The organism is Olivibacter jilunii, from assembly GCF_900607235.1.
Classification (GTDB): Bacteria; Bacteroidota; Bacteroidia; order Sphingobacteriales; family Sphingobacteriaceae; genus Olivibacter; species Olivibacter oleidegradans.
In genome coordinates, this window is sequence record NZ_LR027848.1 from 172477 (window position 1) to 230147 (window position 57671).

46 protein-coding genes and 1 pseudogene (2 of these 47 only partly in view) are annotated in these 57671 nt (G+C 42.5%); 24 read left to right on the forward strand and 23 right to left on the reverse strand.

The genetic code is table 11. From position 1 onward, the window contains the following. From E0E36_RS00745 to murB, 3 genes are all read right to left on the reverse strand, one after another. A protein-coding gene (locus E0E36_RS00745) for a cytochrome b5 domain-containing protein (RefSeq protein ID WP_130854410.1) crosses the window boundary here: on the reverse strand, positions 1-44 show its 5' portion. It extends 187 nt beyond the left edge of the window; the window shows 44 of its 231 coding nt (coding positions 1-44); its start codon is at positions 42-44; its stop codon lies beyond the left edge, outside the window. Positions 45-510: 466 nt separating this feature from the next. After that, positions 511-1053 carry an RNA polymerase sigma factor gene (locus E0E36_RS00750; RefSeq protein WP_041387207.1) on the reverse strand — a complete coding sequence of 181 codons (543 nt, stop codon included), beginning with the start codon at positions 1051-1053 and terminating at the stop codon, positions 511-513. A gap of 174 nt (positions 1054-1227) precedes the next feature. Further along, positions 1228-2247 carry a UDP-N-acetylmuramate dehydrogenase gene (murB, locus tag E0E36_RS00755; RefSeq protein ID WP_130854411.1) on the reverse strand — a complete coding sequence of 340 codons (1020 nt, stop codon included), beginning with the start codon at positions 2245-2247 and terminating at the stop codon, positions 1228-1230. Between the two features lie 215 nt (positions 2248-2462). On the opposite strand from murB, the gene E0E36_RS00760 reads away from it, so the two are divergent. The 7 genes from E0E36_RS00760 to E0E36_RS00790 all read left to right on the forward strand — a co-directional run bounded on the left by E0E36_RS00760 (position 2463) and on the right by E0E36_RS00790 (position 12043). After that, positions 2463-3080: a TetR/AcrR family transcriptional regulator gene (locus E0E36_RS00760; protein ID WP_130854412.1), complete on the forward strand. Its 618-nt coding sequence runs from the start codon at positions 2463-2465 to the stop codon at positions 3078-3080. A gap of 111 nt (positions 3081-3191) precedes the next feature. Further along, the gene (locus E0E36_RS00765; RefSeq protein WP_013664984.1) at positions 3192-3812 is read left to right on the forward strand and encodes a TetR/AcrR family transcriptional regulator; all 621 of its coding nucleotides are present in this window, start codon (positions 3192-3194) and stop codon (positions 3810-3812) included. A 21-nt stretch (positions 3813-3833) separates the two neighbouring features. Then, complete coding sequence (locus tag E0E36_RS00770) at positions 3834-5186, forward strand: TolC family protein (protein WP_013664983.1); 1353 nt, start codon at positions 3834-3836, stop codon at positions 5184-5186. A 121-nt stretch (positions 5187-5307) separates the two neighbouring features. Next, positions 5308-6399 carry an efflux RND transporter periplasmic adaptor subunit gene (locus tag E0E36_RS00775; protein WP_049795143.1) on the forward strand — a complete coding sequence of 364 codons (1092 nt, stop codon included), beginning with the start codon at positions 5308-5310 and terminating at the stop codon, positions 6397-6399. 43 nt (positions 6400-6442) lie between these two features. Continuing rightward, positions 6443-9613 (forward strand): efflux RND transporter permease subunit, encoded by a 3171-nt coding sequence (locus E0E36_RS00780; protein ID WP_130854413.1) that lies wholly within the window; start codon positions 6443-6445, stop codon positions 9611-9613. 167 nt (positions 9614-9780) lie between these two features. Then, a complete protein-coding gene (locus E0E36_RS00785) occupies positions 9781-10092 on the forward strand; it encodes a DUF3817 domain-containing protein (RefSeq protein ID WP_130854414.1) in 312 nt (103 codons plus the stop codon). Between the two features lie 16 nt (positions 10093-10108). Beyond that, positions 10109-12043 (forward strand): LTA synthase family protein, encoded by a 1935-nt coding sequence (locus tag E0E36_RS00790; protein ID WP_130854415.1) that lies wholly within the window; start codon positions 10109-10111, stop codon positions 12041-12043. A 52-nt stretch (positions 12044-12095) separates the two neighbouring features. Here the strand turns inward: E0E36_RS00790 and E0E36_RS00795 are convergent, their stop codons facing one another. The 5 genes from E0E36_RS00795 to E0E36_RS00815 form a co-directional block, all read right to left on the reverse strand. Beyond that, positions 12096-13967, reverse strand: a complete 1872-nt coding sequence (locus tag E0E36_RS00795) for an LTA synthase family protein (RefSeq protein WP_130854416.1) — start codon at positions 13965-13967, stop codon at positions 12096-12098. A gap of 18 nt (positions 13968-13985) precedes the next feature. Continuing rightward, on the reverse strand, positions 13986-14375 hold the full coding sequence (locus E0E36_RS00800; RefSeq protein ID WP_013664977.1) for an acyl-CoA thioesterase: 390 nt from the start codon (positions 14373-14375) through the stop codon (positions 13986-13988). Positions 14376-14472: 97 nt separating this feature from the next. Beyond that, on the reverse strand, positions 14473-15876 hold the full coding sequence (gene lpdA, locus E0E36_RS00805; RefSeq protein WP_013664976.1) for a dihydrolipoyl dehydrogenase: 1404 nt from the start codon (positions 15874-15876) through the stop codon (positions 14473-14475). A 367-nt stretch (positions 15877-16243) separates the two neighbouring features. Further along, the gene (locus E0E36_RS00810) at positions 16244-16789 is read right to left on the reverse strand and encodes a plastocyanin/azurin family copper-binding protein (RefSeq protein WP_013664975.1); all 546 of its coding nucleotides are present in this window, start codon (positions 16787-16789) and stop codon (positions 16244-16246) included. Between the two features lie 219 nt (positions 16790-17008). Continuing rightward, positions 17009-18178 carry a hypothetical protein gene (locus tag E0E36_RS00815; RefSeq protein ID WP_130854417.1) on the reverse strand — a complete coding sequence of 390 codons (1170 nt, stop codon included), beginning with the start codon at positions 18176-18178 and terminating at the stop codon, positions 17009-17011. Positions 18179-18593: 415 nt separating this feature from the next. Between E0E36_RS00815 and E0E36_RS00820 the strand changes: the two genes are divergently transcribed. Next, a complete protein-coding gene (locus tag E0E36_RS00820) occupies positions 18594-19316 on the forward strand; it encodes a head GIN domain-containing protein (RefSeq protein ID WP_130854418.1) in 723 nt (240 codons plus the stop codon). Between the two features lie 268 nt (positions 19317-19584). Here the strand turns inward: E0E36_RS00820 and E0E36_RS00825 are convergent, their stop codons facing one another. The 4 genes from E0E36_RS00825 to E0E36_RS00840 all read right to left on the reverse strand — a co-directional run bounded on the left by E0E36_RS00825 (position 19585) and on the right by E0E36_RS00840 (position 26583). Then, a complete protein-coding gene (locus tag E0E36_RS00825; RefSeq protein ID WP_130854419.1) occupies positions 19585-20580 on the reverse strand; it encodes a hypothetical protein in 996 nt (331 codons plus the stop codon). 160 nt (positions 20581-20740) lie between these two features. Beyond that, complete coding sequence (odhB, locus tag E0E36_RS00830) at positions 20741-22300, reverse strand: 2-oxoglutarate dehydrogenase complex dihydrolipoyllysine-residue succinyltransferase (protein ID WP_130854420.1); 1560 nt, start codon at positions 22298-22300, stop codon at positions 20741-20743. Positions 22301-22311: 11 nt separating this feature from the next. Beyond that, positions 22312-25125, reverse strand: a complete 2814-nt coding sequence (locus tag E0E36_RS00835) for a 2-oxoglutarate dehydrogenase E1 component (RefSeq protein WP_013664970.1) — start codon at positions 25123-25125, stop codon at positions 22312-22314. 153 nt (positions 25126-25278) lie between these two features. Then, positions 25279-26583 (reverse strand): DASH family cryptochrome, encoded by a 1305-nt coding sequence (locus E0E36_RS00840; RefSeq protein ID WP_130854421.1) that lies wholly within the window; start codon positions 26581-26583, stop codon positions 25279-25281. 215 nt (positions 26584-26798) lie between these two features. Here E0E36_RS00840 and E0E36_RS00845 point away from each other — a divergent pair, with 215 nt between their 5' ends. The 4 genes and pseudogenes from E0E36_RS00845 (at position 26799) to E0E36_RS28265 (ending at position 29912) form a co-directional block, all read left to right on the forward strand. Further along, a complete protein-coding gene (locus E0E36_RS00845) occupies positions 26799-27665 on the forward strand; it encodes a Rossmann-fold NAD(P)-binding domain-containing protein (RefSeq protein ID WP_130854422.1) in 867 nt (288 codons plus the stop codon). A 17-nt stretch (positions 27666-27682) separates the two neighbouring features. After that, on the forward strand, positions 27683-28606 hold the full coding sequence (locus tag E0E36_RS00850) for a TIGR01777 family oxidoreductase (protein WP_013664967.1): 924 nt from the start codon (positions 27683-27685) through the stop codon (positions 28604-28606). After that, positions 28599-29081 (forward strand): annotated as a pseudogene (locus tag E0E36_RS28260) (deoxyribodipyrimidine photo-lyase); the annotation flags it as partial. The gene E0E36_RS00850 and the pseudogene E0E36_RS28260, both read left to right, overlap by 8 nt. A 207-nt stretch (positions 29082-29288) precedes the next feature. After that, positions 29289-29912, forward strand: a complete 624-nt coding sequence (locus E0E36_RS28265; RefSeq protein ID WP_341273580.1) for a cryptochrome/photolyase family protein — start codon at positions 29289-29291, stop codon at positions 29910-29912. Here the strand turns inward: E0E36_RS28265 and E0E36_RS00860 are convergent. The 10 genes from E0E36_RS00860 to E0E36_RS00905 form a co-directional block, all read right to left on the reverse strand. Continuing rightward, the gene (locus E0E36_RS00860; protein ID WP_165446893.1) at positions 29909-30817 is read right to left on the reverse strand and encodes an FKBP-type peptidyl-prolyl cis-trans isomerase; all 909 of its coding nucleotides are present in this window, start codon (positions 30815-30817) and stop codon (positions 29909-29911) included. The two genes, E0E36_RS28265 and E0E36_RS00860, sit on opposite strands and share 4 nt — an antisense overlap. An 81-nt stretch (positions 30818-30898) precedes the next feature. Continuing rightward, a complete protein-coding gene (locus E0E36_RS00865; protein WP_130854424.1) occupies positions 30899-31462 on the reverse strand; it encodes an FKBP-type peptidyl-prolyl cis-trans isomerase in 564 nt (187 codons plus the stop codon). Positions 31463-31679: 217 nt separating this feature from the next. After that, a complete protein-coding gene (locus E0E36_RS00870) occupies positions 31680-33251 on the reverse strand; it encodes a DHA2 family efflux MFS transporter permease subunit (protein ID WP_130854425.1) in 1572 nt (523 codons plus the stop codon). A 96-nt stretch (positions 33252-33347) separates the two neighbouring features. Continuing rightward, on the reverse strand, positions 33348-34460 hold the full coding sequence (locus E0E36_RS00875; RefSeq protein ID WP_130854426.1) for an HlyD family secretion protein: 1113 nt from the start codon (positions 34458-34460) through the stop codon (positions 33348-33350). A gap of 35 nt (positions 34461-34495) precedes the next feature. After that, positions 34496-35845 (reverse strand): TolC family protein, encoded by a 1350-nt coding sequence (locus E0E36_RS00880; protein WP_130854427.1) that lies wholly within the window; start codon positions 35843-35845, stop codon positions 34496-34498. A gap of 8 nt (positions 35846-35853) precedes the next feature. After that, positions 35854-36495: a TetR/AcrR family transcriptional regulator gene (locus E0E36_RS00885; RefSeq protein WP_013664960.1), complete on the reverse strand. Its 642-nt coding sequence runs from the start codon at positions 36493-36495 to the stop codon at positions 35854-35856. Positions 36496-36884: 389 nt separating this feature from the next. Then, a complete protein-coding gene (locus tag E0E36_RS00890; RefSeq protein ID WP_130854428.1) occupies positions 36885-37490 on the reverse strand; it encodes an RDD family protein in 606 nt (201 codons plus the stop codon). Between the two features lie 247 nt (positions 37491-37737). Beyond that, positions 37738-38688, reverse strand: a complete 951-nt coding sequence (locus tag E0E36_RS00895; protein ID WP_130854429.1) for a LiaF transmembrane domain-containing protein — start codon at positions 38686-38688, stop codon at positions 37738-37740. Between the two features lie 89 nt (positions 38689-38777). Continuing rightward, entirely contained in the window at positions 38778-39326 is a 549-nt protein-coding gene (locus E0E36_RS00900; protein WP_130854430.1) for a PspC domain-containing protein, read from the reverse strand. A 145-nt stretch (positions 39327-39471) separates the two neighbouring features. Next, positions 39472-40179 (reverse strand): SDR family oxidoreductase, encoded by a 708-nt coding sequence (locus tag E0E36_RS00905; RefSeq protein WP_130854431.1) that lies wholly within the window; start codon positions 40177-40179, stop codon positions 39472-39474. 167 nt (positions 40180-40346) lie between these two features. On the opposite strand from E0E36_RS00905, the gene E0E36_RS00910 reads away from it, so the two are divergent. The 12 genes from E0E36_RS00910 (at position 40347) to E0E36_RS00970 (ending at position 57122) form a co-directional block, all read left to right on the forward strand. After that, complete coding sequence (locus E0E36_RS00910) at positions 40347-41081, forward strand: MlaE family ABC transporter permease (RefSeq protein WP_013664955.1); 735 nt, start codon at positions 40347-40349, stop codon at positions 41079-41081. Positions 41082-41158: 77 nt separating this feature from the next. Further along, positions 41159-41911: an ABC transporter ATP-binding protein gene (locus tag E0E36_RS00915; protein ID WP_013664954.1), complete on the forward strand. Its 753-nt coding sequence runs from the start codon at positions 41159-41161 to the stop codon at positions 41909-41911. 159 nt (positions 41912-42070) lie between these two features. Continuing rightward, positions 42071-42964, forward strand: coding sequence for a class I SAM-dependent methyltransferase (locus E0E36_RS00920; RefSeq protein ID WP_130854432.1), 894 nt, complete (start codon positions 42071-42073; stop codon positions 42962-42964). A 277-nt stretch (positions 42965-43241) separates the two neighbouring features. Next, positions 43242-43889 carry a DUF6266 family protein gene (locus E0E36_RS00925; protein WP_130854433.1) on the forward strand — a complete coding sequence of 216 codons (648 nt, stop codon included), beginning with the start codon at positions 43242-43244 and terminating at the stop codon, positions 43887-43889. Positions 43890-44213: 324 nt separating this feature from the next. Continuing rightward, on the forward strand, positions 44214-44795 hold the full coding sequence (locus E0E36_RS00935) for an RNA polymerase sigma factor (RefSeq protein ID WP_013664951.1): 582 nt from the start codon (positions 44214-44216) through the stop codon (positions 44793-44795). Between the two features lie 92 nt (positions 44796-44887). Further along, on the forward strand, positions 44888-45883 hold the full coding sequence (locus E0E36_RS00940) for a FecR family protein (protein ID WP_130854435.1): 996 nt from the start codon (positions 44888-44890) through the stop codon (positions 45881-45883). Between the two features lie 173 nt (positions 45884-46056). After that, positions 46057-49488, forward strand: a complete 3432-nt coding sequence (locus tag E0E36_RS00945; protein WP_130854436.1) for a TonB-dependent receptor — start codon at positions 46057-46059, stop codon at positions 49486-49488. 3 nt (positions 49489-49491) lie between these two features. Then, a complete protein-coding gene (locus E0E36_RS00950) occupies positions 49492-51156 on the forward strand; it encodes a RagB/SusD family nutrient uptake outer membrane protein (RefSeq protein WP_130854437.1) in 1665 nt (554 codons plus the stop codon). Position 51157: 1 nt separating this feature from the next. Further along, complete coding sequence (locus E0E36_RS00955) at positions 51158-52660, forward strand: Gfo/Idh/MocA family protein (RefSeq protein WP_130854438.1); 1503 nt, start codon at positions 51158-51160, stop codon at positions 52658-52660. Positions 52661-52741: 81 nt separating this feature from the next. After that, complete coding sequence (locus E0E36_RS00960) at positions 52742-53611, forward strand: sugar phosphate isomerase/epimerase family protein (RefSeq protein ID WP_130854439.1); 870 nt, start codon at positions 52742-52744, stop codon at positions 53609-53611. Positions 53612-53681: 70 nt separating this feature from the next. Next, the gene (locus E0E36_RS00965; protein ID WP_130854440.1) at positions 53682-55394 is read left to right on the forward strand and encodes a GMC oxidoreductase; all 1713 of its coding nucleotides are present in this window, start codon (positions 53682-53684) and stop codon (positions 55392-55394) included. 18 nt (positions 55395-55412) lie between these two features. After that, positions 55413-57122 carry an FAD-dependent oxidoreductase gene (locus E0E36_RS00970; RefSeq protein ID WP_130854441.1) on the forward strand — a complete coding sequence of 570 codons (1710 nt, stop codon included), beginning with the start codon at positions 55413-55415 and terminating at the stop codon, positions 57120-57122. 25 nt (positions 57123-57147) lie between these two features. Here the strand turns inward: E0E36_RS00970 and E0E36_RS00975 are convergent, their stop codons facing one another. Beyond that, positions 57148-57671, reverse strand: partial view of a LamG domain-containing protein gene (locus E0E36_RS00975; RefSeq protein WP_130854442.1) — the 3' portion only. Its footprint extends 250 nt past the window's final position; only the last 524 of its 774 coding nucleotides appear in the window; its start codon lies beyond the right edge, outside the window; its stop codon occupies positions 57148-57150.

The following is a 57671-nucleotide window of genomic DNA, read 5'->3' on the forward strand; positions in this document are numbered from 1 at the left end:
TGTCCATTTCGTTTGGCAAGCTGCGCTTTGCTATATGTTTGCATAAAGGTATTTTCGAATTCAAAAATACGCATAATATTACTTTGGTATCATCCCGTGATAACCCCATTTAGGCTTAACAACGCAACTATTTTCCTACTTAACTACTCAACTACTTTCCTTCTTAACTACTCAACTACTTTCCAACTTAACTACTCAACTACTTTCCTACTCAACTACTCAACTACTTTCCTACTCAACTACTCAACTACTTTCCAACTCAACCACTCAACTACTTTCCAACTCAACTACTCAACTACTTTCCAACTCAACCACTCAACTACTTTCCAACTCAACTACTCAACTACTTTCCAACTTAACAACTCCCCCTCCATCAACGCTAAAACATTTGAGCAGGCGAGCAACTCCTTAAATTTTAACTAAAAAGAAATCGCATTAAAAAGAGGAAAGACAAATCTTATGATCCGAGCTTCCCTCTTTATACTTATATTTTTAACGAAATAATTTTTTTTAAATAGCTGCAGCAGCGTAGGCGTGCGACTTATCTCTTGATTGATAAGGCTTTAACGACTTTTTCAATGTTTTACGAGCTACGTGTATCCGGGTTTTCACCGTACCGATAGGTATATCTAGGTGGTCTGCAATCTCATGATATTTATACCCTTCAAAATACATCGTAAAGGGGACATAATAATCATCGGAAAGATTGGTCATGGCATGTTTGATGTCATCCATTACGAACTTATTTTCTCCATTATTACCAGTCGCACTATAGGCTAAATTGGCTGAAGAAATTTCATCAGACTTCGTAACAAAGGTGCTGATTTTTACAAATCGGCGGTAATTATTAATGAAGGTATTCTTCATAATAGTGTACAGCCAACCTTTCAAATTAGTACCTTCTTTGAACTTCTCATAATAAGTAATTGCCTTGAGCACAGTATCCTGAACTAAATCATTTGCGTCCTCGTCATCATGGGTAAAGTGTAATGCATACATTTTCAACGAGTCCGACTGCTGGGTTACCATGGTGTTAAATTCTAGCTTTGTCATACTGTTTAGGGTTTGTGGAAACAAGGCTTTCCTTGTTACCGAGTTTAATACAATCGCATTTTAAATAGCTTAATTATTTATAATACCTTAACGACTATATCAATACAACTATCTCGCCAAAACAATGACAAAGTTTCAAAAGAAAATAATTTTTAATGAATAGTTAATTTTTACTTAAACCCCAATGACGTTTACTTCTCGCTCTAGGCAAACACCGAAACGTTTTTTCACACTTTCAATAATGGTTTCGGACAGCTTATAAATCTCTAAACCTGTGGCGTTTCCGTCGTTAACAAGCACTAAAGCTTGATTTTTCCAAGTACCAACATTTCCCACTACCTTTCCTTTCCATCCACATTGTTCAATAAGCCAACCCGCGGCAAGCTTATATTGATTCAATCCAAAAGGATAGTAAACAATGTCTACAAAATCAGACACTAAGGTCCTAAAAGTGTCCTCAGATACAACAGGATTCTTAAAAAAGGATCCTGCATTTCCGATTGTACTTGGATCCGGTAACTTGCTCTGCCGAATGGAAGATACTACCTCCGAAATCTCTTTGATAGTCGGTTGCGCAATCCCCCGTCTATTTAGTTCTTCATTAATTGCCCCATATGTTGTATTGAGTTTAGACTGCTTCGACAATAAAAGGTTTACTTCTGTAATAATATATTTTCCTTTCAACGCACCTTTAAATATACTTTCTCGATAACCGAATTGGCAATCCTCCTTATAAAAGGTTTTAAAAGTACCGGTGGCCAATTCAAAAGCACGACAACTTAGAAACACATCTTGGAGCTCGACACCGTAGGCTCCTATATTTTGAACAGGTGCGGCCCCAACCGTTCCCGGAATAAGACTGAGATTTTCAATTCCTCCAAAACCTCTGTCGACACAATAGCGCACCAAATGATGCCAAACCTCGCCGCCTGCGGCCTGAACCTCGACAGCCCCGGCCCGTTCGCGATGCTTAATGCCTTTTATCGCCATATGGACTATCAATCCATCGTAATCCCGGACGAACAACATATTGCTGCCTCCGCCGATGAATAAGAGCTTATCGCGATGCAGCGCGCCTGTATCATACAATTGCGTTAGATCCTTTTCGTGCTCAATATGTACCAATTGCTCGGCTTTTACGTCCACACCGAAGGTATTATACGTCTTTAATGAGACTTGTTTTACTATATTCATTCTTAAATCTTGTCACTAAATGATGCTTAACTGTTTTTGGAACCAAAGGAGAATTTTAGTTTATTGACTTTTTCTTTCAATTTTTCAATTTTTGCGTATATTTATATGATACTTGTTGAATACAATTAATAGCTTAGCCCCCGGTAGGCGCTATTATTTGCATCGTTCAAATATAAGCTAATTAATTCATCAGTATTCCAGAACACAAGACACGAATGGATAACCACGATAAAAAGCGGACGCTTATTATAGAAGCAGCTACCAAACGTTTTGCACATTTCGGCATTGCCAAAACCACCATGACCGAAATCGCTAAAGACCTATCCCTCTCCAAAGCGCTCCTCTACTATTACTTTCCCGATAAAATAAGTTTATATGCCGCTGTATTAGAAAACATTGCAAAAAAAATGTTCTCTAAAATCCAACAGGGTTTAAAAGACATCGATGAAAGTGAGGATGCGGTATTGCACCTGATCGACATGTGGCTGGCCTTCACCATGAAGTATTATAATTTATTTGACCAGGGTCTTAATTCACTCATGGAAATGCCCGATGAGCTAGCGCGAGTTATGCAACTTGTAAGCAATTTAGAGATCAAGATTTTGGCAGAAATTTTTAAAAAAGCCAATCAGCGAGACGAAATCCGTGTTGATGATCCGGTACAAACTGCAGAAATATTTTTGAATGCCATGATCGGCATGCGATTCTGTGTACTGAAAGACAAAAAAGTCATGTTTATTCCGACCAAAGAGGAATTTGATGAAATATCAAAAATGCAAAAAAAGTTAGCCGTTATTTTTCTGAACGGCTTGCGATTCCAAAAAACGTCATAGAAAAGTCATATTGCATTATTTAATCTGTTTTTTTTGATGCGTAACTTTTTGCATTTTATTTTTGACCAATACAGATAAAAAGTAAAATAGTTAAAAAGTAAGTAGGTCAACGTGGACATAGAAGTAAAAAGGCAACACATCATTGAGGCGGCTTTAAGAAGATTTTCTCATTTCGGTATTAACAAAACCACCATGAACGAAATTGCTGAGGACATCTCCGTATCAAAAGCAAACCTCTATTATTATTTTCCGGACAAATCCGCATTGGTAGTAGATGTTATTAAACATCTAATTGAAGAAGGGATGGAAGCCTACCACCGTATTATTCAAGAGTCGAATCAAATCCTGGATACCTTGACCGGCTTTTTAAGGATCAAGAAGAACTTTTTTGAAAAGCATTACCTACTCCATGTTACCATGGGCTATGCCGACAGTAACTTAAATATCGATGCGTTAAACGCATTAGGCCGTTATGCTGAAACCAAAGAATTAACGGCGATCAGTCTGGCATTTACGAAAGCGATCGGAACGGGCGAGCTTGTAACATTTGATGTTGAAAAAACGTCTCAAATATATTTCACCGTCTTAAAAGGTATCTCGATGGTTTCCATAGCAAAAGTTACGAACAAGGACATTCCGGAAATTTCGATCTTCAGCGAAATCTTTGAAAAACAGAAAATTGCCTCTGCGATATTTGTAAATGGACTAAGGCATAAAATGATAACAAATTGACATTATAACACAACATCTCATATGAAATCTATAAAACCCTTATTGGTTTTCGCATTTATATTGATTTCCTCTTTAGGTTTAAAAGCGCAAGACTCCTTAACGCTCAGGCAGGCGCTCAACTATGCTATAAAAAACAGTGAGGTCCTTGAAAAAGCCAGATTGGACATCCTGAACGGTCGGCATAAAGTAGCTGAAGTAAGGGCCGGCGCGCTTCCGCAAGTTGATCTCACCAGTAGCCTTACACGAAATTTGATTTTGCCACAATTTGTAGTTCCGGCTGAATTCATGGGCGGCCAGCCCGGTGAATTCGTCGCCATTGCGGGGGGCCAATATTGGACGGGCCTTACACAAGTCCAATTGAACCAGGAACTCTTCAACCAATCCGTTTTTACGGGATTAAAAGCGGCTAAAAGTTCAGAAGAGTATTACAAATTGGCCGCAGAGGTAAGTGAAGAGAATGTGATACAACAAGTTGCTTCCGCCTACTATCAGGTAATCATCAATCAAGAAAAGATGAAGGTGATTGATGCCAATATAGATCGTACGCAGAAATTGCTCACGATGACCTCCAGTCAATATGATCTCGGCCTGGCAAAGAAAATCGATCTGGATCGAGTGAAAGTGAACTTAAGCAATCTCGAATCTCAAAAACAGGATTTATCAACCGCTATCACCCAACAGAATAACTTGCTTAAATACTATATGGGTATGCCCATTAACGAAAACATTCAAATTCCACAAAGTGAATTACAGACCTTAAAACAGGAAGCCTTTGCCTTGGATGGCAATGGTTTCAATTTGGATCGAATGGCGCAATACAAAGTACTAAAAAGCCAAGAGTCCTTATTAAGTTACCAAAAAAAGGCCAGAATTGCGGAATATTACCCTAGCTTATCACTTGGCGCCAACTATATTTATAATACACAGAGTAATAGATTTAATCCCTATTCGTCCAAAGCGCTGAATTTTGATATGTCTGCCATCACGCTGACCTTGAAAGTGCCGCTATTTGACGGTTTTGCCAGACGCTCCAGAGTTAGGCAAGCGGATGTTGAGATACAAAAAAATTATCAAGACATAAAAAACACCTCTAACTCTTTAAAAATGGCTTATGAAAATGCAAACAATCAACTTAAGAACAGCTTGACAACGATCCGAACACAAGAAGAAAATAAGAAACTGGCCGAAGAAGTATTCTATAGCACGCAAAACAATTATCGCAATGGCTTAGCAAGCTTAACCGATCTATTAACGGCAGAAACGGATCTCGTATCGGCGCAGAACAGTTATAACGAGGCACTACTCAATTATAAAGTAGCGCAAATCGAACTGATTAAGTCAAACGGCAATATCAAATCACTCTTAACAGAATAAAATACAAACCGATCATTCTCATTCCATAGATAGATTCAAATGAAGCACCCGTACCTTAACATGCAAGTTTTAAACAGATATGGTACACTTCATTTGGCAAGTAAAACATAAATATATACAGATGAAAAGAATCATTTTTACTCTACTTATTGTCCTCGGTGCCCTGGCGATAATCGCGTGGGTATTGAATAACAACAAAAAAGAGAACCAAGCCAAAACGGATATCGTAGCAAAGGGTACAGGTGCTGTTGTGGTGCGTACAACCACTGCTAGCAAATCGGCTATCAATCTCGATTTTTCTTCCAATGGCAACTTCGCTGCTTGGCAAGATTTGAGCCTGTTAGCAGAAAATAGCGGACGAGTTACACAAATCCTGGTAGATGAAGGGTCCCATGTTAGCCGTGGGCAACTATTAACGCGAATAGATGATGAATATCTTAATTTAGATCTGGAAGCGGCAGAAGACGCATTGAGTAAATTAAAGACTGATCAGCAACGATACGAAAGCTCCTTTAAAACCGGTGGTGTTACCAAGGCCCAACTTGACGAAATCAATCTCAACGTACGCAATGCCGAAAATAAAGTACAACAAGCTAAACGCCGATTAGCTGATGCTTATATCAAAGCGCCCATATCGGGTATTGTTAACAAGCGGAATATCGAAGTGGGTACGTATGTTTCGCCCGGCACAGCGTTATTTGATATAGTAGATGTTTCGAGGCTCAAATTACTTGTTAATGCCAATGAATCACAGGTAGTGAACTTGAAAGTTGGCGATCCGGTAAGCATCACAACTACCGTATTTCCGGACAAAAAATTCAGTGGTAAAATTTCCTTTATTGCTGCAAAAGCTGACAATACCCTGAACTATCCGGTAGAAATTCAAGTGGAAAATTCCAGCACTCAACAATTAAAGGCGGGTATGTATGCAACGGCTACGTTCGATTTACCTGAACAGCAACCCACAATTGTTATACCACGAAGTGCTTTTGTGGGAAGTGTAAGTAGTAATGAAATATTTGTTTTGCAAAATGGCAATACTGCTCGACTCCGGAAAGTAACTGCAGGACGCATTTTAGGTGAACAGGTAGAGATCATAGACGGCCTGAAAGAAGGCGAAACCGTAATAACCAGCGGCCAGATCAATCTTGTTGATGGCACGGAAGTGAAACCACAGGCAAATGAAAACGCACGTAATAACACGACTAAATAGGGCATAAAACCCTTGTCACTTAAATGAATAAACAATTATTCGAATGAAAATTGCTGAAATATCTATAAAGCGCCCCTCTATTGTTATCGTGGTCTTTACCGCCTTAACCTTACTGGGAATCATTAGTTATTTGTCATTGAATTATGAGATGCTTCCTAAGTTTAATCCGGGAGTCGTATCGATTTCAACGATTTATCCGGGCGCCTCACCGAATGAAGTAGAAAACACCGTTACTAAGAAGTTGGAGGACGCAGTGTCTTCCATGGAGAATATTAAAAAACTGGAAGCGACTTCTTTTGAAGGGCTTTCTGTTATTACTATTACGCTTACCAGTGAAGCGGATGTCGATTATGCGATCAATGATGCGCAACGTAAAGTCAACGCAGTATTGTCAGACCTGCCCGATGACGCGGAAACGCCCTCATTGGCCAAGTTCTCGCTTGATGATCTCCCCATCATTACGCTGTCTGCTACAGCCAATATGGATGATGCGCAATTTTTTGATTTAATTGATAAACGCATTCAGCCCATTGTTTCTCGTGTAAATGGTGTAGCGCAGGTGAATTTAATCGGCGGTCAGGAGCGTGAGATACAAGTAAACCTAAACGCGGCGAAATTGGAAGCCTATGGTTTGTCTGCACTGGACGTACAACAGGTAATTCTCAACTCGAACCTGGATTTTCCAACAGGAAGTGTAAAAACCAAGAATCAAGATATCTTAATCCGCTTGGCCGGTAAATACAAATCGGTTAATGAATTACGAAATTTAGTCATAAGTACGGCAGACGACGGTGCACAAATACGACTAATGGACGTTGCTGACGTACAGGATGCACAGGAGGATGCTGAAAAAATAGCGCGACTAAATAGAAGTGGCTCCATTATATTGCAGATCCTTAAAACCTCGGACGCAAATGCGGTAAAAGTAAGTGAAGGAGTACGGGCAATTGTTGAACGTTTGACCACTGATTACCAAAAAGAAAATCTTCAGATTGTTATCGCCAATGATACGTCCGACTATACGCTTGAATCAGCCGATGCGGTGGTACATGACTTATTCCTCGCCGTTATCTTAGTTGCGGTGGTGATGCTATTCTTTTTACATAGTTTACGAAATGCCGTCATCGTTATGGTGGCTATACCTGCCTCACTTGTCGCAACCTTTATTGGAATCTACCTTTTTGGTTTCACATTAAACCTCATGTCTTTACTCGGTTTATCGCTTGTGGTAGGTATTTTGGTAGATGACGCTATTGTTGTTATTGAAAACATCTATCGGCATATGGAGATGGGAAAGAATAAAGTGAGGGCTTCTTATGACGCAACCAAGGAAATTGGTTTTACCGTTGTGTCTATCACCATGGTTATCGTGGTCGTGTTCCTTCCGATTTCAGTGAGTACCGGTTTAGTATCTGATATTCTTCGGGAGTTTTGTGTGGTAGTGATGATCTCTACACTTTTGAGTTTATTGGCCTCTTTCTCCATCGTACCACTACTCACCTCTCGATTTGGAAAACTTGAACGCATATCAAACCGTAATTTTATCGGAAGGTTTATTCTTTGGTTTGAAAAGCAGTTGCATCGTTTCACTAATTGGGTAACGGGTATATTAAACTGGGCTTTGGATCATAAAGCAATCACGCTCGTTACGGTTTCACTTTTACTGGTTTCGTCTTGCGGATTAACTTTTGGTGGTTTTATTGGAGCAGAATTCTTCGCACAGAGTGATCGTGGGGAGTTTTTGGTCCAAATCGAATTGCCAAAAGATGCTTCTCTTGAATTAACGAACCAAGTTACTAGAAAGGCGGAGGACTTCTTAAGCAAGAAGAAAGAAATTGTTTCTTTAATCACGACCGTCGGTCAGTCGAGCGACAACCTTGGTGCTGATCAATCGACTGCGTACAAAGCAGAAATTACCGTAAAACTCACTCCCAAAGAAGAACGGGATGAATCATCTGATATTTACGCTGCCAAGCTAAAAGGAGAAATTCAAAAGTTATTGGTAGGAGCCAAGGTGAAAACCGTACCGATTGATATTTTAGGAGCCGCGCAGCAAGCACCAATTGAAATGGTCGTTACCGGTTCGGATCTGGATAGCGTATTGGCTTATGCCGAAAAGGCAAGAGCGCTTTTAGCGAAAGTTCCCGGTGCTGCCGAAACAAAACTTTCAGTGGAAAGTGGAAATCCCGAAATCACGGTAGAAGTAGACCGCGATAAAATGACCGCGCTTGGTTTATCGCTGCAAACTGTTGGAGGTACCATGCAAACCGCTTTTAATGGTAATACGGATGGTAAATATCGCCAGGGCGAGTATGAGTATGATATCAATATTCGCTTTGAAGATTATGACCGGAAGAATATTGACGATGTACGGAATCTTTATTTCACAAACAAGGACGGTAAGCTCATTAAGCTTTCTCAATTTGCTGTAGTAAAAGAAGGTTCGGGACCTAGCCAACTGGAGCGCAGGGACAAAAGTACTTCGGTTAAAGTGCAATCGCAAGCCGTGGGGCGTCCATCGGGTACCGTTATTCAGGAATTTGAAGGAAAGTTAGGGTCAATTCCGAAGCCGACGGGTGTCAGCTATGTTTGGGGTGGTGATATGGAAAATCAATCGGAGGGCTTCGGAACCTTAGGCGTTGCCTTGATGGTTTCCATCGTCTTGGTATATTTGATTATGGTAGCATTGTATGATAGCTTTGTGTACCCATTTGTGGTGATGTTCTCCATTCCATTATCCGTTATCGGTGCATTGCTTGCCCTGGCATTGACGAATAATTCATTGAATATCTTTACTATTCTGGGCTTGATCATGCTTATCGGACTCGTTGCCAAAAATGCGATCATTTTGGTGGATTTTACCAACCAAATGAAAGCGGAAGGGAATAGCACACGGCAGGCCCTTATCCATGCAAACCATGCCCGTTTGCGTCCCATCTTGATGACAACTATTGCAATGGTAATAGGGATGCTGCCCATCGCATTGGCTTCAAGTGCCGGCTCTGAATGGAAAAATGGCCTTGCTTGGGTTATTATAGGTGGTTTGATCAGCTCGCTTTTCTTAACTTTGATTATTGTGCCTGTAGTATATCAAGTGGTAGATAACATTTTACACCGCTTGGGATGGGATAAAAAGGGTAGGCCAATCGAAGAGTTAATGGTTGAGGAATACGATCATAAAGAAGTAAAAGAGTATGAAAGCCACCACGGCTAATTAGCTTATTAGTCAATTGGCTAATCAGCCAATTGACTAATAAATTGACTCGTCCGACTCACAGTCACTGCTGCCGTCATAAATAAGTCAAACCTTCTAAAGAATTAAGAATCAATAGATAGATCCCCTACCTTTGCTGCATTTAACAAAATATTAACATATTTATAATGTCAGCAAATACTGCAGCCAACAAAAGTACAGTCCGTAGATTTCGAAAAATAGCCTTACTGGAAGGGATTTCCTTTATCTTGTTGGTATTTATTGCCATGCCGCTTAAGTACTGGGCAGATTTTCCACTCGCAGTTAAATATGTAGGCTGGGCACACGGTGTTCTCTTTATTGCTTATGTATTTTCGCTAATTCAATGCTGGACAGAATATAGTTGGAAATTTGGAAGAGTCCTTTTATTTTTCTTTGCCTCGCTCTTGCCATTTGCACCATTTGTTGTAGAAAAAAGATTAAAGACCGAAGCTAACTAAATCTATACCAATAAACATGAGGGTCGGATCGGTTAAAATGCCCATATACGGAGCATTGATAGCTAGGTTTATATTTTTACTGGTGCTTTACAGTTTACTGAGGCTTGGATTTTATTTAGGCAATCAGTCGTTATTTCCAAACATTAGCACCTCGCAATTCAGTAGTATTTTTCTGGGTGGCATCAAATTCGACCTATCGGCTTTACTTTACATCAATATTCTTTACATTTTACTCCAGGTTCTACCTTTTCCATTTCGATATCATGTACTTTATCAAAAGGTAGCCAAATGGTTGTTTATCGTTACGAACAGCGTCGGCATTGCTGCTAACCTAATCGATATTGCTTATTATAAGTTCACGCTCAAGCGTACTACCGGTACTGTGTTCAGTCAATTTATCAATGAACAGAATAAATGGAAGTTAACGGTTGATTTTTTACTCGGCTATTGGTACCTCCTTATTCTATTTATTTTTTTGATTTATTTGTTTATTCGCCTTTACGATTGCATTCGTTTGAAGAATCCAATGAAACGAAATGCTCGGTATTATCTCAGTCATACGATTTTGTTTTTTGCTTTCGCTTATTTAACGGTTGTGGGCATGCGCGGAGGATGGCGCCACAGCACACGTCCTATCACATTAAGCAATGCCGGTGAATTCGTCCAGTCGCCCAATCAAATGAGCATCGTACTGAATACACCCTTCGCAATTATACGAACCTTAAAAGCAGTCAGTTTAAAACCGGTTCATTATTACGATGAGGCGACGCTTCAAGGGATATATAATCCGATTCACCTACCACACGATACAGCTGCCTTTAAACCGCTTAATGTGGTTTTTTTGATTATTGAAAGTTTAGGAAAGGAACATGTAGGAGCGTTAAATCGAGATTTAGCCAACGGAACCTATAAAGGTTATACTCCTTTTATTGATTCGCTGGTTGAAAACAGTTACACTTTTACACATACATATGCTAATGGGCGAAAGTCCATTGATGCACTGCCATCGATTATTTCCGGTATCCCCTCCATCCGGGAACCCTTTGTTCTTTCCGCTTATTCCGGTAACAAGACAACGAGCATTGCGAAATTACTGGCCGATAAAGGTTACGAAACGGCCTTTTTTCACGGAGCACCCAACGGCTCCATGGGATTTTCCTCGTATACAAAACTTGCAGGTATCGAGCACTATTACGGCAAAACCGAATATAACAACGATGCCGATTTCGATGGCATTTGGGGCATTTGGGACGAACCTTTTATGCAATTTATGGCTAAAACCATCAATACGTTCCATCAACCCTTTTTTACGGCTTTTTTTTCCTTGTCTTCTCACCATCCTTTTAAAGTACCGGCCAAGTATGCCGGCAAATTTCCGAGAGGGCCGTTGGAAGTGCAGGAACCGATGGGTTATACGGACATGGCATTGAGGAAATTCTTCGAAACCGCCTCGAGGATGCCCTGGTTTAAACAAACGCTTTTTGTACTTTGCGCTGATCATGCAACCGTTTCATACTTCCCCGAGTATCAAACCATCCCCGGTGCGTTTTCTATTCCGATACTATTTTATTATCCCGGAGGAAACCTAAAAGGAAAAGCCGACAAGCTTGTACAACAGATTGACATTATGCCCAGCGTATTAAGTTATCTACACTATGATAAACCTTATTTTGCGTTTGGATTCAATGCTTTCTCACCGCAAACAGACAATTTTGTCATAAATAATAATGACGGCACCTTTAGTCTTTATCATGGTGATTACCTTTTGCTAAACGATGGACAGGTTAGTACCGCTTTGTATAACCTAAAGGAGGACCGACTCACTAAGCATAACCTAATTAAGGACGAACCGATCGTATTGGCAAAAATGGAAACTTATCTAAACGCTTTTATTCAACAATACAATAACCGGATGATTCAGGATGAATTAACCTATCATCCGATCAAGTAAACTGCGTCTCACTTAGAGTCTGCCGGCACTTAAAGCTCATTGCGCCTCTCAATTAATAAGCTAAGTATTGATTATACACCTCTTGCATATACGCTTTTCCTTGATGAAGCAAATCTTCTTTACTGCGTTGGCACGAATCCAAACTCTTCTGGTAACTCATTACTTTTCCGACATTATCAAAAGCCACCCGGCAATGTCCATTCACCGCTCCCCAGCCGTCAGACCAACTGAAAAAAGCAAAGGGAACGGTACTGTCATTCAGCAAATCTCTGCTCCATGTATACGGTTTAGCGTCGTAGCCTAATTGGTTTAATAAAGTTGCCGCTAGATCAACTTGGCTTCCTATCTTATTGATTCGCTTTCCGCGATAGGCAGGTTGCAACGCATCTCCATACAATAACAAAGGTATACGATAACGCTTGGGGCAATTACTTTCCCATTGTTCCAATGGCAAACGATGGCCATGATCGGCCACAATAATAAAGAGCGTGTTTTTATACCAAGGCTTCGTTTTGGCTTGTTTTAAATAACTACATAAAACCGAGTCGGTATAAAAAGCCGTACTCCTAAAAAGATTGGGCAGATTATCCGTTCCAAAACGATGCACACCCGGTAGGTCAAAAGGTTCATGATTATTCAGCGTCAGTAAAGTAGAGAAAAAAGGTTGTTTTTCTTTATCGAGGCCGCGCAGCTGTTTACCGAATGTCGCATGGTCGAATACTCCCCATTTCGATCGGGCTTCACGATGTGGAAAACAGAGCTGGTCGACGATCTTCCTACATCCATGACTTAACATATAGCCTTTGAAGTTGTAAAATTCACTTTCTCCCCCATAATAAAAAGAAGTATGGTATCCCTTTTCTTTAAAATCGCTCATTAATGAAGGAAGCTCAGCCTGTTTTTGGATATTCTTTATAATACTTTTGGATGATTGGGTCGGAAAAGCACTCAAGATGGCAATCATTCCCTTATCCGTCCGATCTCCTGATGCATATATGTGATCAAACAATAAACCGTCCGCAATGAGCTTTTCCAAACCTGGTGCCACTCCCCTCTCACCTCCAAGTGATTGCACCAGATCGGCTGTAAAACTTTCCAGGATAATTAAAACCACATTGGGTTTTGATCGACTTAGAATTCGTGTAGTGTGCCCTGCTGTAGTTTTAAGTAACGGAGCGATCGCTTGCTTGGCCTCCGTATTTTTCATGCTGATATAAGGATTACGATGTAATCCGCCGGCATGTAAGATATCATTAATAAAATACCAAGATACATTGGTAGCTGCATGGTTGGGGAAGGCATTGGTAGCGAAATAGACCATAGACGGGTTTAGCGGTGTCAGCCCCCATCCTCCACGTATTAATAGAAAAACCACGGATAGAAGCCCCAGCGATGTGAAAGTTTTTTTATACCATTTGTTTATGCCGACAAAAGTGCATTGGTAAATCTTCATCCATCTAGCCAGGTAAATGCCAAGACAACTTAAACTCAGCAATAAGAGCGAGGATAAAAAAATAGGAGACGAGGCGGCGGAAGCAATGGCTAAATGAGGTGAATCTAAAAATAAATCGACCGCCTTGTATGATATTAATGTATCCCATTCCCGGTAAATATTAAAATTAATAATATTGATCAGGGAGCAAGCGATTACTACGCTCCATACATACAGGCGAGATAGACGTTGAGAAATATGCAAGCGATCAACCCAGACCCTCAAAATCAGCACTAAAGTGGGGATGGCACAAATATAAGCAGCCATGGAAGCGTCCATACGCATCCCATATGCAAATATTTTCAGGACTTCCATCCAAGGTAACAGGTGGAGTTGTTCGTGAAAATAAGCCAGAAAAAAGGCTCTACAAAGGATAGCAAAAAGCATCCAAAAGGCGAAGTATCGCCATAGGATGCCGAATAATTTATTCATGAAAATATTAAAATCTTCTTAAGGTCTATCGCCGGCAAAAGCGTAAGTAATTTCGGTCTTTCCGTGAGGAACCGGATTCCCGTTATCATCAAGATTTACAAACACCAATTTATCAATGGTCAGGATACTCTTTCTTGTAATTTTGTTCCGTACTTCACAGGTCAGCGTAATTGAAGTAGTTCCAAAATGTGTAGCTTGAATACCCAATTCAATGATATCCCCAGCCTTTGCAGAACTCACAAAATTAATCTCCGAAATAAATTTCGTCACAACTTTGGAGTTCCCTAACTGCACAATGGCATAAATCACAGCCTCCTCGTCGATCCAGCGTAACAAGGTCCCGCCGAACAGGGTGCCGTTTGGGTTTAAATCTTCGGGTTTTACCCATTTTCTTGTATGAAAATTCATGTGTTAAAGGAGTAAGTTAAGGTGTAAGAGATAAGGTGTAAGGTATAAAGCGATGGTAGCCTTACCGTAAACCTTACACCCTACGCCTTTTACCTTACTAAATATGAATTGCTCTATTTCCCGTCGCTGCTAGAGCTGCTTCTTTAAATGATTCAGTAAATGTTGGGTGTGCATGGCAAATACGTGCAATATCTTCCGCTGACGCACGATATTCCATACCAACAACTGCTTCTGCAATCATGTCGGCCACACGTGGTCCGATCATATGAACGCCTAAAATTTCATCGGTACCGGCATCGGCTAGCACTTTAACGAAACCTTCGGTATCCATGCTTGCGCGTGCTCTCCCACTTGCTTTGAAAGGGAAAGACCCGGCTTTATACTTTATACCGTCGTTTTTTAACTGTTCTTCGGTTGCACCTACGCTGGCAACTTCCGGCCATGTATATACGACACCGGGAATAAGATTGTAATTGATATGTGGCTTTTGCCCGGCAATGAGTTCAGCAACATAAACACCTTCCTCCTCCGCTTTATGCGCAAGCATTGCCCCTCGAATCACATCACCAATTGCATATATACCGGCAACAGGCGTTTCCAAGTGCTCATTAACCGGCACTTTTTTACCTCGTTCTTCTAATTTAATACCAACGGCATCCAAATTCAAGCCTTCTGTATAGGCTGTACGTCCTACGGCTACTAAGCAGTAATCGCCCTCTACTTTTACCGGATTTCCTTTTGTATCTTCAGCAGTTACGGTGACTGTTTTTCCCTTTACACTTGCTCCGGTTACTTTATGACTTAACAAGAATTCAAAACCTAGATTTTTTAGCGATTTCTGCAATTCCTTTCCTAAGCCTTTATCCATTGTAGGAATAATGGAATCGAGGTACTCGATCACCGTCACTTTCGCACCCAAACGTGCATATACCGATCCCAGTTCCAAGCCAATAACCCCTCCACCGATCAAGACCAAATGTTTTGGCACTTCAGTTAGATTAAGTGCTTCTGTTGAGGTAATGATTCTTTTTTTGTCAATGGTAATAAAGGGTAATGATGCCGGTTTTGATCCCGTTGCAATAATGACGTTCTTCGTGGTAATTTCTTCCGTTGTTTTATCATCCTTCGTAATTTTGATGGTATTCTTGTCAACAAAAGAACCAACTCCTTGATAGGTCGTCACTTTATTCTTCTTCATCAGGAAGGTGATTCCTCCGGTTGTTTGCTCCACTACACCGTTCTTCCTTTTGATCATTTGCTTTAGGTCGACCTTCAAGTTACTCAGATTGATACCATGTTCTGCAAAATGTTTATTCGCGTTGTGGTAGTGTTCACTCGAATCGAGCAAGGCTTTGGATGGTATACATCCGACATTCAAGCAGGTACCTCCCAAGGTACTATATTTCTCAATAATGGCTGTTTTTAACCCTAGTTGACCGCAACGGATAGCGGCTACATAGCCTCCGGGTCCGCTGCCTATTACTACGACGTCGTATTGCATGGATATAATTTATTTTCTTATCAATTTACAGATATTTTGCCAATTTCTGTTCACGAGCAAACAAAGTGAAATTGACAGTCAAAGGTATGAATTCTTACCGCTAATTCCTTATAAAAGCGTGAATTGAATGATAAAACTTGGATAATTTGACTTTTTTATTGACTATCGGATTGTTCATTCAAGACCATGCGCTTTTAGAATCAACATATACCTTTTCTCATAATTTGCATAGTAACTTTGGTGCAGGCCAAGGTAGCTAAAAAACCGGTCTTAAATCATCCATTCTTATCTGTATGAATAGCTTAGCTTCATAGAAAAAGCCCTGTAAGTATGACACTTACAGGGCCTTTAAACTGTATATTAAGTTCTATTCAGCTACGATTTTACCTTGCATCGTTCCCCAGTGTCCGGGGAAACTACATATAAATTCGTATACACCTGCTTTTGGTAAGGTAAATTCGATTTCATCTGACTGACCTGGACCTAAAAGCTTCGTATGGGCAATAATCGAGGAAGCAAAAGTAGAAGGGATATATTCATCATCCTTCGCTTTGAAAGCTTCTCCTCCAAAGGCCGCGATGTCAGTACCTTGATCTAAGACAACGGCGTTATGTCCCATTGACTCGATCGGTTGTTGTCCAACATTCTTCAACGTAAGTTTTACCTTTTCTCCGGCCTTTACTTTGAACAAATCCTTATCGAAACGCATGTCATCAGAAGCCTGAAGCTCGATATGGCTTGTTACCTGCACATTTTCTATACCGGGAACAGTGGCAGCAGCCGGAGTCTCTGCCGGGGTACTTGAAGCAGCCGTCTCTTCATGTTCGTGGGTAGCATTTTTATTCTCACCTCCACCACAAGCTGCTAAAAACAATGCCGCCGCTAAAGCCGGCACGATAAATACTTTCTTCATTTCTTTTCTTTTTTGTTTTTCTTATTAGCTAATTACAAACTTATTAATAATTTATCAAAATCCTTTTGCTTCTCTTGAAATTGTACCACATTAAGCTTTTAGGTGTTAGCAATTAGGTATTAGCTTTCGGATGTCAGCTATCGGCTCTAGGGTATAAGGTTTGAGCACGTCACCAACTATTTTCCTACTTAACCACTTAACCACTTAACGATTCAACTATTAAAGAATAGGATGTCGCTCAAAGGGCTTCGTCCGATCAAATAAATAACGATAAGTGTGATGCGTCTTATAAATGTGGGCGCCGATTTGCTGCGCCAAATTCATCATCTTGGGATTAAAATCGCCTATCCAATTCATTTGTAACTCTTCGTAACCGGTTTTCGCTTTTTTGTTAATAAATACACGGGCCGACTCCATTACCAAACCCACCTCTACCCCTTTACGCTGATGTTCGGGCACAATACCGAAAACTATACCGAAGAGCGTTTTGCAACGCTTAAACCATTTATTCCAAAGCAAAACAAACAGGCCTCGCAGCCCAATTTTCCCCTTTACATATTTCACTAATAGCTGGTTTACATCGGGTATGCTAATAAAGAAGCCTACAGGTTCTCCTTCGTAATAAGCAAACCATAGTCCGATCGGATCAACGATCGGTTTCAAATTCTTCATTAATTTGTTAGCCTGCTCTTCTGTCATCTTTCCTACCCCATCATGGTTCACCCAGGCCTTATTATAAATCATTCGAAACTGTCGCGCTGCACGATCCAACTCGTGTCGCTTTACATGATCAAAATGGTAACCCTTCATTCCCAGGACACGTTTAGCCTTGGCCGCGTATCGATCATCTATGTTACCGTCTGTTAACCGTCTATAGGTATATTGTTTGAAATAGGTCTGAAAACCATAAGCTTCAAAAAGTGTTTGGTAAAAGGGCGGATTATAATTACTGCAATAGCAGGGTTCAACAAAACCGTCAACGAGCAGTCCCCACCAACGCTCCCTACTCCCAAAATTGATCGGACCGTCCATCGCTTCCATCCCTTGCTGTTTCAACCATTCCTTTGCGACGTCAAACAAGGCGAAGGCAGCCTCTTGATCATTAATGCATTCAAAAAATCCACAACCTCCCGTGGGTTGCGCATAGCTTTTGGCACTTATGGTATCAAAAAAGGCCGCTATTCGTCCGATTGCCTTTCCATGAGAATCAAACAAGACCCATCTGCAGCAATCGCCGATGGCAAAGAGGCCATTTTTTTGTCGGTCAAACACACTTTCTACATCTTCATTTAGCGGTTGTATATAGTTTTTATCAGAAGCATATAAAGACAAAGGTATTTCTAGAAAAATTTTAGCGAGTGCGGGAGTATCTACCTTTTTAATTTTCATTGGAATAAATTTGCTTTTAATGGCAATGAAGCTTGCATAAATTATTCACTGTCTTCTGTTTATAACAATTTATGCAGGTTTCATTCCTTTTTTATACGTCTACAAAACCATGGAAGATATATAATTTTGGCCCATGCTTGCAACTCTTACTTTATAGTCAGCTCACGAAAACCAGTCTGTTTTAAAACATAAGCGGTTAAGGCACTTTATCTTGTATAAATAAAAAGATTTGAAATTTGTTTTTAAACGAATAAAGATAAAAAAAATGCAACGTTTTCCGACTTTATGCGTCTTATATAAAAATCACGCTACATTAGAAGCGATAAAAACAAACCAATAGATACATGAAGGATACCGCTTTGCACTTATCGGGACGCAGTTGGTAAACCTCATGACCACTTAAAACAGTATTTAAATGAAAAGGTTATTCGGATCACTCGGATGGTTAGCAGTATTACTGCCTTTTATGTGCATGGGTATAGCACATGCAACCTTATTAAACAAGCTCGATGAAGAGCGCCGGGATGTTAGCGGTTTTAACAGCATACAGAACAGCGGGAGCTTCCACGTGTACATTAAAATGGGAAATACCGAATCGCTCAAATTAGAAGGCGATCCGGAAACCTTACAAAATGTAGAAACCGTAGTAGAACAGGGAGCACTTAAAATCCGCATGAAAAAAAACCTGAATTGGTTTTCGATCAATAAAGGACATGTATCGGTGTATATCACCGCTAAGCAGTTAACCGGCTTATCTCAGAGTGGATCAGGAAAAATCGAAGTGTCCGGTACAATTACTTCGCCGGCACTTGACGTGAAAGTAAGTGGATCCGGCAATATATCCTGTACGGCCAAGGTAGATAATTTTGTTGCTGCTATCAGTGGTTCGGGACAACTTGATATTCAGGGGTCGACTGAAAGTAACGACATCCGGATTAGTGGTTCGGGCAAATTTAACGGGGCAAAATTAACGGCTAATAGCACGAATGTTAACATTAGTGGATCAGGTGATGCCTATGTGTTTACCAATCAGGAATTAAACGCCAAAATCAGTGGCTCCGGTTCCGTCCATTATGCAGGAAATGTAAAAAGTGTGAATGCTTCCACCTCCGGATCAGGCAAAGTTAGAAGGCTATAAGGGGTGTGGGGTATAAGGTATAGGGTGTAAGGTATAAGGGATGAGGGGCAAGGTATAAGGAGTAAGGTATGGGGGTAAGGTAAATCCCCCCTGCTCATTGCTCTATTAAGTTATTTGGCAACTCAAGCCTGACTAGTTATAAGTTCTACGTTATAGGTTGTAAGTAAGGGTCAGTGCTACTCGTAACCATCATCACATTGGCTGATCCTATATCTTACGTCTACGATCAACCATTTCCCTACTCAACTATTTCCCTACAACTACTTCACTAATTAAACTTCAACGCTTTTCCGAAATTATACCGAAGCTGGATCATTTGTTGGTTGCTGATCTCGCCTGGTGTAAAGTGCAAACTGAACATAAAGAAACCTTCCACATTTCCTTTTCTAAACGGTCGCCAGCCAAGATCCAATCGATCGTAGCTATCTTTCGTGTAAAACCGGTCTCCGAATAGGATATCGTGTGCCTGCCCTTTATAAAAGGTATTATGTATAAACCAGGATCGGTAGGCGGCATGCAGGTCAGCAATGAATCCTTTTGGCGTACGGGTGTCATACTCTCCCCTTATACGATCCAATGATCCTAAACCACCGGCCGCAATCGTCAGTGAATCCAGCACCCATTGATCGCTCAAGTCGGCCCCGATCTGCAAAAGAGCAACCATATTATCCCGCACGGGGAACTCGCCATTAGACGTATTGGCCGTATGCAGCATACTTAAATAATGTGAAAAGAAAAACAGGCCAGTTTGCGCTCTTCCGGACAAACCAACCATAAACTGTTCCCTTTTTTCAGCTGTTTGCCTACTGGTCCAATCAACCCATATCTGCTGATGGAAACTTCCCTTTCGATAACGGAAAAAGAGCCCTTCTATATTAGGCCGGTAATACATTAAGGTATCGTTCAATACGGCACGAGGATAGTCGCCCAATAGTTCGGAGCGCGGAAATGCACCAATATAAAAGGACAAGCCCCTGTTTTCGTAGTTATAGTAAAGGATTGGATTTACTTTTTCGCCAAAAGGTTCCGCACCAAACTCCTGTAAAAAATTGACCCCAAAGCGGATACGATGCGTACTATCAAGCCGAAGCCCCACTTCGGGAGCAAAACGCATGCCCAGTATCGACTGTGAATGGAGCTTCGCATTTAAATACTCTCGGTTATCAGCAAAGCCGAAAGCCTTCACCTGCCATTCAAACTCCTGTTGTCCTCTCGAAACAAAAAATGAAAGGCAATATAAAGTAACCAGTACTAATTTTTTCATATTCTATAATGACACCCTTGGCAAGTTTCTATAGTTTGCCCGGGTAAACAAGCTGCGCCAATAATTCAACGAAAGGTTCTTGATGATCATTTAATATAGACATTCTCAAAAAAAAGCGGTTGAATAAATTCCAACCGCTTTTTAAAAGATAAGCTTTTTATTAAATGCCCAATAATAAACGAGCAGGGTCTTCCAACAATTCCTTCACCCGAACCAAGAAACTAACAGATTCCCGTCCGTCAACGATGCGGTGGTCATAAGACAGGGCGACATACATCATTGGGCGAATCACGACCTCACCATTAATGGCTACCGGACGTTCCACGATGTTATGCATTCCTAGGATGGCTGATTGAGGGGCATTGATAATCGGTGTAGACATCATGGATCCGAACACACCACCGTTGGTGATGGTAAAGGTACCACCGGTCATTTCATCAATAGTCAATTTGTTATCCCGCGCTTTCAAGGCCAAATCGCGAACTGCTTTTTCGATTTCGTCTAGGGTCATGGACTCTGCATTACGGATTACCGGTACCACTAAACCTTTCGGTGCAGAAACCGCGATAGAGATGTCCGCGAAATTGCTATATACAATCTCGTTATCCTCGATCCGTGCATTTACTGCAGGCCACTCCGCCAAGGCCGTCGTTACGGCTTTCGTGAAGAATGACATAAAGCCGAGGCCCACACCATATTTATCTTTGAATTTATCCTTATACTTTGCACGCAGATCCATGATCGGCTTCATGTCCACTTCGTTGAAAGTAGTCAGCATCGCCGTTTCATTTTTAACAGAAACTAAACGCTTGGCTATCGTCTTACGGAGTGAAGACATTTTCTCCCTACGTTCATCTCTCGAACCGGCAGCAGCTTTAGGTGCTGTTGTCGATGGTTCAGCCTTAGGAGCCGACGCTGTCGCTGCCGGTTTTGGCTCAACGGCCTTTTTCTCCGCTTTTAAGGCATCTTCTTTTGTAATACGTCCGTCCTTCCCGGTTCCTTTAATGGTACTTGGGTCAATTCCTTTTTCCTTTAAAATCTTAGCAGCAGCGGGTGAAGGTGTTCCGGCAGCATAGTTTTGTTCCTTTTCTTCTTCCTCTTCTTTTGCTGTAGCCGGAGCTGACGCGCTGCTTGGGGCCGCAGCTGCAGCGCCCTTACCAGACGGAATAATCTTACATACTACTGCACCTATAGCAAGGGTATCACCCTCTTGTGCAACAATCTGTAAAGTCCCTGCTACCTCAGCAGGCAGTTCGAAAGTTGCTTTATCAGATTCCAGTTCCGCCAAATCTTCATCCATCTCTACGTAATCACCGTCCTTTTTCAGCCATTGCGACAAGGTCACTTCGGTGATCGACTCGCCCACAGTCGGCACTTTAATTTCAACAGGAGCTCCGGTTGAACCATTATCTTGAGTGGCCGGTTTTGCCTCCGGTGTAGCCGTTGGTGTAGTATTATTTTGTGTTGTGCTTGCGCCTTTACCATCTGCCTCTTCAATGGTGCAGACAACCGCACCAATCTCCAAGGTATCCCCTTCTTTAGCAATAATACGGAGTATCCCAGCCTTTTCAGCCGGTAATTCAAAGGTGGCTTTATCGGATTCTAATTCAGCCAAATTTTCATCCATTTCTACATAGTCGCCATCTTTTTTCAGCCATTGAGATAAGGTAACTTCCGTTATCGACTCGCCTACGGCTGGAACTTTTATTTCTATTGCCATAATCTTTTATGTTAGTCTACTTTTGCTGCTTCTTTAGTTGTCTTTTTTACTTGTTTTTTTGCTTCTGTTCCTGCGCTGTCGTCGGCGAAGGCGCGACTGATCAACGACAGTTGTTGTGCATTGTGTTGTTTCGAATAACCGGTAGCCGTACTGCTGCTCTCTTTACGCGAGATTACGTCCAGCTCCACGCTTGTTTTGCGATATTTACGGCAAATGTGTGGCCAAGCGCCCATGTTTTCCGGTTCTTCTTGCACCCAGTAGAACTTGGTTGCATTCTTATATTTCTGGCGGATAGCGCGTATTTTATCAGTAGGTGTCGGATAAAGCTGCTCCACTCGTATGATAGCAACATCCTTCCGTTTATCATCTTGCTGTTTTTGCAGCAAATCGAAATAAACCTTCCCTGTGCAGAAAAGCACACGTTTTACATCGGCTGTTTTTACGTAACTATCATCGATAATCTCCTGAAATTGACCTTCAGTAAAATCTTTCAGCTTACTCACCACCTTCGGATGTCTCAACAGACTCTTTGGTGTAAATACGATTAATGGTTTTCTGAAATCACGATGCAATTGACGTCTAAGTAAGTGGAAAAAGTTTGCGGGCGTTGTGCAATTGGCTACTTGAATGTTATTTTCAGCGCAAGCTTCCAAGAAACGTTCGATACGTCCTGAAGAGTGTTCAGGGCCTTGTCCTTCATAACCATGAGGCAATAACATCACCAATCCGTTAGAACGCTTCCATTTTGTTTCAGCACTTACTAAGTATTGGTCAACGATGATCTGCGCTCCATTGAAAAAGTCGCCAAATTGAGCTTCCCAAATAGTGAGGCATTGGGGGTTTGCCAAAGCATAACCATACTCAAAGCCTAGCACACCATATTCAGAAAGTAAGGAGTTATAAATATCGAACTTAACATCGCCCTTGTTAATCGCTTTTAAAGGAATATACTCCTCTTCCGAATCTTCCAGCGTAATCACTGCATGACGGTGCGAGAAAGTACCGCGTTCAACATCCTGTCCGGAAATACGAACTCGAGATCCCTCTGCTAATAACGTTCCATAGGCCATTAGCTCTCCCATCGCCCAGTCGTACGAATCTTCTTCAATCATATTATAACGTGCTTCGAACAACTTTGCAGTTTTGCTGAAGAATTTTTTATCCTTTGGAAGCAGCGTAATTAATTTGGCGATTTCGATGAATTTCTTTTTATCAACCGCTGTATTGGCCGGCTTAAAGATATCTTCATACTTAGCAGGCTTTAATCCTTTCCAAGCGCCGGAAAACATTGGGTTGGACTCGCTCAGGTTTTCTGCCTCTTTCGATTCATCCAAGCGTTGTTGTAATAAGGCTTTGAAATCTTTCTCCATCTCCTTCGCCAAGTTAGCATCCACGCTGCCTTGTTCCATTAGCTTTTTATTATAGATTTCGCGGGGATTTGGATGTGAAGCAATCGCCTTATATAATTTCGGTTGGGTAAATTTAGGCTCATCTGCCTCATTATGTCCATAACGGCGGTAACATAACACGTCGATATAAACATCCGTATGGTAACGCTGGCGATATTCCACCGCCATATTGATTGCAAATATTAAGGCTTCCACATCATCACCGTTTACATGGAAGACAGGGGAAAGGGTCACCTTTGCTAAATCTGTACAATAAGTAGATGAGCGCGCATCTTTAAAATTGGTGGTAAAGCCGATTTGGTTATTGATGACCAGGTGAATGGTTCCTCCGGTAGAGTATCCATCTAATTTTGACATTTGCGCCACTTCGTATACAATACCTTGACCTGCAATTGCAGCATCACCATGAATTAAAATAGGGGCAATTTTCAATTTATCCCCATCGTATTTCATATCGATTTTAGAACGCACCAAGCCTTCTACCACTGGATTGACAGTTTCCAAATGGGAAGGATTTGGACATAAACTTAAATGGACGTCCTTGCCGGTATTTGTTTTGATATCCGTTGAGAAACCCAGGTGATATTTTACATCTCCTCCGAAATCGGGTTCATCACCCTGTGCAGCATAGGTTTTTCCTTCAAACTCAGAGAAAATATCTTTGTAGGTTTTTCCCATGATATTGGCCAGTACATTGAGTCGACCGCGGTGCGCCATACCAATCACGAATTCCTGAATACCAAGATCAGCACCTTTCTCAATGATAGAATCCAGCGCCGGAATGACCGTTTCAGCTCCTTCCAGCGAAAACCGTTTCTGCCCCAAAAATTTGGTGCCTAAAAAGTTTTCAAAAACTACGGCTTCATTCAGTTTCTGAAGAATTCTTTTTTTCTTTTCAATAGGAAAATTTGGCTGGTTGCGTGTACTTTCCATATACTCTGTCAACCACTTCACTTTTTCAGGATGCCGAATATAGGTGAATTCAGCGCCGATCGATTGACAATAAGTTTCTTCGATAAGCTGACGAATGTCGCGTAATTTAGCCGGACCTAAGCCAACTTCTACTCCGGCATTAAAAACGGTGTCCATATCCGCTTCCGATAAGCCGAAGGTTTCCAGCTCCTTTCCCGGATAATACGGTCTCCGTTCACGAACGGGGTTAGTTTTTGTAAACAAGTGTCCACGGTCACGGTAACCGTGAATCATATTTAATACCCTTATTTCTTTCAGAGAATGCTCAGAAACGTCGCCGCCTTCCACCGGTTGCCCATGGCCTCCCGCCTGCTCTCCGAATTCAAATCCTTCAAAAAATTTCTGCCATCCAAAATCGACCGAATCGGGGTCTTCCTTATACGCTTTGTAGAGCGATTCTACGTAACTTGAGTCTGCGTTACTAAGATATGAAAGTCTGTCCATTTACTTTATAATACGATGTGCTGACAAAGTTATAAAATATCTGACGGAATGCACATTAAATCAAATTTAATTATAACGTCAGCACAAAAATTTGCTTGATAGTTACCGCACGGTGACGCACATTTTTTCTCAACAAGTTAAGCATGGAAATGTTTAGCTCGAATAAGACAATTGGGGGGTCCCCCAGCGTTTGACATATTCGCCTTGGGCGTCTAGTAAATTTTGCAACTTCTTGATATCGCGAATACCATTATCCTTGGTACTGCTGCCAACACCGGCAATATGTGCCCAATTGCCATAATTGGAGGCAGGGTTGTAATCAACCAGTTTGTCTTCAAAATAGGCAGCACCTAGCAGGTGGCTGATATTTAAGTTGCTTACGAGGTAATGTGCTACCAGCATCCGGGCAGTATGGGATATAAAACCTATTGTATTCAGCTGGTGCATGGCGGCATCGACGAAGGGATCGCCCGTCTCTCCTCGCTTCCACCGGTCGAATAAAGCGTCCCCCACCAGTTCATAAGCGGGTATTTCATTAGAGAAACCTTGCTGTAAAAAGAACTTGTTACCATGCTTTTTAAACATGAAGCGAAAGTAATCGCGCCACAACAAGCCGGTAATAATAGCTGCTGCTTGTTTTTTCGGCAGGCTTTTATCCTCATATTTTTTCACCGCATGATACACGGTATGCACCGACAAACATCCCATTGCTATCCAAGGCGACAAGACGGTTCCTTCTTCAGAACCAAAAGAGCCTGTCAATGATGCCGTATCAGCACCTGCCAATAAAGTCTCCAGACGCCTCAATCCCTCAGTTTCTCCGCCTTTAAAAGGCGATTGATCTGCTATTCCGATTAGATCAGCCGAAAAGCCGAGCGATGCCAAGGAAGGAATCTCGCTCGCTTCCAAATTATCGGGAACCTCAATTTTCACCGGCGTTTCTACCGAAGGTCGGATAGTTGTTTCCCGTTCTATTTTCTTTCTGAAGGTTGCAAAAGCATCGGGAATATCTTTAATTGGAAAGGGTAAATCTTCTTTATGATATAACGTGTGTCCTATAAAATGGCGTAGATTAAGTCGCTTCTTCCACAACGCTTCCTCTACAAGTGTCGAGATATGCGTTTCTTCCTTGGCAACCTCGCGATGGTGATATACTTCCTTTACCTGATATCGCTCTGCCAATGTTGGCAATATTTCCTCAGGATAACCGGAAACGACTAATAAGTCGGCACCCAATGAACGCAGGGAAAGTCGGAGGTCCTGTACACTTTCCAAGATAAATTTTGCACGAATAACACCGGTTTTATGCATTCCATTTTTTAAAGGAGTAAATTGACGGGGGTCAAAAACATATACCGGCACCACCCTGTCTGCCTTAGCAAGCGCCTGCCATAATATTTCATTATCACGCACGCGTAAGTCATTTCTAAACCAAACAAGGATTGTATCTTTATTCATTCTTAATATAGGAAACTTTTAATCTCAAATATACTGGTTTTTAAATTCATAAAACAAAAATAGCGGGATTCTCCGCAAGCTTTTACACCGCGTTAACAAACCTTGTTTAAACATGGTGTTTTTTAATGCTTTCCTTATGAAATACTTATTTCATTTTAAACTAAACAGAAAGAACGATATAATTGTAGTTATAAACGTGACATAGGCCTTGCGAAATGAATATACTAATTACCGGACTGAACAATTATTTGGGGAAGCGATTGGCGTGGCATCTTGCCGATGAAGGGTACCAAACATCTTGCTTGGTGCGGAATGAGAAGCATTTCTTGGAAACGACGGAAGAGCATCCGAATGTATCCGTTATACGTGGAGACCTAGTACGCGAACGTTATACACCGACGATTGCGGAACAGATAGATGTGGCCATTTACCTCAGTCAGGATTCTGCCGAATGGAGCGAGCAATACAAAAACCTCGAGCTTCTCTCGTTGATCAACTTTATTAAGCAAGCGAGAAAAAGCAATAGCCAACAACTTGTTTATATTACGCGTTTGCGTACACCTTTTATAAAAGAAGTGCAACAGATTTTGACGGATAGTTATATTTCTTATACCATTGTTAGGATCAGCAATATTATCGGAAAAGAGTCTATCTTGATGGAAATGATGAAAAAGGTGTCGTCGCGCTTCATTATCTTTGCCAATCAGCGTTTGGTAAAAATGCGTGCGCAGCCGATTGCTCTGCAGGATTTGTTAACTTATCTAAGCTTTATCGTGCTTAATCCTGCCGCCTTTAATCAAAGCTTCGACATTGGTGGGCCCGACGTTCTGAGTTATAAAGAGATGCTGAAGGCTTACATGAAGCAGATACATATCAATAGGCCGATTGTTTCAGTACCAAGCTTTAATAACCGTCTGTCCGCTTTTTTTATCAGTCTCACGACAGGTGTAAGCGTATCCACAGCGCGCGCCTTCGGCGAGAATATTACGCAAGATTTATTGTGCGAAAACAATCACATCCGTGATTTGTTTCCTCATGAATGCCTGACATTTGAACAAGCGCTCAAAGCGGCGCTTGCTTAAAGTTTAATACCGTACACATGAAGAGAATATTAATCACCGGGGCCTCGGGTATGGTCGGTGAGCACCTAACAGCAGCACTTACGAAAAAGGGGTACATCGTTCACGCCCTCGTACGCAAGCCACAACGGGATAGCGAACAGGTAAAATACTTTACCTGGAATGTGGAGGAGGGTATAATAGACAAGACTTGTATAGAAGAGGTGGATGCGATTGTTCATCTCGCCGGTGAAAATATTGGAAAAAGACCGTGGAGTAAAAATGTACGAACGAAGATCCTAAAAAGCCGCACCGATAGTATCGGACTTATTTATAAATTATTATCAACCGGTAATCACCAGGTAAAGCAGGTGGTATCGGCTTCCGGAACGGGCTATTACGGCAATAAACGGGACGAATTATTGAGTGAAGACCGTGTTCCCGCGGACGACTTCCTGGGTCAGACTTGTTTTGCCTGGGAGATGGCCGTAGCAAAAGGTCGGTCGCTCGGGCTTCGTACGGTTTCTTTGAGGTGTGGTGTGGTGTTCGCCAAAGAAGGCGGTGCCTTATCCAAAATAGCTGCACCTATTAAACTTGGACTTGGGGCTACTTTAGGAAGCGGAAAACAATATATTCCTTGGATCCATATCCAGGATGCCGTTAATATGTATATCTACGCTTTGGAGCACCCGGGATTACAGGGAGTCTACAACATGGTAGCTCCGGAACCTGTCACCAATAAACAATTAAATCAACAGATTGCAAAGATTTTAGGTAAACCGCTGTGGCTGCCGCCTGTCCCTGCTTTCGTCCTGAAATCCATTATGGGTAAAATGAGTGAGTTACTATTGGATAGTGCAAAAGTATCGCCCGACAAAATACTTAACGCTGGCTTTCGGTTTACCTATCCCACCATAGAAACTGCTTTAAAACATATTTTTGAAAGAGAAAAGAGGGATGAGTAGGAAAGAGCGCCCCTGTATATTCTGGTTCAGACGTGATCTACGCCTACAGGATAATCATGCGCTGTATGAGGCGTTGCGTAGCTGATACAAAGTCCAACCCGTATTCATTTTTGACACTGCGATATTGTCGAAGTTGGAAGATCACGATGATGCCCGAGTTTCATTTATCCATCGTGAGCTGAGAGCCATAAACAAACAGCTGGAACAACAAGGCTCCGGCATCGCCTTTTACCATGATGAACCAAATAAAGCTTGGGAAGAAATTGTAAAAAAATTCGATCCCATAGCGGTATATTTTAATCATGATTATGAACCTTATGCGCGAAAGCGAGATAAAGAAATAAGTGATTTTCTTAGGCAATACCATATTGCCGTTTATACCTTTAAAGATCAGGTCATTTTTGAAAAGGAAGAAGTCCTGAAGAGTAATGGCGAACCTTATACCGTATTTACCCCTTATAGAAATTGTTGGCTCGCTCAATTAGGTGAATCCCATCTTAAAAATTATCCAAGTGAGCGTCACTTAGCGGCACTCCGATCTCATTGGCAAACGATTCCCACACTAAAAGAGCTAGGATTTGTTGCTACCAAACAAACTTTTCCGAGTAAAAGCTATAAGACGGTTATAGGCGATTATCACCATACACGCGATATCCCTGCGGACGAAAAAGGCACAAGCCATTTGAGTGTACACCTCCGTTTTGGGACGGTCAGTATTCGTTCACTGATAAAGGATGCACGACAAGCGAGCGAAAAAACATGGCTAAATGAGCTGATCTGGCGCGAGTTCTATATGATGATTTTATGGCACTTTCCTGAAACAGTTAACAAGGCCTTTAAATCTGCTTACGACCGAATTCATTGGCGTAATAATGAAAGCGAATTTGACGCGTGGTGCCAAGGGAAAACCGGTTATCCGCTGGTAGATGCCGGTATGCGGCAATTGAATGAGACGGGCTTTATGCATAATCGAGTACGGATGGTGGTGGCTAGTTTTTTGTGTAAACATTTGCTGATCGACTGGCGATGGGGAGAAGCCTATTTTGCGCGAAAATTACAGGATTATGAACAAAGCAGTAATGTAGGAAACTGGCAGTGGGCTGCCGGATCAGGCAACGATGCGGCTCCTTATTTTAGGGTATTTAATCCGGAGATACAATTAAAAAAATTTGACCCCAAGCTCGTTTATGCAAAACGCTGGATTCCCGAATTGGATGACCCCTTTCGCTATCCTAGCCCCATTATAGAACATAAAAAAGCCCGCGAGCGGGCTTTGGAGGTGTATAAAAGTGCTTTGAAGGATTAGTCATCGTTCTCTGTCTTCCGCACAGAAATTTCGAAGTCCAACGCCGAAAATGGTGCTATCGAAGACGATCCGGAATATCCGTACGCTTGCGTTGAAGGTGTAAGAAAACGGACCGTTCCTCCCTGATTTATTTTGGGAAGAACTTCCTTCCAAGCATTAACTGTATTAGATATTAAGACTGTCGCAGAGTCTGCACTTTGAAATTCGGTACCGTTCATTAAATGCAATTTATATGAGCAAGTAATTGTCGAATCAACCGTAATTGGATTACCGTCACCCTGCTCAGTAATTTGATAATATATTCCAGTCTCGGTTTTTGTAAAATCGGCAGTATCTAGTCCTGCAGCCTGCATTCTCTTTCGTATGGACAAGTCCTCATAAGCCGGCATACTCGCACTATCAATGACCCGAATCACATAATCCATCGAAGCATTGGAAGGTATCCCCAAATCGGTGTTTCCATTTCGACCGTAAGGCAATAAGCGTGACGGGATAAGCACCCGGATTTGACCATCCGTCTTCTTCAACATGCTTCGGATAGCCATTTTTAAGCCTTCTTCTCGTTCAATTTGCTGCTGATAGGCAGGGCTCGTGGAAATCGCGGTGCCCTGCGGAGCGGCCCCCAAGAAATAGCCCAAATAATCAAAATAACGACTGGCGGAAGCAAAGGTATCGGTTACGCTATAAACACCATCCAATGAGCGCACGGTATAGACCAAGGCGTACCGACCGGTATAGTCGATATCATTCCCCTTTCCCTCTTCCAATATTTGATAATACATACCGCTATTGCCAAGCGGTTGAACCGTTAAGTTGTTAGCCCGTATATAGGAATCAATACTGACCGCATCAAGTTCTTCGATGCTTTGGTACTCCTGTTTCTTACAGGCTGCGAAAAGGCTCATGCCCAATAAACTTAATAAGGATATTCTTTTGATAGAAAGGTTCATTTATACTTTATCTCTTGTCTCTAAATTATGTGAAAATCAATTCTTACGCATTGTTTTGGGTTTGTCGGCATCGGTGATATCCAAGACTTCCAGTTCATAGTCAAGTGGCGAATTTTCCTTGACAATACCATAGGGACGGTCTTGATAGCCATATACGGAAGGTGTGATGATTCTTATTTTAGCACCGATACGTAAACCACCTTCCAATAATCCGCCAACACTTTTTGGATAAAAGGCAATTTTCCAAGCCAAAATCCGCCCGGTATCGGTTTCGGAAGTTAGCAACGGTTTATAAGGAATGGAATCCAAGCTTGTGTTTTCTTCAAAGACCGTGCTATCCAACATACGTGCTGTATATTTTACCCGGATCAGTTTATTTTTCAGCTGCTCTTTGTTTGTTGCCGAATCGATCGTCAGATAATCGACAGCCGTAGTCCCCGAATCGCTCAAGACATACCAAATACCGGTCTCCTGATGAAGCTTGGCCGAATCGGACAAGCCATGTGCCGTAATATAAGAAGCAATCATAGGCGCTTCTCGCTCCAACACCAGCTGTTGATCATAGACATAGACTTCCTCCTTATCGCATGAAACTGCCATAAGCCCCATTATAATAAAGAAAATGAGGGTGTAGAGTCTGCCCATAAAATTCAATACAATGCTATTTGCAAAGTTATTGAATTAATTGGTTAAATGCATGTATTAACATTTTTTAACATTGATGCAAGCAATAAGCTTTAAGCCATAGGCGAGCGCCATTCAACACTCGCCTTTTTGAACTTTTACTTTTTATTTTTGAATTTTTACTTTTTACTTTTTAATGCACATTCGACATATCCAGTTTAGCTTTCGCATTTTTCAGCATAAGGATAAAAGGCACACAGATTAAGAACATGATACCGATATATAAGAACACGTCCATGTAAGAAAGCACTGAAGCCTGGTTCATAAGCGACCCATCCATCGCTTTCAGCGCGGCAGCTTTAGCTTGGTTGGGTGCCATACCATGTTGCATAAAATTACTTACCATCCCTTGATATCGCTGTTGAAACAAGGGATTGTTCGGGTTGATATGCTCAATTAAATTATTACGATGTAGGGCGTTTTGCCGGGTCATAAAGGTAGTAATCAAAGCGATACCGAAGGAACCACCTAACTGCCGCATCATCCCGGTGAAGGCTGCTCCTTGACCGATCTGCGCCCCTTTTAAGGTGGAAAGTGATAGGGTACTTACCGGAATGAATAGCATACTCATGGCTAAACCGCGCAGCATCAGCATCCAAAAGAAATTGCCCTCCCCTGTATCCGGCGTTATAATACGAAAACCCCAAAAACAGAACATAAAGAAGAGAAACATTCCCATAGCGGCCAGGTATTTTTGTTTCACCCCCCGCTGCAGGACCTGTCCGATGATCGGCATCATAAAGGCCGTGACCAATGAAGACGGCACCATCAAAAGACCCGCCTGATAAGCCGTCCAACCGAGGCTGTTTTGTGTATAAAGCGGAATAATGAATGTTGATCCGTACAAACCAAACCCCATAATAAAGGAAAGGATCGTGCCCACCCGTAAATTGGCATCTTTCAGTACGCGCAACTCGACAATCGGGTTTTTGACCGTGAGTTCGCGCCAGATAAATAAATAAACACAAGCCGCGCAAAGAATGGTAAAGGCCAAAATCATACTGTTATTGAACCAATCTTCTTCTTGTCCGCGTTCCAATACAAACTGCAACGATCCGACGGCCCCGGCCAGAAATACAATCCCCCACCAGTCAATTTCCCGCGCCGACCGCTTCTCGCCGTATTTAGGACTTTTAACGAACTTAAGTGTCAGCATGGTTGCAATTACACCAATTGGAATATTGATATAAAAGATGTAAGGCCAGCTATAATTTTCAACGATATACCCACCGAGCGGAGGTCCCAGCGTAGGTCCGACGATGACTCCCAAACCATACAAAGCCTGAGCCATGCTTCTCTTTTCAATCGGGTACACTTCCGTGATAATGGTTTGAGAGGTTACCAACAGGGCACCACCCCCTACCCCTTGTAGAAACCGGAATAAAATCAATTCCCACATGGCGGTTGAATTACCACACAGAAAAGAACATATGGTGAAAAGAATAACCGAGGCGGCGAAATAATTGCGCCGACCGAATTGTTGAGAAAGGAAACTCGTTAGCGGCACTACGATGACGTTACCAATGGCATAAGCCGTAATGACCCAACCAATCTCGCTCAGCGTAGCGCCCATATTACCGCGCATCTCATTGAGCGCAACATTGATGATGGTGGTATCCACAATCTCCAAGAGCGCACATAAAATAGCTGTTATGGTAATAATTGCCCGCCGCCAACCATATTCAACTAAAGAATTTTGTTCCATATATTTTAAGATTTCAGCTTCCAGCCATCAGCAATCAGCTTTTTATTCAATACTTCCAATCTATAAATCCGAGAGCTGAAAGCTGATTTCCGATAGCTAATTAAGATGCACATCTACCAATACGTTCATTCCGGTACGGATTTTTTGAATCAATTCAGGACTTTGTCCCTCGTTAAAATCGATCCTCACCGGAATGCGCTGTACTACTTTCACAAAGTTACCGGAAGCGTTGTCGGGCGGTAACAAAGATTGAGCGGCACCGGTTGCCGGAGAGAAAGAAGCAACCACGCCTTCTAAGGTAGAGTCAGGATAAGCATCCACTTTAATAGACACTTTTTGTCCCGTTTTCATTTTAGTGAGTTGTGTCTCTTTAAAGTTTGCGATTACCCATTTTTCGGTAGTTGGAACAATGTTGAAAAGCGATTGCCCAGCTCCTAAAAATTGTCCCGGTTGCAAGTTCACTTTACCTACCTGACCGTCAATTGAAGCCGTAATCACGGTATAAGAAACATTTAACTTAGCTGCTTCCACTTCTGCTTCCCGTTGCTTAATGGTTGCCTCCGCTACCGATGCCTGCCCGGCACTAACGGATTTCTGCGTACCAACCGCAGCGGCTTGTCTTGCGGCCGATTGTTTCTGTGTTTGTAACACATCGAGCTGTCTTTGTGCCAACTGTTTGGTGGCTAAAGCCTCTTCATACTGTTGTTGCGTAATGCTATGATCCTTAATCAGATTCTCGTAACGCTTAAAATCATTTTCTGCCCGCCAAAGATTAACTTTTGCTGATTCAATCTGCGCTTCTACCGTGTTCACATTCACCTGAGAAGTACTGATATTGGCTTGGGCCACTTGAATACCCGCACCTGCTACATGGGCATTGCTCCGTGCGCTAGCCAATGAAGCCTCAGCCTGAGCTAAACTAACCTGATAATCCCGATCATCCAGGATCACCAAGGTATCTCCTTTATGCACCATTTGGTTATCGCTTACGCGGACCTCCTTGATATAACCGGATACGCGCGGAATAACCGGACTGATCGTCGACACGATTTGTGCATCATCTGTTTCTTCGTGTTTCTGAGCGTGTAAATATTTAATTACACCATATGTTCCTCCCACTAGGATGAGCAGAACGAAAACAATCGCAAAACCCTTATTTCCGGATTTTTTTTCCGGTTCTTTTGCCGTAGTTTGATTATTGGTTTCCATATTTTATTGCTAATACCTTTAAATCTCTTATTTGTTTATTCCCCTACGCTTACACCAGCGCTTTCATACAATTTATTATAAGCTACTACCGCATCGGCCTTTGCATATTCATAATCAATGCCTGCCTGTAAACGAGCCACATCGGCGTCCAACAAGTCGGTGGTAGTGGCTAGGCTGTTATCATATTTATTTTTAGTAATGCGATAATTCTCATTGGCTTGTTCCACGGCCTTTTCATATACTTGAATTTTTTTCAGGCTTTGCGTATAATCCTGATATGCTTTATGTATATCGATCCGTATCCCATCTTTCAATTGTTCCTGGTTCCATGCCAATTGTTCCTCCTGCGCTTTAGCCTGTTTAACTTTTGCTCCTGCTTTGTAAAGCGAAGCTAAATTATAACTCAAACCTACCCCGGCATTTAGGGCGTTGGTAACGGTTAGTGCGTGTGGAACATTGATACCGACATATCCCGCCGAAACCGCAAAAGACGGGTAGTACGATCCTTTTGCTACTTTCACATTCGCATGTGCAGCATCTTGTCGGCTCGAGAGCGCCTTGAAATCGGCGCGATTGTCCAAAGCCAGGCTTTCCCAGTCGGCCAGCGACTTGACTTGAGGTTTAACAGAAAGACCGGTGGTGTCTAAAACCAACCTGGTGCTTTCATCTAACCCCAGCATTAAATCAAAATTAAAATTTGTTATCTTCTCATTGTTCTCGGCATTCAGCAGCGCCAATTCTAAATTGCTTTCCTGAAGTTGAACTTTTAAGAGGTCATTTCTAGCCACCAGACCGTTCGCCTCCATATTAGCGAAATCTTTTACGCGCTGCTTTGAAGTATTCAGGTTTTCTGTCACCAGTTTTACCGCTGCTTGTGCTTTATATAAATTATAATACGCGGCAATGGTATTTTGTATCACCTCTTGCTTGTTCCGTTCGGCATCCAGTTCAGCTGCTTTTTCCAAATATTTAGCCGAAGCAATGCCATTAGTAATTTTACCACCGGCGAAAATCGGCAAGCTAGCGGTAGCCATCCCAAACATAGCTTGGCTAACATTCGGCATTTCGCTACCCGAACCTTCCCCTGATTCTTCCGATCCGGATCCCTGTAACTTAAAATCCACATTCGGTTTATTAACCCGCATGTATTGTCCGGAAATATCAATATCGGGCAGGCGGTTATCCTTCGCTTCTTGCAAAGAAGCTAAGGCCTGTTTAACCTTACTATCGCTCACTTTTAATTCTTTACTGTTTTCCAAGCTTAAATCAATCGCTTGTTGTAAAGTGAGCGTTCTTTGTTCCTGTGCTAACACCGTATTGCCTGCTATAACCAGCAAGCAACACCCTACTAAAAGTTTATTCACTTTATTTATTATATTATCCATTTTTGCTCTTATCTTTTTAATTCCGGTTGGGTCAGGTAAGCAATGAACATTTGCTTGAGATGATTCCGCAGTATTTTGATTTTTTCCTGTTGAAAATTCTCGGCTTCCGAGCCTTCCAGCTTGGCATTTTGTGCTTCGTAGCGACAATTGGCGAGCATCTGATTCACACTTCCAATCAATACGGAGGATAAAAAGAACACGTTTACATCCTTACGAAAAACACCAAGCCGCTGTCCCGCCTTTACAGCTCGCTCCATGAGCTTCCGGTTTTTGGTTTTCATCTCAAAAATCATATCAAACAGCGGTCCTTCCTGTAAAATACTGGCTTCGCGGGTCATAAGTCGATTAAATCGTTGCCTACTGTAGAGCGTGTCAATAAATACATCGATTATCTGTTCGACTTTTTCAAAGGCTGTACTGTCCTTTTCATAAAGAATACTCTCTAATTTGCCCGTAATAAACGTAAAGTGCTTTTTAAAAAGGGCTTCCAGCAATTTTTCTTTCGATCCGAAGTAGTAGGACACCATGGCTACATTGACTTCCGCGGCCTGTGCAATATCGCGGATGGAGGTCTTATCATATCCCTTCTCTGAAAATAAACGAAGGGCGGTGTCCATAATCAAAAGCTGCTTCTCACTGTATTCAGTCATCACTTAATGAATTAATGGGCGCAAAGTTAAACAAACGTTTAATTCAAACAAGCGTTTAACTCATTTGATAACATTAACGTAACACGCATCTGAAATAATCTATTGAAAATCAACAAATTATGAATTGTCTTTTTTTTGTAAAACGATTTCGTGTTGTTGAGTGACGGAATTAATGATGAATAACCGAACAAAGTGTGTTCATGAACACTTAAAAAACAGATAGTGAATAATTAGCTAATGGGATAATTATTCATTAGTGTTAACTTCAAAGGGCATTATTCATAGTCAATTACTTTTTTATTGGCATTCATGAGCTCATTGCACTCGGTTCATGAGCTCCCCTAGGGTCGGTTAGCCAATGTAAGCAGAAAAACCATTGCCAATCGCTGCTAAATAAGTCTTCCTTTAATCACTAAAGTGCGCGCTAATTTGTCGTGGACACACTGTTGCTTACGATCCATAAAGCCAATTAAATAACTCACGCCTAAAGTCAGTAAGCCTGTAATTTTGGCCATATTTCTCCAAAGCGCTCTTCCAAAGCCGATAGGATTGCCTTTCGTGTCGGTTACTTTAATTTGCAACAGCAATTTTCCAGGTGAAGCGTTTTTAGCGGAGCCCTCACCGATCACACATATAATGAATTTGAATAAAGGAACTGTCAATAGGCCGAAAAGGAGGTAAGTCCATTGCTCCTGTTTATGCTCGGCTTTGATCACAATCGCCAGGGCGAAACAACAGTAAATGAGAAAAGCGAAAAAATAGTCGATGGCCGCAGCTAGTAGCCTAACATCTAAGGTAGCATAGTATTGAGGCAGCGCCCGTTCGTATGCTATGCCCAATTTTGTACTGAGATCCGGAATTTCCCTCAGTTCTTTGTAATCATCCCAACCGTCTTCCTTGATAAAGTCTGTACCCACTAATCCCATCGTCCTTAGTTCCGATAAACTAAGTGGTCCAAATGGTTTGCCATTTTTTACTATGTAGTATGCTGTCAAATTAAAAAGTAAAAAGTCAAAATTAAAAATTCAAAAAGCCTCCCTCCCGGAAGATGGCCCGCTCCAGCAGGGATGACCTGTCTCCCGGAGGGATGATAAAAAACATCCTACCTTACACCAATCTCATCCAACAGCTCATACCTAAAATCTAAAACGTTATGCGCTAAACCGCTAACGCCTAAAACCTAATACCTTAATACCTCATGCTCTAAGCCCTAAAGCTCATGCCCAAAACCCTACACCTCCACTAATATCTTTTTACCGAAAATGAACTAAGCCCACCCTTTAAATCAATTAAATATTTATTTCCTGCCTGTTCAAAGCCTTCCGTTATATAAGACCCATCGTTCTGTTTAATAAATCCGGGAAATTCCTTAGAAGATAATCCGGACTTCACATCAATCCGGGCAGCGGCTTCCTTGGGAATTTCTATTTCTACGCTTGCTACACCTGACTCTGCGTCAATGATTGACTCGCCAATCGGCATACCCAGTTTTGTCTCAAAAGAAGCAGCGCCTCCTTTGAGCGTAAGGCGTTCAATTTTATATCGGCTTAAGTCGAAATCGACGGCTCCGGCTCCGACATCCACTCTGATAGTCCAAAGCGGGTTGGTATTCAAAGACATCTCAACCTCATTGTTTCCCTCACCATCGATATTCCAGTTCTTTTTCTTTACATCCTTCATTCTAAAGGTCAATTCAGCCACCGAGTCTTTGGTAGTCGTTTGAAGTACATGCCCCGAAAAAACACCACGCGAATGCGCGCTAAACAGTTCCGCGGCCTCCCCATCCATCTTGTACTCAACGGCACCACCTTTGATTTCGAGGTGGGCTTTTCGAATGCTTGGGCTATAGGGGCTCGAAAAATCCGCATTTTTCACCTCCCCGGCGATGTCGTTATCCCCCCGGTCTTTATTATCACCGCCGTCTTCATAGCTTATATGCCCTCCCCATATTCTACTCGGTTTTGATACCTGAAAGCCTATAAAAATCAAAACCGCAATAGTTGCAACCACTGAGATGGCATTGCCTACCCCATGCTTAGGTAACAGCAAGTTAACCCCCAGAATGATCAGAAACACCGGCCAAAAACGCCATAAACTCGACCAATAAAAAGAGATAACTCCCGTGTTACTTAATAGCCACATGACGCCGATAAAAAGCAGCACCAATCCCCAATTTAATCTTTCTCTATTCATATTCAATATATCTTAACGGTCGACACCAAGGAGCACGACCTATTGCTCCGTTTTATACCACAGCGTTACAGTTTGTTTTATGTACGCAGCTACGAAGGTTGTTCCGATTCGCTCTCTTCCGGTTTTTCCTTATCCTTAGGTTGTGCTATCAGTGGCTCTTCCGCTGCCTGACCTTTTCCGAGCTTGAAAGAGCTAAAGATGCTTATCAGTCCACCCACCACAAAAACAAGCGGCCAGTATTTGATAAGCTCCTCCCAAGTAATAAAATCCAATTGCAATAACAAAAAGAAAGTACCAATGAGCAGCAACGCGACGCCTACCGACCTTCGTTCCCTCTGTTTTCGCCGTTCCAAGTGATGGAATACATCCTCTCCTCCTACCGTAAACGTCTTCTCCATGTGCGGCCGGCCGTAGGGTTCCTGAAACCCGGGAAAAACAAAAGGTTTACGAGGTACTACAATCCACATAATCACATAGGCGATCGGACCTATCAGGCCAATCCCCGCAGCACTAAAAAATATGCTGAGTACAAAAATCACCCGTATCCAGGCCTTATCAATACCCAGATATTCCCCCAGGCCGGCACAGACGCCACCAAGCATGCCTTCCTGTTCATTTCTCCTAAGTTCCTTTTCCATGGTTATAAGCTATATGCTGTAATTTTTAGCCATCGGAAATCAGCTTCACTTTAGGCTTGAGCCATAGACGATAAGCTTTAAGCTTGCCCACCATCACATTGGCTAATCATTGGCTCATCGCCACATCACCGCTTCCAACACCCAACTAAATCTCCAAATCGAGCGGCCTGATAACGATTTCATCCACATTAGCTCCTTTGCTCATCTTTAAGCAAGTCACTACGGCATCTGCAATATCCTCCGCTGCTACAAATTTCTCAGAAGGGATATCCACACCCTCCCAAGAAGAAGTATACGTAGAGCCCGGAATAATTTCTGTAACCTTAACCCCATATGTTCCAAGCTCTTGCCTCAATATAGCTGTTAGACCATGTACTGCATACTTTGTTACACTGTATGAAGCAGCTTTTACAAAAGGCGATTTACCGGCTACCGATCCGACATTGAAAACGTGTCCACTCTTTCTTTGACACATTTTCTTACCAAAATAAACAGCCAAATAATGCGTACACAGCACGTTAACCGCCAAGTGATCGGCCAAAGATTCGGGTGATTCCTCCAAAAAGCCCCCCGGTACAAAAAGTCCGACGTTATTCACTAAGACATCCAAGTGAGAAAAAAAAGCATCGGTTTGCAGGGCCAGTGCTTTCACTTGCTGCTGATCCTTACAATCTGCAACCTGATAATAAAAACGTTGATTCGGATACCGGGATTCAAGCGCTGATTGTAAGGTAAGTAAGTCATTTTCTGTTCTGGCAGACAGCAAAATATCAAATCCTTCTTTTGCCAAAGCACAGGCAATGCTCTTTCCAATTCCTTTGGTGGCACCCGTAATGAGCGCACATTTTTTCATATCGTTATAAATTATTAATGTTGATTGTTCGCTTTAGGCTCTTTGCCCAACAAACAAATATATCAAATTGCTGTTTGTATTTCTGTTTAGCCAGCCGAATCGCTAAATTGCATATGAATGCAATTTTATATAAGTTTGGTGATAATATATTTTCTTGAGACACATATATGTTTTTTACGAGCTTCGGCAAATATCTTTTACTGTTAAAATCAGTTTTTAAAAAACCTGAAAAAGCGAGTATTTACTGGAAAGAGATTATGCATGAGATGAACAGTATCGGCGTAGGCTCTTTGGGCTTGATCGCCATTATTTCTACGTTCATAGGTGCGGTTATGACCATGCAGATCGCTTTTCAATTAGTGTCTGATCTTATTCCAAACTCCATCATAGGCCAAATCAACCGCGACTCGAGTATATTGGAATTAAGTCCTACCATCTCTGCGCTCGTTTTGGCAGGAAAAGTAGGTTCGTCCATCTCTTCCCAAATCGGTTCTATGCGTGTTACCGAACAGATTGATGCCTTGGAAATCATGGGAATTAATGCTCCCGGCTACTTAATTTTACCAAAGATCTTAGCGGGCATTACCATGGTACCGGTTCTGGTTATCCTATCTATATTTTTGGCACTGAGTGGTGGCTTGATCGGTGGCGCCCTTTCCGGAGCTGTAACGCCAGCTGATTATATTATGGGTATTACAGGAGACTTCAACGGCTATACCGTGGCGGTAGCCTTGGTAAAGGCATTTGTATTCGGTTTTGTGATTACATCCGTAGCTGCTTATCATGGTTTCTATGTAAAAGGAGGCGCTTTGGAAGTTGGGCAAGCGAGTACAAAAAGTGTCGTCGTCAGCTGTATTATGATCTTGGCCACGGATTATGTAATTACAGCGTTAATGCTCTAAAAAGCGATTAGTTATTACCATTAGCCCTTAGCTAAACGAGCTAATATATAAAAGCTAACGGCTAAAAACCAAAAACAATGATTAACGTTCAGGACATATATAAATCCTTTGGTGACAATGATGTGCTTAGAGGCATATCTGCCAAATTTGAAGCCGGTAAAATCAGTTTAATCATCGGAGGCTCCGGCTCAGGAAAGAGCACCTTACTCAAGTGCATGGTTGGTTTGCATGAGCCAAACAAAGGAAAAGTGCTTTATCAGGACCAGGACTTTACCCGGATGAATTTTGAAGAGCGTATTCCAATCCGAAAGGAAATTGGCATGCTTTTTCAAAACTCAGCCCTATTCGATTCGATGACAGTAGAGGAGAATATCACTTTTCCTTTACAGATGTTCAGTGACATGAGCAAAAAAGAGCGCATTGAACGCGCTAATTTCTGTTTAGAACGTGTAAATCTGGAAGGGCGGAATAAACTTTATCCTGCAGAACTTTCAGGCGGGATGAAAAAACGGGTTGGGATTGCCCGAGCCATTGCCATGACGCCCAAATACCTTTTTTGCGATGAGCCCAATTCCGGTCTGGATCCACGTACTTCCATTGTCATTGACGAACTAATCCAAGACATTACAGAAGAATACAACACAACAACCGTTGTTGTTACACATGATATGAACTCGGTAATGGGCATCGGTCAATATATATTATTTCTATATCAAGGAGAAAAGAAATGGGAAGGATCGAACAAAGAAATTGCCCATACCGACGTTGAGGAGCTAAACGATTTTGTTTTCGCCAGTCCATTCATGAAAATAGCCAAGGAGAAGTTTTAGTAAAGCTGTAGGCTATATGCATTAGGCCTTAGGAGCGTAAGATTCTAGGCTTATTGCTTTGTAGCTTGGAACTTATCGCTTCCACCTAGCCTATAGCATAAAGCTTAATACCTCTTATAACCAATAACAAATCATTATCTTTGCCAAAAAATTAACGCTTTGACACAGACATCCAGCATACAGCTTTTGACTCCTCAATATTGGAAAGACTATGAATTGATTGATTCCGGAAATTTTGAAAAATTGGAACGCTTCGGTCAGCTTGTACTGATTCGTCCGGAACCGCAAGCAGTTTGGCCAAAAGCGCTGAATGAAGGAGAATGGAACAAACTTCACCATATCCGTTTCAAAGGCCGTTCGGCTACTACCGGAGACTGGCTCAAGAAGGATGCTAAAATAGCTGATAGATGGCATATCACCTATAAAAATCCTGACGTAGAAATTAAGTTCCGGCTGGGACTTACCTCCTTTAAACACGTAGGCATATTCCCCGAGCAAGCGGTTAATTGGGACTATATCTCATCGACTGTCAAATCCTTTAAAACGCCAAAGCCAAAAGTTTTAAACCTCTTTGCTTACACCGGCGGAGCTTCGTTGATCGCTCGGGCCGCAGGCGCCGATACGACTCATGTTGACTCCATTAAACAAGTGGTTACCTGGGCAAATGAAAACCAGGAACTCTCGGGTTTAGCAGATATACGCTGGGTTGTAGAAGACGCTTTAAAATTTGTTAAGCGCGAACTAAAAAGAGGGAATAAATATAATGGTATTATCCTTGATCCACCAGCTTACGGCCACGGCCCCAAAGGGGAGAAATGGAAATTAGAAGACCACATTACCGAAATGATGTTGGATGTGGTTAAGTTATTAGACCCCAAGGAACATTTTTTAATCCTCAACACATATTCCCTAGGTTTTTCCTCTGTAATCGTGGAAAATCTTATCAAAAGCGCTTTCCCTTCGGTCAAAAATTTAGAGACGGGCGAATTATTCCTTCAAGCCACTGCTGGAAGTAAATTACCTTTAGGCGTATTTGGAAAATTCAGAAGCTAACGTGAAATAGCACCACCTACAGTTGCTTACAATTAATACTTAAGTCGCGGCCCTTTTTCAGTCCGGATAATATCCCTTTTATTATTGTCGTTACTTTTATTTTGGAAATCAGTAGGATTTTATTCGGACCTTGTTCGGAGCTTATTCGGATAAAAGCAAATAAAATCCTAATTTTTTCCGAATTTTAATAAAATAGTTACTAGTTTAGTAGTATAAATCGTATATCAACATCTCTAAAGTTGATATTGTATCTAGGAACCTTTAATGATAATCCGTCATGGGAAGAGTAACTAATGGAGCTAACGGCCCAATTTCAGGAAAAGTAGGAAGCGTTGTATTCTGCAAGTGGAAAGGAATCGACTATGTTCGTGGATTACCGCGTATCAACAAAAACCGAAAACCTACCAAATCACAAGCCAAGCAGCGCAGCAAGTTTAGCTTTATGCAAGAAAAGTTGAAACCCATAGTTCCTCTTGTTCGTTTAGGTTTTATGAACTACGCGACTAATAGAACCGGTCACAATTCAGCCATGTCGTATAACTTGAAGGAAGCTGTTTTAGAAACAACCGATGGTTATAAATTGGACTACGAAAAGTTCTGTTTTAGCAAAGGAATCCTTCCTCCACCCGAAGGTGTTCAGGTCGAGCAGAAGAATAAGAAGCTTTATATTAGTTGGAAAAATACATCCATAGACTCTAAACTGAACCGGAACCGAACCATGCTGCTCTTATATCCGGAAGACAGGTTAACTTTCGCAGAAGCAAAACAATTCGGGAATTGTAGGTTTGAACTGCATGACGAGATCGCACTACCTGCAGGACTTAAAATTGGCACGAAGCTTCACCTTTATTTGTCATTTTTTGCTACGGATGGTAGCAACAATAGTTCAGATAGCGTATACGCGGGCGTTATAGAAATTCAATAATTTTCCTACCTTTACTTTAAGCAGGTTCTTATTCCCTGTCGAATAACATTATTTGACACGACGGTCCTCTTTTGTTGCTAAAACGGTAACAAGACACTCCTTTGTACGTCTTAATAATCATGGAACACAACGAAATCCCAAAAAAGAATAAATTCATTGTCTGGCTTAAACGGCTTGGTTTCTGGGGTTTTCTTTTCTTTTTACTGAAAGGAATTTTGTGGCTGATATTGGGCTACTGGGTGTTTAAGCAATAGTAAAGCCAGCTATTTTTTAATTTTTAGTTTTTTATGCTTACTATTGCTATGAACAAACCTAATGCATATCATGATTCATTCACACGAAGAGGAAAAAAGTCTAATTCTTCTTATCAAGGATGGGAATGAAGTTGCCTTTCGCCAAATTTATGATCGCTATCGAACAAAAATTGTCAGTTTTGCCTATCGGTTTCTAAAAAATGAAGAAGATGCAGAAGAAGTCATGCAAGAAACCTTCATTCGCTTTTGGCAAGCAAGGGATAGATTGGATCATAGCTTTACCGCAGCACCACTTTTATTTACTATTTCCCGTCGACTTGTATTAAATGAATTGCGAAAAATTGCCCAATCGGAGAAGGCTATTGCGGAGTTATTGGAAAAATCCGACAGACTAGATCATCTTTCGCAGGATATCATGGCTGCAAAAGAAATCGATGAAAAATCTAAAGAAGCGCTGAATCAACTTTCACCACAACAGAAAACAATTTTCTGCCTCAGTAGGTATGAAGGACTAAGCCATGATCAAATTGCCGAACGATTACAAATCTCTCCTCATACGGTTAACAATCATTTGGTAGAAGGCCTGAAAAAAATCCGAAAACATTTGTTACGATACGGCTTAATCCATTTTTTTCTCCTTTTCTATTTTTGATTTAAAAAATTTTCCCGGTAGCCTAGTTATCCTTTAGCTTTCCTGTGTATTGACTTATAAAGAGCTTTGACGAAGCTTCAAAAAGGTCACATATGGATCAAACACGCCTACGCGAACTATTGGAAAAACTAGCGAGTGATCGCATTACGGCAGAGGAGCTGCATAGGTTAATGCAGGCTGTTCAGGACGACACCTATACAGAGGAGCTTGATCAGGCATTAAGGCGGTTTCAGGATTTACCGATCATCCCCCACTTGGATGACCAAGAACAATCCCTCAAAAGTTATCAGCAGATTACTTCCGATAAGCGATTTTTACAAGCTCGCAAACAAAAACGCCTCTATCTGACTTGGGTTGCGGCTTCACTGGCCTTGATATTAGTCGGTGCGCTTTTATATCAAAGGCTGTCTTCTCCACGGGAACATTTACGGAATGCATTTACCACTACCTGGACGGCCCCATTGGGCGAGCAACGACAAATTGAGTTGCCTGACGGTACCTCCGTTTGGCTAAATGCAGGTAGCCGATTAGATATTCCGCGCAACTATAACGATAACGATAGGCGCGTGGTTTTAGCCGGAGAAGCTTATTTTGATGTTCAATCCAACAAACAAAAGCCATTCACTGTGGAAACAGGTTCTCTTATCACTAAAGTATTGGGAACCGCATTCAACATTAACAGCTTCGATGCATCGCATATCGCTGTAACAGTCCGGCAAGGGAAAATAGCCGTTCAGCATCAGGCTGAAACTGTATCCTTGTTAACCGCAAATCAACAGTTGATTTATAATGTCCATACCAATCACAAGCAAGTACATGATGTAAATGCCACTGCTATGATTGCTTGGATTCATCAGCGATTGCGCTTCGATAACATAAGCATGGCAGATGCAGGAAAGGCCTTGGAAAGATGGAGTAACAAGACCTTCATTTATCGTAATGACGCCATCCGCGGTTGTCATTTTACCGTGTCCTTCCATGAAGGAGAGAATTTGCGGGAAATGTTAAATGTCATTAGTGCACTGAACAACTTTAAATATGAAATAAAAAATGACACCGTGTACCTCGATGGTAATGGCTGTGAATAGCGTTCCGCTTAAACCCTAAAAAAAAATGATGAACAGACGAACATATCCTCCCTAAAAAGGCAGTCACATTGGCGGCAACCAATGTGACTACACATGCAAATAAGGGATTCTTGCGGCAATCCCTCAGTATTAAACCCAATCTTAACTAGAGATAAGCTTAATTATGCAAAATTATGAATTTTAAACCAACCTATCTCATTTTTATTATGAGAACAGCCAGTCTTATAGCCTTTTTGATACTTTTTTCTTTTGGCCTGTTGCTAGCTGAAAAAACCAAAGGCCAATCCATTTATAAGGACTACATTTCCTTTTCTCATCAAGGCTCGCTGGAAAGCGCCCTTTTAAAGATCGAGTCGCTCAGCAACTATCGTTTCGCCTATAAAGCCAAAGAGGTAAAAAACTACCAAACGATATCGATATCACCCGCCAAACGTTCAGTTGCCAATGTTCTGGATAGGTTATTAAAAGGCACCTCTTTATCATATCAATTGCAAGGCGATTATATCCTGCTGAAAGAGAAGAAGGAAGGTCTGCCAAAGTCCATTAGTGATCAGCAGGATTTTCCTGTTAGCGGAAAAGTGCTTGATGAGGCAAAACAGCCCTTAATTGGCGTATCCATTAAAGTAAAAGGCACCAATGTAGCCAGTCGTACCGACGATCAAGGCCACTTTATGGTCAACGCCACTCCTCAATCCATTCTGTCTATTAGCTACTTAGGCTACGAATCCCAAGAAGTGGCAGTTGGAAATGGGCAAGACTTACAGATTGTACTTAAATCAATAGAGGCCGCTTTGGACGAAGTGGTGGTAGTTGGCTATGGAACACAACGTAAACGCGATTTAACCGGTGCCGTTGGGCAAGTGAGCGGCACGGACCTCCGTAATATGCCAATTCGAAATGCGACAGAGGCCCTACAAGGTCAAACGGCAGGTGTACAAATCACTTCTACCGGCGGAAGCCCCGGCACACCTCCTGCTGTTCGAATTCGTGGAATAGGTACGGTAAACGATAACAATCCACTCTATGTGGTAGATGGACTTCCTCAGAATGACATCGGTTGGTTAAATCCCAATGATATTGTGTCCATTGAAGTCTTAAAAGATGCGTCGGCTACCGCCATATACGGTTCAAGGGCAGCCAATGGGGTCGTTATGGTTACCACGGCGAAGGGGAACGCTGATGGTGACAAGCTAAACAGCCAAATATCACTGGATAGTTATATCGGCATCCAAAATCCGATAAAAACTTATGAGATGATGAACGCTTCGGAGTTTATGGACTACAAGAATCTAGCAAATATCAATGCAGGTTTAGATCCCTATTTTTCGGAACAAAACAAGGCAGAGGTGTTACAATTTCTGCGTGCCAACACAGGAAGTGAAGCGGGTACCAATTGGTGGCAAGCGATCAATAATAAGAATGCCTTAGTGCAAAATCATGATATCGCCATTTCCGGTGGTGTTAAAGATTTAGCCTATCGGACCAGCTTGAGTTATATGGATCAAGAAGGGATTATCAATGGATCGGACTATGATCGATTATCTTGGCGGACTAATTTCAACCATAATTTACGCAGCTGGCTAAAACTATCGGGGAATATTGGACTCATTAATGAAGGTAGAGGCAATGTGCTTGAAAACAGCCCAGGTTTCAATACCGCTTTTATCGCTTTCGTAGCCGATCCGATCTCACCCGTGTATCGGACTAATTTAGTAGACGTTCCCGACTTTTTACGATCGGGATTGTTCCTTGATCGCATTGATCAAAACAATCCATGGTCGTTTTACAGTCCCATTTTAATGACTAACAAGGAGAATCCGGTAGCCCAGACCGAGATCTACAAAAACAATCGATGGAAGGGAACGGCTATTAAGGGAGGTGGATCAATTGACATACAGCCCTTAAGCTGGTTAAAACTGAGAAGTAACTTTGGCGTGGATTTAGCCAGAGGGACCTCGGATTATTTTTCACCGAAATATTATTTAGATGGCGATCAATTCAATGTGGACGCCACGGTAAGTAAATCCAATTCAAAGACGGATTACTATGTGTGGGAGAACACAGCCACATTTGATAAAGAATTCGCCGATCACCACGTAACGTTCTTGGTGGGTACCTCGGCAGAACAATGGAAAAGCGAATCCTCCAGCGCCTCGAAACAAGGGTTAGTATCCAATGATCCCAGTCAGTGGATCATTGATGCCGGCACCATTAATCCGCAGGCATCCGGTACCAAATGGGAGATGGCACTTAATTCTTACTTCAGTCGGCTTTTCTACGCTTATAAGGACCGCTATATGCTTACGGCAAATTTCCGCTACGATGGTTCCTCCAACTTTGGCGAGGATAAAAAATGGGGAGCTTTTCCTTCACTTTCCGCTGGATGGAATTTTGCTGAAGAAGACTTTATTAAGCAATGGTCGTGGCTCAATTTAGGGAAGCTTCGGGTAAGTTGGGGAAAGATAGGTAACCAAAACATCAGTCGAGGTGCTTATCTAACCACCTTTTCGGGCAATATGGGCTATTATCTATTCGGTCCACGCAATCCACAGTTAATCGGTGGCAGTAATTACATCGGAAATGCGGGGATAAAATGGGAGCAGACTGAGCAGCTGGATATTGGCTTAGATTTAGCCTTCTTGAACAACAAGCTGAACCTAACAATAGATGCCTATCGCAAAACCACGGATGGGATGTTACTGAATGTTCCTTTGCCGGCTTACCTCGGCTTTCCGAATAGTCCCTGGTCCAACGCCGGTGGCGTCCGTAATAGCGGATTGGAATTCGATCTTTCGTACCGTAATAAAATCGGAGATTTTGGTTATTCCATTGCTGCCAATGCATCAACCTTTAAAAACAAGGTCTTGAGTTTAGGTGGGGGTGAGCCTATTACCGGTGGTGGTTGGATCAGCTACACAACTACCCTGACCGAAGAAGGCATGCCGATCGGTTATTTCTACGGCTTCAGGACAAATGGCATTTTCCAATCGCAACAAGAAGCCGATGATTATATTCAAGAAGGCGCCCGTCCAGGAGATTTGCGTTTTGTAGATGTCAACGGTGACGGGACCATCAACAATGCCGATCGCACGAATTTGGGTGATCCCTTTCCTGATCTGACCTACGGACTCCGTTTAGGAGCAGATTATAAGCACTTCGACTTTCAGCTGTTAATGCAAGGTACCTTAGGCAATAAAATCATGAACATTGCTAAGATCGACATGAAGTCGGGAGTAGGCTGGTACAATGCGCCGAAAGAGTTGTTAACCGAGGCCTGGTCACCAAGTAATCCAAGTCACACGCAGTTCGCGATCAACGCTTCCAATCAGAACAATTTGCAAATATCCGATTGGTTAGTGGAAAATGGGTCATACCTACGGATAAAGAGTGTGCAATTAGGGTATACGCTGCCGGATGCTTGGCTAGCAAAGGCCAAAATTCAACGTATTCGCGTGTGGACAGGAGCGTACAACCTCCTCACCTTCACTTCCTATTCAGGTCTCGACCCTGAGATTGGCAGCGGTTCCCCCTTAAGTATGGGAGTAGATCAAGGTTATTACCCACAGGCAAGATCATTTATGTTTGGTATCAATGCAAACTTTTAGACAATGAAAAGAACGATAACGTATATAGTCATAACGGCTTTCGGCCTTATCGCCAGCTGTAAGCGTGACTTTTTGGAAAGAGACCCTTACGGCGTACTGGACGAAACAGATTATTTTAAGACCGACGGTGCCGGCTTAAAGTTGGTGACGGGCTGTTACCAACCAATGCAAGACGGATGGGGTTACACCGTTAACAAAGTAGCGATTGGCGATGAAAGTGTCGATAATGCCGATGCGGGAGGTTCCGATCCCGGCGATCGGCCGCAAACAACGGAAGTAGGGCGCGGTCGACCTCTTTCTTCCAATCCCCTATTATTTGAAACGTGGAGTAATCGATATCGTGGTATTGGCAGATGTAATATCGCCCTTGATGCGCTGAAACGAGAAAGAAGTAACTTAGTGGAAAACGGAGCACCCCTTCCAAGTGAAGCACTTGCCCGTTATTTTGCCGAAATAAAGTTTTTGCGCGCTTGGTATTATTTCGATTTAATTACTGTATTCAAGGAAGTTCCCCTCTTAGTTGCTGTTGAAGACCCTTCTACACGAAAGGGGAAGGCCAGCATCGAAGAGCTCCGCAACCAGTTGTACATCGATTTAGACGAGGCTATTGCCGAGCCCAATTTTCCACGATCGTCCGAATTACCCGACAATGAAACCGGACGAGCCACCAAAGATGCAGCTTATACGCTTAAGGCACGAGCTGCACTTTTTTTTGCCGGATTAATGGAACAGGGCAAAATGGAGGGAGATGCATTAGGTGAATATCTCATCGCAAAAGAAATGGCGGGAGAGGTCGTTAACAACGGACAGCTCCAATTGCTACCCGATTTTCAGGACTTATTTAGAGGTGATTATCAAGTCGGCCCCTTCTCAAAGGAATGCATTTTCGGTGTGCTGCGAAAATTCGATCCAGCTTTTGGCTTAGCGGGCGACCCCTTTGCTATTATGAATGTAGGCAGAAATAATGTAGGCGGCTGGGGAGGAAATACCCCAACGCGCGATCTGGCAGCGGCATATGATCCGGCTGATCCACGCAAAATGTTTACCATTATCAGTCATAACGACATTTTCAAAACTTCCAGCGGAGGAGAGGAAATACACAACTATCGCGGTTATTTTAACGACTATAATTTGCAACAGAGTCGTAAAGCCTTTGTACCACAAGCCTATCGGCAACAAAACGACTTGCAACGTAGCAATTGGCAGCCGTATTGGATCCGCTATTCCGAGGTATTGCTTATCTATGCAGAAGCCATTATACGAACAGGTGGCAATCACGCAGAAGCATTGAACTACCTGAACGAAGTACGTCACCGTGCCTACGTAACGACCTCCAAAGTTGATGAACCCGCTATTTATCGCTTGTTTGCAACCGGTCTCAAAGCCATCGATGAGGCTACTTTTGCAAGCCGTTACGCCATAAAGACCTCTGATGATATCTTGCAAGCCATAAAGAAGGAGCGTCGATTCGAATTAGCCCTCGAGGGATTCCGACTATACGATCTAATACGTTGGGGTGAATACGCGAACACTATGAAAGCCTTCCACCAAAAATACGGCTTTGCCGATAAAGGACGTGATGCCAGTGAAAACAGCTGGCCTTTCCCTATACCTCAAATTGAAATTGATCGCTCCAATGGAGTATTAGTACAAAACAGCAATTACTAACATGGATTTAACACGAAGAAAATTTATAAAAGAAAGCACCGCCTTGGCGGGATTCACCATTGTTTCCAGTCATGTCTTGGGTAAAACTTTGGGATACGTGGCGCCTAGCGACAAGCTGAATATAGCCGGCATAGGTGTTGGCGGCATGGGTCGCCGCAATTTAGCTAACATGAACACTGAAAATATTGTCGCCCTTTGCGACGTAGACTGGAAATATGCACAAAAGACTTTTCAGGATTACCCGAAGGCAAAACAATATAAAGATTGGCGGAAACTATTTGATGAAATGGGAAATTCTATTGATGCCGTTATGGTAGCAACTCCCGACCACAATCATGCCGTCATTACTGCCCATGCTATTACTTTGGGAAAACACTGTTACACGCAAAAGCCGCTTAGCCATTCTGTATATGAATCGCGTCTCTTAACCAATCTAGCCTCTAAGTATAGAGTAGCCACACAGATGGGTAACCAAGGCAACTCTTTTGACTGGTGCCGACAGGTTGCCGAATGGATTCAATCCGATATTATCGGAGAAGTGGAAGAAGTACACTGTTGGACCAATCGCCCGATTTGGCCACAAGGATTGATGCAACCCGGCGATGCCATGCCTGTGCCAGATACCCTTTCCTGGGATCTTTTCTTAGGCCCCGCCAGCAAACGTCCGTACCACAGTGTTTATACGCCCTGGAACTGGAGAGGTTGGTGGGATTTCGGTACCGGCGCATTAGGCGATATGGCCTGCCATATTATGGATCCCATTTATTGGGCTTTAGATTTAAAGTACCCCATTAAAGTTAATGGCAGTTCAACGCTCAGTAATTTGTATTCACCACCTCATGCACAAATGGTGCAGTATACTTTTCCGGAGCGACCGAAAAAAAGAAAAGTAAAAATGCCGGAAGTAAAGGTTCATTGGTATGACGGGGGATTGATGCCCGAAAGACCGGTGGAACTCAGTCCCGGCATGATGTTAGGCGACGAGAATGGTGGTATTCTCTTCATTGGTAAAAAAGGAAAAATCATGACCGGATGTTATGGCATGAACCCAACCCTTTTACCAGTGAGCGAAATGGAACATTTTGAGCAGCCGACGCCTTGGATTCCGCGGATTAAAGGTGGAAATGGAGATATTTGGAGTACCAATGCCCACGAGCAGGAATGGATTCGCGCAGCCAAGGAATCTCCGGAAAATCGCACGGAGGCCAGTTCGCATTTTGGATTCTCCGGACCATTTAATGAGATGGTGGTGATGGGTGTATTAGCTGTTCGACTACAGGGCCTACACCGCGACCTGCTGTGGGATGGTGAAAATATGACCTTTACCAATATTGGAGATCAGGATAAAATCAACATCGTTTCGGTGGACGAGTTTAAAGTAGTTGATGGTGATCCCCGATTTGATCGTCGTTTTACGGAGTTCGGAGCTAAATCCATTGCAAACGAATGGATAAAGCATACTTACCATAACGGATTCCAATTGCCCGAAATGCCGATCGACTAATATGGTTTAATAAGTAATCGCCGGTGTCGTTGATCTGTTATGCGATCGACGGTACCGGTCTTAAATATAAGAGAATTCATCATGAAAAGATTAGAAAGGAACCTGATAACCGTATTTTTTACCGCCTGCTTAATTCTATACAATTTTCATTACGCGGCAGCACAATCCCCAGAGGTAAAGACCGATTGGAAACTTGCCGTCCAGTCGTATACCTTCCATAAGTTTACACTGATGGAAACCTTAGATAAAGTACAAACTTTGGGACTGCACTACCTTGAAGTTTACCCGGGGCATCCCTTGGGCGCAGGGTTTGGCGAATTAAACTTTTCGCCGAGTTTATCAAAAGAAAATCAAGAGAAATTAAATCAAGAGGCTGCAAAACGAGGTATAAGGATCATTGCCATGGGAGTGGTTGTAACGGAAGCTGCCGAATGGGAAGCTTATTTTTCCTTTGCCGCAGCCATGCATATGGAGTACATTAGTGCCGAACCGGCCTTGGCCGATTGGGACTTGGTCGAAAAGCTTGTCAAAAAGTATAATATAAAACTGGCTGTCCATAACCATCCCAAGCCTTCATTGTATTGGAGTCCTAACGATTTATTGAAGGTGATCGGTCACCGCGATGCGAGGATCGGCTCTTGCGCAGATGTGGGCCATTGGAGACGAGAAGGGCTGAATCCGCTGGAATGCCTTAGGAAGTTAAAGGGGCGTATACATGCACTCCATTTCAAAGACATCACCTCTGGTAAGCGTTCAGCGCACGAGGAAATGCCCGATACAATCTGGGGTACCGGCATACTCGATGTAAAAGCTATGTTAGCTGAACTAAAACAACAAAATTTCAAAGGAACCTTGGCCATCGAATATGAAAACAATTGGGAAAATTCGGTACCTGATATACAAAAAAATTTAACTTATTATTCCCAGGCTTTAAAGGAAATTAATCCATAAAGGCACAAGCTAAGCATCTGTAACAGGAAATAACTAAATTGCTGCAGGTATCATTATAAACAAAAAGAGCATGAATATATCGGGGAAGGCGAAAGCGCAGCACACGTATGATGTCATTGTAATCGGTTCGGGCATCAGCGGTGGTTGGGCGGCCAAAGAATTTTGTGAGAAAGGGTATAAAACGTTGGTATTAGAACGGGGTCGAATGGTCAAACACCTGGAAGATTATCCTACGGCGATGCAGGATCCTTGGCAATTCACACATCGAGGAGAGCTACCGGAAGCGGTGACGACTAACAATCCCATTGTGTCCCGTTGCTATGCTTTTGACGAAACAACACAACACTTTTTTGTAAAAGATCAGGAACACCCATATGTGCAGGAGAAGCCGTTCGACTGGATAAGGGGCTATCAAGTTGGCGGCAAGTCCCTACTTTGGGCACGACAAACGCAGCGTTGGAGTGATTATGAATTTGAAGCCCCGGCACGGGACGGTTTTGCGATAGACTGGCCCATTCGCTATAAAGACCTGGCACCATGGTACAGTTATGTAGAAAAGTTTGTTGGAATCAGCGGGACCAAAGATCAGATTCCGAACCTTCCCGATAGCGAAGTGCTTCCTGCTTTCGAGATGAATGCTCTAGAGAAGCACCTTAAAGAACGAATAAAAGCCTCTTATCCCAATCGCCATGTCATCATTGGTCGTTGTGCCCACCTCACGGCACCACAAAAAATTCATGTAGCCCAAGGAAGAGGCCAATGTATGGCTCGGCACCTCTGCCATCGGGGATGCCCATTCGGTGCTTACTTTAGCAGTAATTCATCCACACTACCCTGGGCCGATGCTACAGGTAATCTGACCTTATTGACCAATCAAGTGGTGGAATCTATTCTGTACGATGAACAAAAGGGCAAAGCAATCGGTGTGCGTACTGTGGATAGCAAAACAAAACTTGTAAAGGAGTTTTATGCACGCATTATTTTTGTTAACGCATCCGCTCTTAACACCAATCTTATCCTATTAAATTCGAAGTCAGCCCGCTTCCCCCAAGGGTTGGGCAATGACAACGGCTTACTTGGCCATTACATTGCCTTTCATAATTATCGTGGCAATATATTGGCCAGCTTTGATGGGCTTCGCGATCAATATTATTACGGACGACGCCCCACCAGCATTTTTATGCCTTCCTTTCGCAATGTATTCCGGCAGGAGACCGACTTTCTACGAGGTTATATGATCGCCTTCAGCGCTAGTAGAGCAGGATGGAGCCAACAGCTGGAAGGAATTGGAAGTGATTATAAAGATCAACTCACAGAGGCCGGTCCGTGGCAGGTTTTCATGATGATGCAAGGAGAAACCATCCCTCGATATGAAAATCATGTCCGCCTAAGTAACCATGAAAAAGATCCGTGGGGCATTCCGCAATTGATTACATCCGTTGACTATACGGATAATGACGTAAAACTTATGCACGATTTTCTGGAACAGGGCTCTGCTATGCTCGAGCAATCCGGTTGTAAGGTCGCAGCAAGGATTGACCGTAAAGATGCACCGGGCTTGGATATACATGAAATGGGCGGGGCACGCATGGGAAAGGACCCCAAAACATCGTTGTTGAATAAGTGGAATCAACTTCATCAATGTAAAAATGTATTTGTTACCGATGGTGCCTGTATGACCTCAACCGGTAATCAAAATCCATCCCTGACCTATATGGCACTTACAGCAAGAGCAGTAGATTATGCCGCTACGGCACTTCAAAAGAACGATGGAACCGTTTGACATCCATAAATTCCAAATATGAAAAGACGAGATTTTATAACAGGCATCACTATAGGCAGCACCTTTTTAGCCAATATCCCTTACCTATCAAATGCATCAGCTCATGCGCATGAAAAGCACAAACAGAAAGAGCTTAAGTCCGACATTGTCATCGTTGGCGGAGGCTTAGGCGGATGCGCGGCAGCTTTAGCCGCGCTGCGCCATGGATTGTGCGTTACACTGAGTGAAGAAACCGATTGGTTGGGAGGTCAGCTCAGTCAACAAGGCGTACCTCCCGACGAGCACCAATGGATTGAAACCCATGGTGCACCCGCCTCATACCGCGCTTTTCGTGATCGCATACGTACGTTTTATAAACGCAATTATCCATTAACGACCGAAGCAAAACAGCGCACCCATTTAAATCCCGGAGATGGTTCCGTTTCACGCCTATGCCATGAGCCTAGAGTGGCTGTTGCCGTCCTATTGGAGATGTTAATGCCTTATTTAAGCTCCGGTAAATTAACCTTACTCACGGATTATCGAGTTATAAAAGCCGCTATTCATCAAGATCAGGTCACCGCAGTACTTGTGAAACATCGGCATGAGGATCATGAACTTACTTTAAATGGTCATTATTTTATCGATGCTACCGAGCTCGGTGATCTGCTCCCATTAACCGGTACGGAATACGTTACAGGTACCGAATCCAAAAAGGAAACGAACGAGCTGCATGCCCCGGAAGTCGGCAAGCCTGAAAACCAACAGGCTTTTACTATGTGTTTGGCTATGGACTATCAACAAGGAGAAAACCACGTGATTGATAAGCCGGAACAATATGATTTTTGGCGTGATTTCATACCGAAGATGGTCCCCTCCTGGTCGGGTAAATTGTTGGATCTCTCCTATTCCAATCCGCGTACATTGCAGGCCACTACACTCGGCTTCAATCCAACCGGTGAAGCGACCAATAAAGCGTTAAACCTTTGGAATTATCGAAAAATCATCAACAGACACAATTTTTTACCCGGGGCCTTTGGCGGTGACCTCAGTATAATGAATTGGCCACAGAACGATTATTTTTTGGGTAACTTGATCGATGTACCGCCCGCCGTATATGCAAAGCACCTGAAAGCAGCAAAGCAGTTAAGTTTATCCCTATTTTACTGGTTACAGACGGCCGCTCCAAGGTCCGATGGTGGTGAAGGGTGGCCCGGCCTTCGTTTACGGGGTGATGTATTAGGGACCGCTGACGGGTTAGCTAAGTACCCGTATATACGCGAATCGAGACGAATAAAAGCAACCTTTACCATTCTCGAAGAACATGTGGGAAAGGAAAACAGAGGTTTGGTTGCCGGACAATCCGCAGCTAGTAAAGCCGCTGATTTTTTTGACAGCGTGGGTATCGGGTACTATCATATCGATCTCCACCCGAGCAGTGGTGGCGATAATTATATCGATTTTAGTTCGCTCCCCTTTCAAATTCCTTTAGGTGCATTCCTTCCCATACGCATGAAAAACCTGCTCGCCGCCAATAAAAATATTGGAACCACTCATATTACAAACGGCTGTTATCGTTTGCATCCCGTGGAATGGAGTATCGGAGAAGCCGTTGGTTTGTTAAGTGCCTATGTTATTCGAAAGAAATTAACACCCCATCAGGTTAGAAATGATCAGCAGCTATTGAACGATTTTCAGCGTTTCGTTCGAAAGGAAGGGATAGAGACCAATTGGCCGAACGCTATATGAGAGCCCAAAGTCCAAGAACATTATTTTATTTAGTATCCATATACAGGGCCTCGACTTCTAGATCGCTAAGTCGTCTGTTATAAAACCTAAGGTCATCCATTTGTCCCTTGAAATATGTTAAATAATTTCCTGCGTGGCTGCCATAATTCCATTCTGCCCCTACCGTTTCCTGATTAACATCGTCTTTCTCGGCCAGACTCCAATTGGGCAAATATAATGACGATAGCTCTTTTTCATTATCGACATAGACTTCAACCAGTTCTTCGGCATCGGACCAACGCACAACAATGTGATGCCAAGAATTAGGACGGAGAACAGAATCTGTGTATAATGGCTCCGGCCACCCTTCGCCGGTGGGCACTCCCCATCTAAAAAGCGAAAGAAGCGATATTTTTCCTTCTTCAATTACAAGTCTATATCGGTATAAGGCAAGTGTATGAACACCGCCAACAAAAAGCGGTAATTGCTTATTTAAATGAACATCTGGACTCTGTAACCAAAAAGAAAGAGTACCGATTGAATCAGCTAAGCCAGCATCCAGATCCAAAT

Coding starts and splice junctions, on each gene's coding strand:
- E0E36_RS00800 (WP_013664977.1), bottom strand. CDS start 14,375: ATGAATTTTCATACAAGAAAATGGGTAAAACCCGAAGATTTAAACCCA.
- E0E36_RS00950 (WP_130854437.1), top strand. CDS start 49,492: ATGAAAAGAACGATAACGTATATAGTCATAACGGCTTTCGGCCTTATC.
- E0E36_RS00850 (WP_013664967.1), top strand. CDS start 27,683: ATGAAGAGAATATTAATCACCGGGGCCTCGGGTATGGTCGGTGAGCAC.
- E0E36_RS00825 (WP_130854419.1), bottom strand. CDS start 20,580: ATGAAAAAATTAGTACTGGTTACTTTATATTGCCTTTCATTTTTTGTT.
- E0E36_RS00780 (WP_130854413.1), top strand. CDS start 6,443: ATGAAAATTGCTGAAATATCTATAAAGCGCCCCTCTATTGTTATCGTG.
- E0E36_RS00770 (WP_013664983.1), top strand. CDS start 3,834: ATGAAATCTATAAAACCCTTATTGGTTTTCGCATTTATATTGATTTCC.
- E0E36_RS00925 (WP_130854433.1), top strand. CDS start 43,242: ATGGGAAGAGTAACTAATGGAGCTAACGGCCCAATTTCAGGAAAAGTA.
- E0E36_RS00885 (WP_013664960.1), bottom strand. CDS start 36,495: ATGACTGAATACAGTGAGAAGCAGCTTTTGATTATGGACACCGCCCTT.
- E0E36_RS00835 (WP_013664970.1), bottom strand. CDS start 25,125: ATGGACAGACTTTCATATCTTAGTAACGCAGACTCAAGTTACGTAGAA.
- E0E36_RS00910 (WP_013664955.1), top strand. CDS start 40,347: ATGTTTTTTACGAGCTTCGGCAAATATCTTTTACTGTTAAAATCAGTT.
- lpdA (WP_013664976.1), bottom strand. CDS start 15,876: ATGCAATACGACGTCGTAGTAATAGGCAGCGGACCCGGAGGCTATGTA.
- E0E36_RS00960 (WP_130854439.1), top strand. CDS start 52,742: ATGAAAAGATTAGAAAGGAACCTGATAACCGTATTTTTTACCGCCTGC.
- E0E36_RS00750 (WP_041387207.1), bottom strand. CDS start 1,053: ATGACAAAGCTAGAATTTAACACCATGGTAACCCAGCAGTCGGACTCG.
- E0E36_RS00905 (WP_130854431.1), bottom strand. CDS start 40,179: ATGAAAAAATGTGCGCTCATTACGGGTGCCACCAAAGGAATTGGAAAG.
- E0E36_RS00965 (WP_130854440.1), top strand. CDS start 53,682: ATGAATATATCGGGGAAGGCGAAAGCGCAGCACACGTATGATGTCATT.
- E0E36_RS00865 (WP_130854424.1), bottom strand. CDS start 31,462: ATGGCAGTTTCATGCGATAAGGAGGAAGTCTATGTCTATGATCAACAG.
- murB (WP_130854411.1), bottom strand. CDS start 2,247: ATGAATATAGTAAAACAAGTCTCATTAAAGACGTATAATACCTTCGGT.
- E0E36_RS00895 (WP_130854429.1), bottom strand. CDS start 38,688: ATGAATAGAGAAAGATTAAATTGGGGATTGGTGCTGCTTTTTATCGGC.
- E0E36_RS00760 (WP_130854412.1), top strand. CDS start 2,463: ATGGATAACCACGATAAAAAGCGGACGCTTATTATAGAAGCAGCTACC.
- E0E36_RS00875 (WP_130854426.1), bottom strand. CDS start 34,460: ATGGAAACCAATAATCAAACTACGGCAAAAGAACCGGAAAAAAAATCC.
- E0E36_RS00935 (WP_013664951.1), top strand. CDS start 44,214: ATGATTCATTCACACGAAGAGGAAAAAAGTCTAATTCTTCTTATCAAG.
- E0E36_RS00955 (WP_130854438.1), top strand. CDS start 51,158: ATGGATTTAACACGAAGAAAATTTATAAAAGAAAGCACCGCCTTGGCG.
- E0E36_RS00820 (WP_130854418.1), top strand. CDS start 18,594: ATGAAAAGGTTATTCGGATCACTCGGATGGTTAGCAGTATTACTGCCT.
- E0E36_RS00790 (WP_130854415.1), top strand. CDS start 10,109: ATGAGGGTCGGATCGGTTAAAATGCCCATATACGGAGCATTGATAGCT.
- E0E36_RS00845 (WP_130854422.1), top strand. CDS start 26,799: ATGAATATACTAATTACCGGACTGAACAATTATTTGGGGAAGCGATTG.
- E0E36_RS00860 (WP_165446893.1), bottom strand. CDS start 30,817: ATGAGCCTTTTCGCAGCCTGTAAGAAACAGGAGTACCAAAGCATCGAA.
- E0E36_RS00795 (WP_130854416.1), bottom strand. CDS start 13,967: ATGAATAAATTATTCGGCATCCTATGGCGATACTTCGCCTTTTGGATG.
- E0E36_RS00880 (WP_130854427.1), bottom strand. CDS start 35,845: ATGGATAATATAATAAATAAAGTGAATAAACTTTTAGTAGGGTGTTGC.
- E0E36_RS00775 (WP_049795143.1), top strand. CDS start 5,308: ATGAAAAGAATCATTTTTACTCTACTTATTGTCCTCGGTGCCCTGGCG.
- E0E36_RS00810 (WP_013664975.1), bottom strand. CDS start 16,789: ATGAAGAAAGTATTTATCGTGCCGGCTTTAGCGGCGGCATTGTTTTTA.
- odhB (WP_130854420.1), bottom strand. CDS start 22,300: ATGGCAATAGAAATAAAAGTTCCAGCCGTAGGCGAGTCGATAACGGAA.
- E0E36_RS00940 (WP_130854435.1), top strand. CDS start 44,888: ATGGATCAAACACGCCTACGCGAACTATTGGAAAAACTAGCGAGTGAT.
- E0E36_RS00970 (WP_130854441.1), top strand. CDS start 55,413: ATGAAAAGACGAGATTTTATAACAGGCATCACTATAGGCAGCACCTTT.
- E0E36_RS00840 (WP_130854421.1), bottom strand. CDS start 26,583: ATGAATAAAGATACAATCCTTGTTTGGTTTAGAAATGACTTACGCGTG.
- E0E36_RS00815 (WP_130854417.1), bottom strand. CDS start 18,178: ATGAAAATTAAAAAGGTAGATACTCCCGCACTCGCTAAAATTTTTCTA.
- E0E36_RS00785 (WP_130854414.1), top strand. CDS start 9,781: ATGTCAGCAAATACTGCAGCCAACAAAAGTACAGTCCGTAGATTTCGA.
- E0E36_RS00870 (WP_130854425.1), bottom strand. CDS start 33,251: ATGGAACAAAATTCTTTAGTTGAATATGGTTGGCGGCGGGCAATTATT.
- E0E36_RS00900 (WP_130854430.1), bottom strand. CDS start 39,326: ATGGAAAAGGAACTTAGGAGAAATGAACAGGAAGGCATGCTTGGTGGC.
- E0E36_RS00915 (WP_013664954.1), top strand. CDS start 41,159: ATGATTAACGTTCAGGACATATATAAATCCTTTGGTGACAATGATGTG.
- E0E36_RS00945 (WP_130854436.1), top strand. CDS start 46,057: ATGAATTTTAAACCAACCTATCTCATTTTTATTATGAGAACAGCCAGT.